Origin of the sequence: Dapis purpurea BLCC-M126 (assembly GCF_050015975.1) — a bacterium.
GTDB lineage: Bacteria > Cyanobacteriota > Cyanobacteriia > Cyanobacteriales > Microcoleaceae > Trichodesmium.
Window position 1 is genome coordinate 1 of the sequence record NZ_JBNHER010000137.1, and the last position, 57,671, is coordinate 57,671.

42 protein-coding genes, 2 pseudogenes and 1 riboswitch (1 of these 45 running past the window's edge) are annotated in these 57,671 nt (G+C 34.2%); of the genes and pseudogenes, 27 read left to right on the plus strand and 17 right to left on the minus strand.

Going from position 1 to position 57,671, the window contains the following annotated elements; all coding sequences use genetic code 11:
- Positions 1–1,115: 1,115 nt before the first annotated feature.
- The 10 genes from ACP6PL_RS11995 to ACP6PL_RS12040 all read left to right on the plus strand — a co-directional run bounded on the left by ACP6PL_RS11995 (position 1,116) and on the right by ACP6PL_RS12040 (position 16,222).
- Positions 1,116–3,623 (plus strand): alpha/beta hydrolase, encoded by a 2,508-nt coding sequence (locus ACP6PL_RS11995; protein ID WP_426545492.1) that lies wholly within the window; start codon positions 1,116–1,118, stop codon positions 3,621–3,623.
- A gap of 771 nt (positions 3,624–4,394) precedes the next feature.
- A complete protein-coding gene (locus tag ACP6PL_RS12000; RefSeq protein WP_426545493.1) occupies positions 4,395–6,083 on the plus strand; it encodes an alpha/beta hydrolase in 1,689 nt (562 codons plus the stop codon).
- Positions 6,084–6,244: 161 nt separating this feature from the next.
- The gene (locus ACP6PL_RS12005) at positions 6,245–6,460 is read left to right on the plus strand and encodes a hypothetical protein (RefSeq protein WP_426545494.1); all 216 of its coding nucleotides are present in this window, start codon (positions 6,245–6,247) and stop codon (positions 6,458–6,460) included.
- 20 nt (positions 6,461–6,480) lie between these two features.
- Positions 6,481–6,555, plus strand: coding sequence for a transposase family protein (locus tag ACP6PL_RS12010; protein WP_426545534.1), 75 nt, complete (start codon positions 6,481–6,483; stop codon positions 6,553–6,555).
- Positions 6,556–6,765: 210 nt separating this feature from the next.
- Positions 6,766–7,140, plus strand: a complete 375-nt coding sequence (locus tag ACP6PL_RS12015; protein WP_426545495.1) for a transposase family protein — start codon at positions 6,766–6,768, stop codon at positions 7,138–7,140.
- Positions 7,141–8,144: 1,004 nt separating this feature from the next.
- Entirely contained in the window at positions 8,145–11,738 is a 3,594-nt protein-coding gene (locus ACP6PL_RS12020) for an EAL domain-containing protein (protein WP_426545496.1), read from the plus strand.
- A gap of 872 nt (positions 11,739–12,610) precedes the next feature.
- Complete coding sequence (locus ACP6PL_RS12025) at positions 12,611–13,312, plus strand: hypothetical protein (protein WP_426545497.1); 702 nt, start codon at positions 12,611–12,613, stop codon at positions 13,310–13,312.
- 43 nt (positions 13,313–13,355) lie between these two features.
- On the plus strand, positions 13,356–13,661 hold the full coding sequence (locus ACP6PL_RS12030; protein ID WP_426545498.1) for a hypothetical protein: 306 nt from the start codon (positions 13,356–13,358) through the stop codon (positions 13,659–13,661).
- 272 nt (positions 13,662–13,933) lie between these two features.
- The gene (locus ACP6PL_RS12035) at positions 13,934–14,293 is read left to right on the plus strand and encodes a sensor histidine kinase (protein ID WP_426545499.1); all 360 of its coding nucleotides are present in this window, start codon (positions 13,934–13,936) and stop codon (positions 14,291–14,293) included.
- Between the two features lie 285 nt (positions 14,294–14,578).
- Positions 14,579–16,222 (plus strand): PP2C family protein-serine/threonine phosphatase, encoded by a 1,644-nt coding sequence (locus ACP6PL_RS12040; protein ID WP_426545500.1) that lies wholly within the window; start codon positions 14,579–14,581, stop codon positions 16,220–16,222.
- A gap of 407 nt (positions 16,223–16,629) precedes the next feature.
- Here the strand turns inward: ACP6PL_RS12040 and ACP6PL_RS12045 are convergent, their stop codons facing one another.
- From ACP6PL_RS12045 to ACP6PL_RS12055, 3 genes are all read right to left on the minus strand, one after another.
- Positions 16,630–16,848, minus strand: a complete 219-nt coding sequence (locus ACP6PL_RS12045; RefSeq protein ID WP_426545501.1) for a ssl0294 family protein — start codon at positions 16,846–16,848, stop codon at positions 16,630–16,632.
- A 530-nt stretch (positions 16,849–17,378) separates the two neighbouring features.
- The gene (nblB, locus tag ACP6PL_RS12050) at positions 17,379–18,041 is read right to left on the minus strand and encodes a phycobilisome degradation protein NblB (protein ID WP_426545535.1); all 663 of its coding nucleotides are present in this window, start codon (positions 18,039–18,041) and stop codon (positions 17,379–17,381) included.
- 242 nt (positions 18,042–18,283) lie between these two features.
- Positions 18,284–18,745, minus strand: a complete 462-nt coding sequence (locus ACP6PL_RS12055) for a CBS domain-containing protein (RefSeq protein WP_426545502.1) — start codon at positions 18,743–18,745, stop codon at positions 18,284–18,286.
- Positions 18,746–20,358: 1,613 nt separating this feature from the next.
- Between ACP6PL_RS12055 and ACP6PL_RS12060 the strand changes: the two are divergent.
- The 4 genes and pseudogenes from ACP6PL_RS12060 to ACP6PL_RS12075 all read left to right on the plus strand — a co-directional run bounded on the left by ACP6PL_RS12060 (position 20,359) and on the right by ACP6PL_RS12075 (position 22,657).
- Positions 20,359–21,388 (plus strand): annotated as a pseudogene (locus ACP6PL_RS12060) (IS701 family transposase).
- 252 nt (positions 21,389–21,640) lie between these two features.
- Positions 21,641–21,742: pseudogene (locus ACP6PL_RS12065) on the plus strand (hypothetical protein); the annotation flags it as partial.
- Positions 21,743–21,962: 220 nt separating this feature from the next.
- Positions 21,963–22,211: a zinc ribbon domain-containing protein gene (locus ACP6PL_RS12070; RefSeq protein ID WP_426545536.1), complete on the plus strand. Its 249-nt coding sequence runs from the start codon at positions 21,963–21,965 to the stop codon at positions 22,209–22,211.
- Positions 22,212–22,327: 116 nt separating this feature from the next.
- The gene (locus tag ACP6PL_RS12075; protein WP_426545503.1) at positions 22,328–22,657 is read left to right on the plus strand and encodes a (2Fe-2S) ferredoxin domain-containing protein; all 330 of its coding nucleotides are present in this window, start codon (positions 22,328–22,330) and stop codon (positions 22,655–22,657) included.
- Positions 22,658–22,689: 32 nt separating this feature from the next.
- Here ACP6PL_RS12075 and ACP6PL_RS12080 read toward each other — a convergent pair whose 3' ends face one another.
- Positions 22,690–23,595 carry an alpha/beta fold hydrolase gene (locus tag ACP6PL_RS12080; protein ID WP_426545504.1) on the minus strand — a complete coding sequence of 302 codons (906 nt, stop codon included), beginning with the start codon at positions 23,593–23,595 and terminating at the stop codon, positions 22,690–22,692.
- Positions 23,596–24,234: 639 nt separating this feature from the next.
- Between ACP6PL_RS12080 and ACP6PL_RS12085 the strand changes: the two genes are divergently transcribed.
- Positions 24,235–24,717: an ATP-binding protein gene (locus ACP6PL_RS12085; protein WP_426545505.1), complete on the plus strand. Its 483-nt coding sequence runs from the start codon at positions 24,235–24,237 to the stop codon at positions 24,715–24,717.
- A gap of 23 nt (positions 24,718–24,740) precedes the next feature.
- Here ACP6PL_RS12085 and ACP6PL_RS12090 read toward each other — a convergent pair whose 3' ends face one another.
- Positions 24,741–25,025 (minus strand): DUF6439 family protein, encoded by a 285-nt coding sequence (locus ACP6PL_RS12090; RefSeq protein WP_426545506.1) that lies wholly within the window; start codon positions 25,023–25,025, stop codon positions 24,741–24,743.
- A gap of 82 nt (positions 25,026–25,107) precedes the next feature.
- Between ACP6PL_RS12090 and ACP6PL_RS12095 the strand changes: the two genes are divergently transcribed.
- The gene (locus tag ACP6PL_RS12095; RefSeq protein ID WP_426545507.1) at positions 25,108–25,521 is read left to right on the plus strand and encodes a sll0565 family protein; all 414 of its coding nucleotides are present in this window, start codon (positions 25,108–25,110) and stop codon (positions 25,519–25,521) included.
- Positions 25,522–25,874: 353 nt separating this feature from the next.
- Here ACP6PL_RS12095 and ACP6PL_RS12100 read toward each other — a convergent pair whose 3' ends face one another.
- A complete protein-coding gene (locus tag ACP6PL_RS12100) occupies positions 25,875–26,384 on the minus strand; it encodes a hypothetical protein (RefSeq protein WP_426545508.1) in 510 nt (169 codons plus the stop codon).
- Between the two features lie 273 nt (positions 26,385–26,657).
- Here ACP6PL_RS12100 and asnS point away from each other — a divergent pair, with 273 nt between their 5' ends.
- Positions 26,658–28,049 carry an asparagine--tRNA ligase gene (gene asnS, locus ACP6PL_RS12105; RefSeq protein ID WP_426545509.1) on the plus strand — a complete coding sequence of 464 codons (1,392 nt, stop codon included), beginning with the start codon at positions 26,658–26,660 and terminating at the stop codon, positions 28,047–28,049.
- A 144-nt stretch (positions 28,050–28,193) separates the two neighbouring features.
- On the opposite strand, the gene ACP6PL_RS12110 is transcribed toward asnS, so the two are convergent.
- From ACP6PL_RS12110 to ACP6PL_RS12125, 4 genes are all read right to left on the minus strand, one after another.
- On the minus strand, positions 28,194–29,096 hold the full coding sequence (locus ACP6PL_RS12110; RefSeq protein ID WP_426545510.1) for a tetratricopeptide repeat protein: 903 nt from the start codon (positions 29,094–29,096) through the stop codon (positions 28,194–28,196).
- A gap of 811 nt (positions 29,097–29,907) precedes the next feature.
- Entirely contained in the window at positions 29,908–31,188 is a 1,281-nt protein-coding gene (locus ACP6PL_RS12115; RefSeq protein ID WP_426545511.1) for a GUN4 domain-containing protein, read from the minus strand.
- A 412-nt stretch (positions 31,189–31,600) separates the two neighbouring features.
- A complete protein-coding gene (locus tag ACP6PL_RS12120) occupies positions 31,601–32,506 on the minus strand; it encodes an ATP-grasp domain-containing protein (protein WP_426545512.1) in 906 nt (301 codons plus the stop codon).
- A gap of 45 nt (positions 32,507–32,551) precedes the next feature.
- Complete coding sequence (locus tag ACP6PL_RS12125) at positions 32,552–33,739, minus strand: hypothetical protein (protein WP_426545513.1); 1,188 nt, start codon at positions 33,737–33,739, stop codon at positions 32,552–32,554.
- A 103-nt stretch (positions 33,740–33,842) separates the two neighbouring features.
- On the opposite strand from ACP6PL_RS12125, the gene ACP6PL_RS12130 reads away from it, so the two are divergent.
- From ACP6PL_RS12130 to ACP6PL_RS12145, 4 genes are all read left to right on the plus strand, one after another.
- Entirely contained in the window at positions 33,843–34,613 is a 771-nt protein-coding gene (locus tag ACP6PL_RS12130) for a DUF1995 family protein (protein ID WP_426545514.1), read from the plus strand.
- 281 nt (positions 34,614–34,894) lie between these two features.
- Positions 34,895–35,692, plus strand: a complete 798-nt coding sequence (locus tag ACP6PL_RS12135) for a metallophosphoesterase family protein (protein WP_426545515.1) — start codon at positions 34,895–34,897, stop codon at positions 35,690–35,692.
- A 360-nt stretch (positions 35,693–36,052) separates the two neighbouring features.
- Positions 36,053–36,745 carry a TrmH family RNA methyltransferase gene (locus ACP6PL_RS12140; RefSeq protein ID WP_426545516.1) on the plus strand — a complete coding sequence of 231 codons (693 nt, stop codon included), beginning with the start codon at positions 36,053–36,055 and terminating at the stop codon, positions 36,743–36,745.
- Between the two features lie 483 nt (positions 36,746–37,228).
- A complete protein-coding gene (locus tag ACP6PL_RS12145) occupies positions 37,229–38,470 on the plus strand; it encodes an FG-GAP repeat domain-containing protein (RefSeq protein ID WP_426545517.1) in 1,242 nt (413 codons plus the stop codon).
- Positions 38,471–38,721: 251 nt separating this feature from the next.
- Here ACP6PL_RS12145 and ACP6PL_RS12150 read toward each other — a convergent pair whose 3' ends face one another.
- Positions 38,722–39,576, minus strand: coding sequence for a M48 family metallopeptidase (locus ACP6PL_RS12150; protein WP_426545518.1), 855 nt, complete (start codon positions 39,574–39,576; stop codon positions 38,722–38,724).
- Between the two features lie 493 nt (positions 39,577–40,069).
- On the opposite strand from ACP6PL_RS12150, the gene ACP6PL_RS12155 reads away from it, so the two are divergent.
- Positions 40,070–40,597 carry a DUF4330 domain-containing protein gene (locus ACP6PL_RS12155; protein WP_426545519.1) on the plus strand — a complete coding sequence of 176 codons (528 nt, stop codon included), beginning with the start codon at positions 40,070–40,072 and terminating at the stop codon, positions 40,595–40,597.
- A gap of 566 nt (positions 40,598–41,163) precedes the next feature.
- Here ACP6PL_RS12155 and ACP6PL_RS12160 read toward each other — a convergent pair.
- Both ACP6PL_RS12160 and ACP6PL_RS12165 read right to left on the minus strand, forming a co-directional pair.
- The gene (locus ACP6PL_RS12160; RefSeq protein ID WP_426545520.1) at positions 41,164–41,964 is read right to left on the minus strand and encodes a class I SAM-dependent methyltransferase; all 801 of its coding nucleotides are present in this window, start codon (positions 41,962–41,964) and stop codon (positions 41,164–41,166) included.
- Between the two features lie 1,546 nt (positions 41,965–43,510).
- Positions 43,511–43,873, minus strand: a complete 363-nt coding sequence (locus tag ACP6PL_RS12165; protein WP_426545521.1) for a hypothetical protein — start codon at positions 43,871–43,873, stop codon at positions 43,511–43,513.
- Positions 43,874–43,981: 108 nt separating this feature from the next.
- A riboswitch (cyclic di-AMP (ydaO/yuaA leader) is annotated at positions 43,982–44,153 on the minus strand.
- A gap of 370 nt (positions 44,154–44,523) precedes the next feature.
- On the opposite strand from ACP6PL_RS12165, the gene ACP6PL_RS12170 reads away from it, so the two are divergent.
- The gene (locus ACP6PL_RS12170; protein ID WP_426545522.1) at positions 44,524–44,748 is read left to right on the plus strand and encodes a hypothetical protein; all 225 of its coding nucleotides are present in this window, start codon (positions 44,524–44,526) and stop codon (positions 44,746–44,748) included.
- Positions 44,749–44,809: 61 nt separating this feature from the next.
- Here ACP6PL_RS12170 and ACP6PL_RS12175 read toward each other — a convergent pair whose 3' ends face one another.
- Positions 44,810–45,316 carry a pentapeptide repeat-containing protein gene (locus ACP6PL_RS12175; RefSeq protein ID WP_426545523.1) on the minus strand — a complete coding sequence of 169 codons (507 nt, stop codon included), beginning with the start codon at positions 45,314–45,316 and terminating at the stop codon, positions 44,810–44,812.
- A gap of 756 nt (positions 45,317–46,072) precedes the next feature.
- Between ACP6PL_RS12175 and serS the strand changes: the two genes are divergently transcribed.
- Positions 46,073–47,350 carry a serine--tRNA ligase gene (gene serS / locus ACP6PL_RS12180; protein ID WP_426545524.1) on the plus strand — a complete coding sequence of 426 codons (1,278 nt, stop codon included), beginning with the start codon at positions 46,073–46,075 and terminating at the stop codon, positions 47,348–47,350.
- 767 nt (positions 47,351–48,117) lie between these two features.
- On the opposite strand, the gene ACP6PL_RS12185 is transcribed toward serS, so the two are convergent.
- The gene (locus ACP6PL_RS12185; RefSeq protein WP_426545525.1) at positions 48,118–49,338 is read right to left on the minus strand and encodes an aminotransferase class I/II-fold pyridoxal phosphate-dependent enzyme; all 1,221 of its coding nucleotides are present in this window, start codon (positions 49,336–49,338) and stop codon (positions 48,118–48,120) included.
- 200 nt (positions 49,339–49,538) lie between these two features.
- A complete protein-coding gene (locus tag ACP6PL_RS12190; RefSeq protein WP_426545526.1) occupies positions 49,539–50,390 on the minus strand; it encodes an alpha/beta fold hydrolase in 852 nt (283 codons plus the stop codon).
- A gap of 139 nt (positions 50,391–50,529) precedes the next feature.
- Between ACP6PL_RS12190 and ACP6PL_RS12195 the strand changes: the two genes are divergently transcribed.
- Positions 50,530–51,342, plus strand: a complete 813-nt coding sequence (locus ACP6PL_RS12195; RefSeq protein ID WP_426545527.1) for a hypothetical protein — start codon at positions 50,530–50,532, stop codon at positions 51,340–51,342.
- Between the two features lie 609 nt (positions 51,343–51,951).
- The gene (locus tag ACP6PL_RS12200) at positions 51,952–54,909 is read left to right on the plus strand and encodes an SUMF1/EgtB/PvdO family nonheme iron enzyme (RefSeq protein ID WP_426545528.1); all 2,958 of its coding nucleotides are present in this window, start codon (positions 51,952–51,954) and stop codon (positions 54,907–54,909) included.
- 120 nt (positions 54,910–55,029) lie between these two features.
- Here ACP6PL_RS12200 and ACP6PL_RS12205 read toward each other — a convergent pair whose 3' ends face one another.
- The gene (locus ACP6PL_RS12205; protein WP_426545529.1) at positions 55,030–55,194 is read right to left on the minus strand and encodes a hypothetical protein; all 165 of its coding nucleotides are present in this window, start codon (positions 55,192–55,194) and stop codon (positions 55,030–55,032) included.
- Positions 55,195–56,981: 1,787 nt separating this feature from the next.
- Here ACP6PL_RS12205 and ACP6PL_RS12210 point away from each other — a divergent pair.
- On the plus strand, positions 56,982–57,671 hold the 5' end (the start) of the coding sequence (locus tag ACP6PL_RS12210) for a RecQ family ATP-dependent DNA helicase (RefSeq protein ID WP_426545530.1). The gene runs 774 nt beyond the window's last position; only the first 690 of its 1,464 coding nucleotides appear in the window; its start codon is at positions 56,982–56,984; its stop codon lies off the right edge, out of view.

Genomic DNA, 57,671 nt, shown 5'->3' on the forward strand with positions numbered 1-57,671 from the left:
GATAATGGATAATGGATAATGGATAATTGATAATTGATAATGGATAATTGATAATTGATAATTGATAATGGATAATTGATAATTGATAATTGATAATTACCTCAGGTTAAAACCATTCAAATTAACTACTATAAAACTTGTTATATCATGTCCGGTTGAATAGTTATAATTAAAGCTTGTAGTAGGGTTTTAGCCCTATCTATCCATTATCGGGATAAAGCCCTACTACAAACAAAATTTTTTTTATGACTAATTATCCAGACATGATATTACTACCAATTTAGGATTGCTATAGTTGATAATTGATAATTAATCAATTCGGTTTAAAGCCTTCTATTTCAAGATAAAAAGCGGTCATTTGTGGAACATTCTGTTAGGATGGGATGGTTCACTTAGTAGCGTCTCTGCAAGAGCTGGAAACCTTGCCATATCCAATCGACGAAGAGAAAACTGCTAAGTAGAACAAGGGAAAAAAAAATGTTGGATATTTAGCTATAAAAAGCCTCAAGTGATTGATATGGAATACTTCCGATGAAGTTTACAATTTGATACATAAAGCACAAAATTTACCACTGTCTACTTAGGAGATTTACTATCATTCAATCTGATGGTTTTAACCAGAGGTAATTATCCATTATTCATTAATTAAATAAACATTATTCTGAAACCATTGTAGGGAATTTCCATATAAATTCCCTACATTTTTTTTGCCTAATTGACCGAAAAATTTCGGTCTCAAGTCTTCTCTTTTAAGGGGATAAAAAAGGAATATTCTGTATTTCAAGCCTCCTGGTGTAGCAGGAGGTACTGATAACTGATAACTGAAATGACCAAAATATAAAAATTTAATAATACTAATAAATTTAACAAAATTATCAATTATAATTATCCATGACTTTTTGCTCTTAGGCAGTCAAGCAAAATTAATTGTATATTTAATGGTTAGGTTAAGTAGGTAGGAATGATTGTTTATATCTACTACTCCAGTATACAAGTATTTTTTTTCTAATTTCCTATTGTCTATTTCCTGTGCCCTGGCAAATGTTAAATTCATTTTACACAGGTATTTCAGGTATTTATAAATACATTTTTGAGATTAATGAGAGAAATAAAAAATGAGTAAAAAATCTAGCAGATCAACAAAGTTATTAACAAAAGTTCTAGTAATAGCAGGAATAATTAGCATTGGTGTTTTACAAAATATGTTGAAACCAAAACCTGCTATGAATGCTGAAAGTATCGTATTTAAAGTTCCTAATCTCACAGATTTATATATGTCTGTAGATTCTCTAGAAGTATTTGCTAAAGAAGGGAGAATTACTAATGATTTTGGCTTCTATGCTGCTTTTATGACAAAAGAAGATTTATCAAATTTGCGGAATATATTGCAAAAACGTTTTGATATACCGCCTGAATTAATTTCTCGCATTACTAATATGGCTATGGGGCAAGATTTCCTTAAATATTTAGGTCGGTTAGTACAAATAAATCCTGATATTAATGGTTATGATGCTATGAGAACTGCTTTAATTGAAGCTGCATCAGATCCAGAAGAAGGTTTTACTATTATTAATATCATCAAAAAATTTCCCGCAAAAACAATCAGAATAAGTACGGATTTTTTATCTGAGTTTTCTAATGAATTAACAACTTTCCAAGAATATCGAGATACTTCTATTACAGCAATTACTGAACAGGCAGAAAAACAAGTTTCTACAGACCCGCAAAGGGATTATTCTCAACTGTCAGATTTGAGTAACTTAGGTCCTTATAAAGTGACTAAAAAATCTATTAGTTTTGAAATAAATAGTCTGCGTCAAACTTACACAGGTTTAACAGGTTCCTATACTCTAGAAGCTGATATTTATTTACCTGAAGGAATCTCTAAACCAGTACCTTTAGTAGTTTATAGTCATGGTTTTGGAGCGGAGAAAAAAAGCATTCTTTTAGCAGAACATTTAGCATCTTATGGTATTGCATTAGCAGGAGTCGAACATTTAGGTAGTGACTTAGCATATCGTCAATCTTTTCTGAAAGGAGAAGTAGATATAGATATCAGTCCTATTGAATATCTTAGCCGCCCATCAGACCTTACATTTTTATTAGATGAACTGGAAAATTTAGTCAAAACTGACTCCTATTGGCAATCTAAAATAGACTTAGAAAAAGTCGGTGCATTAGGAAATTCTTTTGGTGCTACTACAGTCTTATCTTTAGGGGGTGCTAATATTAATTTGCCTAGACTAAATCAAGAATGTGACCCGAAAAAATTGAGCTTAAATGTATCGGTATTGTTGCAATGTCGTGCTAGTTACTTACCACCTTCAAACTATGAGTTAAGAGACCCTCGTATTAAGGCAGTTTTTGCTTATTTTCCCTTAACAAGTGTAGTTTTCGGACCTGAACAAATGAGAAATATTTCCATTCCGACTTTAATTATGGGAGGTAGTCACGATATTCTTACTCCAGGGATAGAAGAAGATGTTCATCCTTTTATTTGGATGAACAATAATTCAGATAAATATTTGGCTTTTTTAGTTCCAGGAACTCATTTTTCTACTAGCACTTTAATACCTGGTTTGCCAGAAGTATTACAAGGTCCAACGCCGGAAGTAGGACAGTATTATTTAAAAAATTTAAGTGTGGCTTTCTTTAAAAAATACCTAGATAATCAATCAGAATATGAACCATATTTAACTGCCTCTTATGGAAAAGTGATGAATAAAGATTCCCTGAATTTAAATTTAATTCAATCTTTAACAGCACAACAATTAATAACTGCTTATGGTAGTTCTCCCCCTAAACAAATCATACCTCCACCTATTACTGCTAAGGTTCCTCAACGGCAAGAAACTATATTGGAAGAAATAGAAAGAACTGGAGTAATGAAAGTAGCAATGAGACGAGATGCTACTCCTTTTGGCTATGTTGATAAAACGGGAGAATGGGCTGGTTATTGTGAAGATATTATTGATGCTTTTGCTGAAAATATTGCTCAGGAATTAAATATTTCAACTGGTGTTAAAGTTATAGAAATTGTCTCTACTCTAGAAAACAGATTTCAATTAGTTCAAAATGGAATTGTACATTTAGAATGTGGTCCGAATACGATTAGGGATGATGTTAAAGGTGTTGCTTTTTCTAATCCTTTCTTTGTTACAGGAACTCATTTTTTAGTGAAAAAAGAAACACAAATAAATCCTGATGATAATTTGGCTGGAGTGAAAACAGGTGTGTTGAGGAATACTACTACTGAAAAGTTCATTCAAACAGAATATCCTCAATCGGAAGCAGTTTATTTTAAAGGTGGTATAGGTATTAATAAAGCTATCGAATCTCTGGTTAAAGGAGAAATTCAGACTTTGGCTAATGATGGGATTTTATCTCTTGGGGAATTGGTAAGACAAAATCTAGATATTAATAATTATAAGTTAGTGCCAGAAGAACCTTTAACTTGTGATTTTTATGGGATGATTATTCCTAATAATGACTCTGGATGGCAAACTAAAATTAATTCTTTTCTTGACGGTGATCAATCTATACCTATTGATAAAAAATGGTTTAAAGATTTATTTCCTTATCAGTTAGAGGGTCTAGATTTTTGTGTGAATCAACAAAAGTAATATAGGGAATAGGGAGTAGGGAGTAGGGAATAGGGAAAAACATTTTTATTATGGCTAATTAATGAGATTTTATATGCAGGGTATTCCAAATATATCAGGACTTACGCAAAACATCTATTAAATTGCGTTTTATGTAGAGGCAATTTCCTACGGAATCCTGCCTCTTACAGAGGAGCAAACGCATTCAGCCGTTAGCGTTTGCGGAGCATGACCTTAGGAAAGCTTTGCGCCAGCAAAACATGAATTGCCTCTACAGGTAGCGTCTATGCGTAAGTCCTGTATATGAAGTACAAATATAGCAATTCCCAAAGTTATTATGAAGTACAGTTATTTTCCTTCTTTTCTATTCTCAGAGAATCAGAATTAGGATTTGCTGAAAAAGTCTTTTTTAAGGAGTAGGGGAGTAGGGGAGTAGGGGAGTAATTTTTTTGCCCAACTATGGGCTAGAAATGCTAACTTTTTGAGCATCAAGAGCTGAAAACCAAAGTATTTCAGACCTAAAAATCCTCAAACCTTTATCTGTCAATGCTTTTATATTTAATCAGCAAACCCTAATTATTAATTGTTTAATTTTCCCCCATTCAATACAACAGTTTCCGAAGTTATGAGGTACATATAGCCATTCCCAAAGTTATTAGTTATAGTTGTTTTCTTTCTTTTCTATTCCCTATTCCCTATTCTCTATTCTCTATTCCCCCAAACATAAAATTTTGTACTTCATAACAACGGGAAGCGCTGTAAAATTTAGCAAACATTTATCAAATTAGTATAATGAATAGAAAAATAAATCTAGCTATTTTAAAAAAACGTCGTGGCAAAACAAAAAAAAGGATACTTTTATGTTTAGGTTCCCTACTATTAGGAACTATTCCCTTTTTGTTAACAACTTTCTCAGCTAAAGCAGCAGAACAAGTTTATTTGAATTACGGTATTTTGAGAATAGGAGTCTCTTTGGCTGCTTTAGAAAATTATGCTGAAACAGGTAAAATTGATGAAGAATTAAAACTTTATCTCCTTTTTGTTAATGCAGAAAATCAAGAAAAATTGCGAAATATCCTCAATTTTCAACTCAAGATTAATCCCATACAACTTGGTCAAGGTTTATATTCTCAAATGGGAGAAAATTTACTGAATTATTTGGGAGAAATGATTCAGGTAGATGGTACAAATGGTGCTGTTGCTATTCGAGAAGCTTTAATCACAACGGCTGAATCTCAAGATTTTACCCCGATAGATTTATTACAGAATTTTTCTGGTCAAATTCAGTTTGACATAATTAAAATCTTGGCGACTAAGAGAGAATTTGTTAGCTTGATTCAAGATACAGAAAAACTGCTACTAGAAGTTCAGCAAATGACATTAACTGCTGCTAATACTGAACCAAAAGTAAATTTTTCCAGATTGCCAGATTTACGCCAACCAGGAAATTTTTATTTCTATCAAGAGACTATTAAACTATACGATAAAAGTCGTCAACGCCAATTTATTGTTAATCTTTATTTACCTGATAATCTACCAAAAAATCAAACTATGCCAGTAGTAATTCTTTCTCCTGGTTTAGCTGCCAAACTTAGTCAATGGCAACATTTAGCAAAACATTTAGCTTCTTATGGTTTTGCTGTGGCAAAAGTACAACATCCAGGGAGTGATTTTAATCATTTTCAAGCTTTTCTGGATGGGGAAGAAAAAGACATATTTCAACTCCAAGAATTTATTAACAGACCTCTAGATATTAGTTATTTATTAGATGAGTTAGAACTGCGAAATAAATCTCAATTTCAAGGAAAGCTTAATTTAAAAAATGTGGGAATGGCTGGTAAATCTTTTGGTGCTTATACAGCATTAGCTTTGGCTGGAGCAAAAATTAATTTTGAACAACTAAAACAAGATTGTTTGCCACAGATTAAATCTTTAAATCCTGCCTTATTTTTACAATGTCGTGCCTTGGAATTGCCTCAAAAAAATTATAATTTGCGGGATGAAAGAATTAAGTCAGTATTAGTCATGGACCCGGTGAATCGGAGTATATTTGGTCAGTCAGGTTTCAGTGATATTAATATACCGATTTTATGGGTTGCAGGTAGCGAAGATCAATTAACTCCGGTGGTAATAGAACAGGTTTATCCTTTTACTTGGTTGCCAGTAAAAGAGAAGTATTTTATGTTAACAAAAGGGGCAAAACATCTGGATTTTAATGTGACTGCTATTCAGGATGTAGAATCTGTAGATGATGACTCTTTAAATCAGTTAGTTAGTGCAAGTTCCCCTGTGATTAAGTCTTATATTAATGCTTTGGGTTTAGCATTTTTTCAGATGTATGTGAGGAATGATTCTGATTATTTGAATTATTTGCGTTCTTCTTATGCTTTAGCTATTAGTGAGGAACCCTATACTTTAGGTTTTTTGTCTACTTTGACTGCAGCAGAATTAACTCAAGTTTTTGCTAGATATGATGAATAATATTAGGGGTGACAAATGTTGGCTACAAATAGTTGAGTTACTATGTACGGAGTCAGGAGTCAGAATAAATAGTTTAAATATCGTTTATTAGAGTACACATCTCCGAAAAATAAATCAAGTTGTGGTATAATAATAATTTTTATTATTTTTAACTATCAATTATGAGGGGTATAAGTATATTAGAACATATCCAAAGTCATCCTCAAGAAGCACAACGTTTATTGGGAATAAAGTATGAGCAACTAGAAAAATTATTAACACAAGCAATAAAATTACATGAAAAACGGCAGGAATTAATAGCAACAAAAAAAGTCCGAATTATTCCAGTGGTGGTGATAGACCACCTAAGTTATCAGCATCAGAACAAATCATTTTAACCTTAACATATTTGAGACATTTGACAACATTTCAACTACTAGGAATTCAATTCGGAGTCAGTGAAACAACTGCTAATGATATATTTAATTGCTAGTGTCCAATAATTGCATAATTATTACCACCGAGCTTGCTAGAACAGGTAAAAAAACTCAAGCGGCCTAGAAATTGTCTCCGAAATTTTAACAGAGTACGAATTAATAATAGATAGTTATGAACAGGCCATAGAAAGACAAAAAAAATATGAAAAAAAAAAGAATATTATTCGGTAAAGAAAAAAAGTCATACGAGAAAAAGTTAGGTAATTGTGTTACCTAATGGTGAAGATATTGTTGATGTCGAAGCTGGAAAACCAGGAAAAAAAAGTGAAATAAATTTTTTTCGTGAAACACAACAAAAATTCTCTCCAAAACAAAAATTTACTGGGGATAAAGCTTACGTTGGAGAATCGGCAATAAAAAAACCTAAAAAAAAGTCCCAAAATAAAGAATTAAGCAGTCAGGAAAAGTCCGAAAATAAAGAGCTTGCTGCGGAAATAATTTTTGTAGAATATATAATTAGATTACTAAAAATATTTCGAGTAGCTCAAGCAAGGTTTAGGCTAAATCCTGATAAATATGTGCAAATAATTATGACTATTTGTGGCCTTGTTAGATTACGAATAGGGACATTTATTTTATAGTATTAAATCAACCTTAATTGAGATAGGAATTATTGAATTTATATGGCTATTTTTGAGTCATTTTTTAATAGTAACTATCTATAATACTGATTTAACCGTAAAAATTAACTATCTTAAGTATTTGCGTTGGCGGAGCCTAGCGGCAGCTATATCTCTCACCAAAAGATAGTTATAGTAAGCGTTCGACTATTTTCGGAGATATCTAGTGAATATCTCCTTTTCTTCAAAGAGAGATAATTGCGTAAAGTATTTTGACTCTCCTTATTATTCGTCACATTCTTTTTTCAAATTGGTATAAATAATACCAGGAGTGATAAATGTTAGCTACAAGTATAGCAATCCTATTTAAGTTGTAATATTTTGGTGATAGGGGTGTTTTATGTTGGGGATAAAACGGTCGTTTGCTGGTGCATAACTATCCTTAATGCCCGTACAAAATCACGAGTTACCAACCAGAATTTACTTATATTTTTAGCTCAAATTAACTATGATAAAAATTATCACGAGCAATGATCGGATTGCTATAGTAGTGGCAAGTAAGAAAGCTTTAATTCTCTAGGATAAAAGGAATAAATATTGAATAAAAAAAGTGGATACATGATATAAAAAGCAGATGCAAGAAAGTACCTTTTTATCCCTGGTTTTGATATGAAGTATAAAATTCTAGGTTTTAGGGAACACTCAACAAGCAACAGGCAACAAGAAAGGAGAAATAACCAACAATTAACTGGCAATAGGCAACAAAAAAGAAAAAAGATAGGTGTACCTAACCCTGACTGAAAAATCCTATACTCTATATTATTCAGGCATTTGAGAATTAGGTGAACAGGAAGGATAAAATAAAATACATCTCTGTTTCTCGTTGTTGGAGGTGACTTGATATAGCAGTTCAATTTTGAAATTTGTCAAATACACAAGTTTTGAATTTTAGGAAATAGGAAATATTAATTTGATAATTGCTAGATTAAGTTATATTAAGTGAATCAATAATAGACTATTTATTTATGCGTCCAAATCTTGGCTATTTAATAATATTCAGTTTCAGTATTGGCATACTTACATTTAATCAATTAACCTCTTTAGCTACAGCTTTTCTCCTAAAAAAATATCCCCGTATAAATACAATTGTCTTTGCTCAAGCAAGTCTGGGTGTGTTGAATGATTTTGCTTTTGTTCCATCTATTTCTCAAACATCAATAAAACAGCTTGCGAGACAACAATTAAATCAAACAACTATTACTGTAGCAATGCCCAGAAATTTTCCTCCACAATATACTGTTGATGAAAATGGTAAACCTGTGGGTTTTGCTATTGATGTTATGGAAAAAATAGCTGCAACGGTAGGTTTGAAACTTATTTATAAAATAGAAGATAATTGGCAAGATGTTGGAAAACATTTGGAAAGTGGTGCTGTAGATTTAGTACCTAATATGGGGATTACAAATAAAAGAAAAGAAAAATTTGCTTTTACTGCAACTGTAGAAACTTTTAATGTTTCCATTTTTGTCCGTCAACATCATAATCACATTCAAAATATAGGAGATTTAAACGAACATCAAGTAGGTGTAGTCAAAGGAAATGTCGCAATTGATTTATTAGAAAAACAACCAGGAATAATTATCAAAATATTTGATACTCCAACTCAAGCTCTTTTACAATTATTGGCAGGAGAAATAGATGCTTTTATTTATCCAGAACCTGTAGTTTGGAAATTAGCAAAAGAAACTAGATTAGATGAAAAAATTAAAGTTGTAGGTAAACCTCTAGTTGAGATTAAAAGAGCGATCGCCGTCCGTAAAGATAATACCCAATTATTAGCAACAGTCAATCAAGCAGTTGAGAGTTTTGTTGATAGTAAAGAATATCAAGAAATTTACATTAAATGGTATGGCAAACCAACACCCTTCTGGACAAATACCCTGATTTTTTGGACGATGAGTGGGTTATTGTTACTTACAGCAAGTTTGATGGTATTATGGCGTTACTATTCCTTACTTCCGTTTTCTCGTCTTCAGAGAGTACAAGCAGAAATTCGTCAGTTAAATGTTCAACTGGAACAACAAGTTCAACAACCCACAGAACAACTAACTACTATTAATTACAAATTACAACAGAAAATCAAAGAGAAAATCAAGCAGAGTCAAAAAATTAGGTCTGCATTACTCAGTAAAAAACAATATCAAAGGTTAATCGAAAATTTATCAGCCATAATTTATCAATTTTCAGATAAGCGGGGCGGAATTTATTATTCATCTCATGTCACATCAGTTCTAGGATATTCTCCTGAATACCTATACGAACATCCCTGGTTATGGCAAAATTCAATTCATCCAGAGGATCTACCCAAAATTAAAGAAGTGATTCAAAAGTTTTCTTTAGGAGAAAATTTTGAGGTTGAATACCGTATTCAAGATGCTCAAAAAAATTGGCACTGGTTTTTTGATAGCTCCATTAGTAGACAACTAGAAAATGATGAAATTATTATTGAAGGGTTAGCTATAGATATTACAGAGCGCAAACAAATAGAAGAAGAATTGATAGAAGCAAAACAGCTTTATCAGACAATTTTAAATCAGACTTTAGAGGGTTTTTGGATTGTAGGTGCTCAAGATAAATCGGAACGTATTCTGGAAGTTAATAATGCTTACTGCCAAATGATTGGTTACACACGGGAAGAATTATTACAAATGTCTATTGCTGATGTAGAAGTAGAAGAAACACCAGAAATAGTTATTCAACATATACAGCAGGTAATTGCTAAAGGTAATGATTATTTTGAAACACGGCATCGTTGCAAAGATGGCAGCATAATAAATATTGAAGTGAATGTTAACTACATACCTAGTAATAATTACTTTGTCAGTTTTCTCCGGGATATAACTCAACGAAAAAAGTTTGAAGAAGCATTAAAAGCAAGTGAGGAACGTTTCCGCAAAGCAATTATCAATGCACCTTTTCCAATTATGATTCATGCTGAAGGTGGAGAGGTGATTCAAATTAATCAAGTTTGGAGAGAAATAACTGGTTATACTGAAAACCAAATTACTAATATCTATGACTGGTTTGAAAAAGTTGATGGCAGGTATGGAAAATATCAAGAAGTTTTACTTTCAGACATCAATAAATTGTACGATATTGACCAAAAATCAGACCAAGGAGAATTTACTATTCAAACTTCTAGTGGAGAAAAAAGGATTTGGGATTTTAGTTCTGCACCTTTAGGTAAACTGCTAGATGGTAGGAAATTGGTAATCTCAATAGCAATAGATATTACTGAGCGTAAACAAGCAGAAAAAAAATTACATTATGATGCTTTTCACGATTCTTTAACTGGTTTATACAATCGTAATTTGTTTAGAGAAAAGGTAGAGAAATCAATTAAATATAGTCAACGTAATTCAGATTATTTGTTTGCAGTTTTATTTATTGACTTAGATCGTTTTAAAATTATTAATGATGGTTTAGGTCATGCTGTAGGCGATCAATTATTAATAGGAATTGCCCGAAGATTAGAAAAAGCTGTCCGTACATCTGATACTTTAGCCAGACTAGGAGGGGATGAATTTACTGTCCTAGTTGAAAACTTAAATTCGATAACAGAAGCCACAGTTATTGCTCAACGTATTAATCAAGAATTACAATTACCTTTTTATTTAGGAGAGAAAGAAATTGTTATTAGTTGTAGTATAGGTATTGCTTTTAATTCTTCGAGATACCATCAATGGTCAGATATTCTCCGAGATGCTGATTTAGCTATGTATCATGCTAAAGAAAATGGCAAAGCAAATTATGCATTTTTTGACCCTCTTATGCAAACTCAAATTAGTAGATTTTTAGAGTTAGAAACTAGCCTAAGATTAGGATTAGAACGTGAAGAATTTATTGTTTATTACCAACCCATTATTAACCTCATTACAAATAAACTTGCTGGTTTTGAAGCCTTAGTGCGTTGGCAACATCCTAGCAAAGGTTTAGTTTCCCCAGCAGAATTTATTCCTGTTGCTGAAGAAACAGGTTTAGTTGTTCCTTTAGGTGAATGGATTTTATGGGAATCTTGTCGCCAAATGAAAACCTGGCAAGAAAAGTTTTCCCAGGCAGATAATTTAAAAATTAGTGTTAACCTATCTGGGAAACAATTACAGCAGAAAAATTTAGTAAAAGTTATCGATCAAACAATAGAAGAAATAGGTATACAACCACAAAATATGAAATTAGAAATTACAGAAAGTATGTTAATGGAAAATCAAACCCAGATTACAGAAAAACTTACACAAATTAGAGAGAGGAATATTAAAATTAGTCTTGATGATTTTGGTACAGGTTATTCTTCATTGAGTTATCTGCATCGTTTTCCAATTAATACTTTGAAAGTTGATAAGTCTTTCGTCAGAAGAATTGGCGATCGCAATGGAAATTTAGAAATTGTGCAGGCAATTATGACACTAGCACATACTTTAAACATGGATGTCATTGCTGAAGGTATCGAAACAGATTTTCATCTCACACAACTCAAATCTCTAAATTGTGAATTTGGACAAGGTTATTTATTCTCTAAACCTTTACCTTCTGAAGAAGCAGAAAAGTGGATTATTGGTTAATATAACTACTCTTCTACTACTTGCAGTTAATGATGAGAACCAGATAAGTTAATTATGAGAATTTCCTAAATAGAATATAAGCTGTTTCTAAATTGAGAATAATTAATAACTTATTTCAATGCTAATATACTTGAATGAATGTTTTACTATTGTTAGGGTATCTAGTAAAACCCAAAAATAAACACCTAATATAGAAATTTTATTCTGATTTCCCATTTCTGGCATCCTAGAATTAAATTATGAAATTATGATTTTAAGGTTGGCGGTTTTTTTATATATTATGGAATAAATTTCCCTAAAAATAAAGTAATAAATTTAACTCAATAGGAGAGGAAAAAGTACTGATTAAGCTCTTAAGTATAGATATATTTCAGCAGTTGATACTCTTTGATTTCCATTTTTTAGTCATTGCAGCAAAGCTAATGTATCTGAGGTTTTTGGATTAATATAAATGTGATCAGACAATATCGATTACTGCAAAACTAAAATACTTTAACCAACTTACAAGAACCTAAACCTAAACAATACAAAAATCAATTCATTTATTACAGATAAAATTTCCTAAAACAAAAGTTCGGGTAACATATAAAAAACTCACTCTTTTATTAATACTAATTATTTATTCTTAGAAAAAATACGATATTTTATAGTAGGAGGTGATACGAAATTCAAAAGAGATAGTTATAGTGTAGAAGTAGGGAGTAAAGGAGTTATAAAAACTCTTTTATCCTCAAGATCGAAACTAAAGTTTCCTCTAACTACTCAAAAAAAATTAATGTGGCAGTATTTTTTGAAACTGGTATAAAAAAAAGATGGTATCAAACCCAGAGTATAATATACCAGGTATTTAAAATCATCAAACAAAAGTTGAGATGAATAAAAATCAGCAAAATAGCAAACTATCTGGAATTCAAAAATTATCTAATTCAATTAGCGAGCGACTAAAATCAAAATTATCTCGTCGGGTAGTGCTATGTGTTTTTACTAGCATTATTGTCATAGAAGGAATTATTTTGATTCCCTCTGTTAAAAGACGAGAAAAAGAACTTCTCTCTCAAATTAAGCAAATGTCCTATGAGAAAGTAGCTTGGATTTTGATGACCTATCCTAACGCTTCAGGGAAAGAACTTGTCAATCATTTATCAGAACTTATACAACCTAATATGCAAATTTTAGGAGGGGATATTTATACTGCTGATGGAGAAAAAATAGGTACATTTGGTGAATCTCCTGAGTTACAACTTTCCAATCTTAGTAATTCTCCGAAATGTTCTTTCAAAAATATTCGGTATGATGACATAATCTGGTCTGGACAAGATATGAAAACAAATTACACTATTGTGATTCGCCATGATGCTTCCAATGTCAGACCACAATTGCTTGCTTATATTTACCGAATTATTGGTTTAGTTATTATCATATCTCTATTTTTAACAATTACAGTTTGGCTATTTTTAGAACTAATTGTAATTAATCCAATTTTACTATTAAGGTCTGACTTGAATAAAGCAGGGGAAGCAATATACAACGATCGAGAACCGCCTACATTTGAGTCAGTTTCTCTTCATAGATAAAGATGAATTGGGAGAAGTAATTAATGCTTTTGAGCTAATGCTTATGAAAATTAATGAAAAATTTGAAGAAAGGGAGGCAACAATCAAACTTCAAGTAAACCAGTTAGAAAAAACTGTAGAACAACTGTCAGCCGCCCAATTGCAATTAGTTAAAACTGAGAAAATGTCAGCTTTAGGGCAGTTGGTTGCAGGAATTTCTCACGAACTTAATAATCCTGTTAACTTTATTCATAGCAATATTAGGTATGCGATAGAATATGTTGATGCCTTGGTAAAAGCAATTAATGTACACCAGCAGGAATATCCTCAAGCTAAACCTTTAATTAAAGATACCCTCTCAAAATTATAAATATAATTCTTAGTTTAAGATTTGCATAAGTTATTAAATTAAATGAAATTTGAAGCCGAGAGAATTACTAATATTGTCGAGAGATTACGGACTTTTTCAGGTTAGATGAATCAGGAAAAAAAATAGATATCTACGAAAATATTGACTCTACTCTATCAGTTTTGCAACATTGTTACCATGATTCACAGGAGATAGAAAATCAAAGTACTAGAAAAATTAATATCGTGAAAGAGTAAGGAAATTTACCCCTAGTTGTTTGTAATCCTGGGGAGTTGAATCAGGTATTTTTTAATATTATTAGTAATGCTATATATGCCTTAGAGAATTCAATGGCAAGGGGAGGAAAAAATCAAAATTCTCAAATTTTAATTAAAACTGAAGTGACAGATAATCAATCGGTAAAAATTAAAATTTTTGATAATGGTTGTGGTATGACAGAGGAAGTACGACAAAGGATTTTTGAACCTTTATTTACTACTAAATTCATTGGTTCTGGCACTGGTTTAGGATTGTCTATTAGTTATTCAATTGTGGTCGATAATCATAAGGGACAATTGATTTGTATTTCAGCACCGGAGGGAGGAAAAGATTTTTTAATAGAAATTCCAATTGACTATAATACCAAAATTTAATGGTAAATATTAATCAACTAAAAAACTATTTTGTTACTTATAATTTAAACTATAATTTTTATAGTTTAAATTTTATTAATGTACTCTCCCTATTAAAATAATATATAATAGTTGAGAGAGTGTTGCATAAGACAAAATGATTAGTGTGTAAGGATAGTGCCCCCCTATTTAGAAAATGGGGCAACCACAAAGGAATTGCCCATATAATTTCATTATCCTGAATTGCAACCCCGTTTAGATAGGATATCAAAACATAGTTTAATATAAAAATAAAGGTTAAAGTCTATGTTATCAACTAATTCAAGTCATCAAGCAGAAATTGAGATAAATAAACATCAGCAGAATAGCAAAAAATCTGCTATTCAAAAGTTATGTGATTCGATTAGCGAGCGCCTAAAATCAAAATTATCTCGTCGTGTAGTGCTATGTGTTTTTACTAGCATTATTGTCATAGAAGGAATTATTTTAATTCCTTCTGTCAGAAGACGAGAACAAGAACTTCTTTCTCAAATTAAGCAAATGTCTTCTGGAAAAGTAGCTTGGATTTTGATGACTTATCCTAACGCTTCAGGAAAAGAACTTGTCAATCATTTATCAGAACTTATACAGCCTGATATGCCAATTTTAGGAGGGGATGTTTATACTGCTGATGGAGAAAAAATAGGTACATTTGGTCAATCTCCAAAATTACAACTTTCCGATCTCAGTAATTCTCCGAAATCTTCTATCAACGATCTTCGCTATGATGACATAATCTGGTCTGGACAAGATATGCAAACAGACTACACTATTGTTATTCGCCATGACGCTTCTAATGTTGGACCAGAATTGCTTGCTTATATTTACCGAATTATTGGTTTAGTTATTATTATATCTCTATTTTTAACAATTACAGTTTGGCTATGTTTAGAACCAATTGTAATTAATCCAATTTTACTATTGAGGTGTGACTTAAATAAAGCAGGGGAAGCAATATATAAGGATCAAGAACCTCCGGAATTTGAGTCAGTTTCTCTCCAGAGAAAAGATGAATTGGGATACGTAATTAGTGCCTTTGAGCTAATGTTTATAAAAATTTCTGAGGCAATTAGTGAACGAAAAAAAGCTGAAGCTGCATTACAAGAAAGTCTACAAAAAGTTGAAGCTTATTCTCAAGCGCTAAATAGTGAATTAGAGAAAGGTCATCAGATGCAGAAGAACTTTTTACCTGCTGAAATTTTGCAACAAAATGGTTGGGAAATAGCAGCTTTTTTTCAACCTGCGAAACAAGTTGCTGGTGATTTTTATGATGTTTTTGAGCTTTCTAATAATACAGTTGGGTTGGTAATTGCTGATGTTTGTGACAAAGGAGTAGGAGCTGCATTATTTATGAGTTTATTCCGCAGCCTGATTAGAATTTTTTCTGGTCAAAATTCAGTTGAAGAAATGAAGAGTTTTTTAGTGAATAAAGATAATAATCATCCTTTAAAAGCTGTCGAATGTACTAATAATTATATTGCTAAAAATCATGGTGATGTAGGAATGTTTGCTACCCTTTTCTTTGGAGTTTTAGATATAAATGACGGTAAACTTACTTATATTAATGGTGGGCATGAACCCCTATTTATTCTTGATGCGATGGGAGGAATAAAGCAGGAGTTAAATTCTACAGGTCCAGCAGTAGGAATGTTACCAGATATGAATTTTACAATTGAAGAAACTGTCTTAGAACCTGGAGAAATATTGTTGGGTTACACGGACGGTGTTCCCGAAGCTCGTAATAGTCAAAGTGAATTTTTTACCAATGAAAAATTGCGGTTACTTGTAGAGAAAAAATTTACTTCAGCAGAGTCTGTACTCGAAGAAATATCTACCAGTGTTTTAGAGCATACTGGTAGTGCTACCCAGTTTGATGATATTACTTTGTTAGCTGTACAGCGACTAGCTTAATATATAGCAATTACTACCTTGTGTATCACCTCTCACGGGGTGACAAGCAAGCTATAAGGTAGGTAATTATATATTTTTAGACAATCAATTGAATAATACTTCAAGTAAAAAAGAAAACTTATTTAGAATGGGGGGTCAAGTACCAACGCGGTACTGCTGAGGAGACGCGACGCTAATGAGTTGGGATTCCTCTCCTCTACTTAAATTTGACTATATTTTTAGTAAGTATAAAGTATGGAAAACCAAATCGGTTATAAAACTGATTCCCTCAGAGTCTCCATCAAAGTTAGATAAGAATACTGTAGAGACATTACATAGAATGTCTCTACATTCTATTTCGCACCTATATCTAATGCAGCAAATACACAGAAATTGGCAGAAGCTTATAAGTAAGGTAAATCTTTATGTTATTCTATAGTAATTGATTGAGGACCTTCACTTTTCCCATTATTTGCTTCTTTGGTAGAATCATTAGTATAACTATAACCATTCTGCTGCTCAAGCCAAGTTTTAACAGGGTCATCATTAAGATTTAATCGAAGTACACCAGAGAAAAAGCCTCCGAAGAACGCAACTGGCTGTTCAATCAATTCTTTCACAACTGGGGTCAATTCATCTAAGAACATAGAGTTTTTCCTCTCGCTAATACTATAATTTCTAAGCAAATTAAATATTTACTCGTATTCTAACGTAGTCAATATGTAAGTATCATCTAGTAAAAGTTCAATTAATATCATGTTCAGTTAAACAGTTACATAACCCATTTGGTATCTTTGCGGTGATTAAGTTTTTTCCACAGTAAGGATAGATCCGGAAATGTAGAGAGGGTATACGAGAAAAAGTTGAAAAAATACTTGAATACTTTCTATCCCCATCCAAGGCAAACGCATATTGTGAATAAACTGGAGAATATTCTCAATAAACTACGCTTTATTGTCCTAGGGGACACTGTAGTCATACACCAGATCGATACATTCATGTAGCCCAGATATGTTTAACTTCGGCAAGGGGGCAAGAAATGTCCTCTTGATATCCCTAGTCCCATAGCTCTACTGATTACCGAAGCATGAAGCAACTATGGGCAAGGGATAGTAAGAGAGCCGACTCGAGGCTAGAGTAGCCGGGGATAGTTCATAGCTATACCTGTTTTACTACATTAGCTGTTCAGTGCTAACTTGGCCTCTTGAGCTACCTGCTCAAATGAGTCGTTGGCCAACTGTTCTATAACTTGTTTTGCTTCTAGACCTCCTAACCGATGTAAAGCTTGTACAAGTCTATAGCGAATTTGCCAGTCACTATGGACTGCAAAAGGTTTGAGTAAAGGAATAGCGGCTAAATTTCCTAGTTCCCCTAAGGCACTAATGGCCATAGTCTGTATTAGTTCATTGTCTGATTTCAGAGCATCTTCTAGTAAAAATAATGCTTTTGGTTCTCCCATTTCTCCTATTGCTGCAACTATACTAACTTTCACTAACCATTCTGGAGTGTTCTGATATAACTTTTGCAGGTCGTCAAAAGCTTGGGTGATTTTTAATGCTCCTAGAGCATCTGCTGCTGCTGCTTGGACATCTGGTTCAGGATCGTTGAGCAGACAGTCACGCAATATTTCCTCGGATATTGTTAAGTTTTGTTCTCCCAAGCTTGACATTTGACTTACCGCAGCGTAACGAACACGAGTATCTTCGTCTTTGATTGGAGTTTGAATTAATTCAAAAGCCTTCTCTGGTCCTATTTGACGTAATTGATTAACTCCACGCAGGCGATCGCCTAATTCTTCAGATCTTAGTAGTTGCTGAATTGAATCTGGGGTAACACTCATTTCCATAAATTGTATTGTTTGAATTTTTTGAAGCTCTCTACCCTTAAATATTGCGATTATCAATATTTCTTTTTTTACCTACAAGCATACCTTATTAGTAATTTTAATCAATACTCTATTGTGAACAAATGCTCAGTATAAGGCTTAATCTTATCGCAATGTAAATTATCATTTCTATAATTAATTATTACATTTGTTTATTTTTGCTCCCCTACAATAAATTGTGTTGAATAATATCAAAATTACTCAGTTGCCATAGCTCTAATAATATCTCCACGAGTTAGTATACCAATCACTTTGCCATTTTCATCCAGCACTGGCAACCGATGAATATTACGCTCATGCATAAGTTTAGCTGCTGCTGAAAGTAGTTGGTCAGGTGTAGTAGTTAGAGGATTTTTAGTCATTACTTCTCCAACAGTTTCCCCCAAAGCTTTATGAATTTCTTTTTCATAACGAGCTGGATTTTCTAGAAAAATAACACTATCTAGCAGCATAATATAAGGTGGAGGAGTAGCTCCACTTTCTTGCCACATTAAATCTGTTTCTGATACGATCCCAACTAATTTTCCGTTTTCATTGACTACAGGAAGACCACTAATACGTTGTTCTGCCAAAATTTTAATTGCTTCTTTCAAGGGCATTTCTTCTGTAACAGAGATTGGATTGTAGCTCATGACATCTGATACAATTTTGTTTTTCATAGTTACCTCTGCAATTTTTTTCTGGTTAGACTAATGATGATAGTTATAAAATAAAAATACTAAGTACAAATTTACTTTTTTACTTCAATAGTAATTATAAAAGTAAAGTACAACGTAATATAGCATCGCATCTTGATTAAATCAAAGCTTACTGATAATTGAGGTCTAAATAGCTCTCCTTCTAGGACAGCTTCAGGTTTTATTTATTATAAATTTATCGTAGCATTAAACAATAAAATTTTTTCTATGCCCATCTATGAAATGAAAATACAAAGCACACACAGTCAGTACAAACTGCTAGATTTAGCTACTCGTATCGGCAGATTTGTACTTAATAGCATTATTAGAGCATGGTTATAGATAGAGAAATTTTTAGTCGTAATGATACTTACAAATATTGCATACCTAACTCATAATCCTAACTTTCCTTGGGCCTAAAAACTAAATTCTATAGCCAGACAAGCCCACGCAGAGGGTATGGGCAGCCATAGAAAGGTTTTATCCAAACTACAGAGCTAAGGTGGTAGGTAAAAAGAGCTATCCAAAATTCAAAAAATACCAAGTAATACCAAATTGATAAATTTTTGCTACAAATATTTAGGTTACTACTTAGGAGTCAGGAGACAGGAGTCAGGAGTCGTATGGGAATAGCTTATGTACCATTTTTTAGGTAATAAATCATCTTTTTTGTCAAATATACATATCCTGTAAAGTCTTTTTTTTGCCCTTACTATTCGTAACATTCTTTTTTTAAACTGGTATAAGAGACTCAGTAGACTACAAAACTAGCAGATGGAAATTATCAGAAAATAGATACTATTTAACTTTCAACGATGGATTCAAAGCAGGCACTTTTAAGCTATGGGGTAGTCAAAACCTTTATTTCTATTCAGTAGGTAGTGTCGTGTCAAGCTTGAAAATGTGGATTAAAAAACCTAACCCCCCAACCCCCTTCCCTACAAGGGAAGGGGGGGAATTTCTCCCCTCTCAAAAGCAGGAGAGGGGCTGGGGGAGAGGTCTTCAAGGTTACTCGCTCCTAACCCACCATTTTAGTCTTGACACGCCAGTAGACAAAATTATTTGTGTATTTGCTGTGTATTTACTAATCAGCTATGTTCCCTTTAAATCTTAGCTATTGCCTTCTTGCCTACCACCGCCAAAATATTAAATTAATTCTGTCCAGGTACTTAAATCAACCAAATCAGAGTAGTAAGAATACACGACAGTTATTATCAGGACTTACGCAAAGACACTATATAGAACCCCTAAGCGTATCTTTTGTTGAAAAGTAAAGCCTTCAGGAAAGCCGTTTGAAGTAGCTTAATAACTGTAGGGGTTCAGGAGACCAAAAAATTACGAAAAATGGCTGCCAGAATCATCAAACCCAAATGACTGTTGGACTTGCAACTTGTTAAATAGATACCAAATGGCTTCTATATAGTGTCATCCATAAAGGTTTATCTATTTAGCGATCCCTTGAAAAAAATATAAAAATTAAAAAGCTTAAGTCAAGTTACTTGATATTATTTGGTATACTAAATCAGTATGTCGAATAATTATTTATCAATATATTTAAGATAAATTTTAATTATTTAAAATATTGCTAGTATTTAATAAGTAGCCAGAAAAATTATACCCTAACAAATCTTGCCGATCATCTAGAAGAAGTTAGCCACGATCAAATTAACCGTTATTTAAAAAGCATTGATTTAGGGGCAGAAATTTTGTGGCAAAAGGTCCGGGAAGAAATTATAACTACTGAAGATGGTTATTTAATTTTTGATGATACAGTTATCAATAAAAAATATTCCCCAAAAATAGCACTTGTTCGACGTCAGTATAGCGGTAATGAACATAGGGTAGTTCGTGGAATAGGAATAGTTAACTGCTTATATTTTAATCCTCATTCTAGTTCAATTCTGGATTATAGATTATCGTATTTATGATCCAGAGAGTGATGAAAAAAGTCAAATAGATCATGTAGAATAAATGATGGTTAATGTAGTAAAAAAGAAGAAAATACCAGTAAAAACAGTATTAATGGATAGCTGGTATGCAACCCAAAGACTCATGGCCTTAGTGGATAATTTAGGTGAAATTTACTATTATCCGTTAAAAAGTAATCGTTTAGTAGACGATACCGGAGGTATAAAAAAATATCAAAAACTGAAAGAATTAACATGGAATGAGTGGGAATTAGTATCAGGAAAAATTATTAAAATTCAAGGTTTTCCTAGAGATAAAAAAGCGAGTGCGTAATTCTGAGGTCTCCTCAGAATGTAAGACGCACTCAAGACAGTCAAATTATTCTGGGTTACTGTTTCCACAAACAGAACAGAATATATTGCGACTAACGACCTGAATCAATCCTGTAATGATGAGGTAGAGTTTGAAATCCAAACTAGATGGAAAATCGAAGAATTTCACAGAGAAATTAAACAATTAACTGGACTGGAGCGTTGTCAATGTCGTTTGAATCAAATCCAAAGAAATCATATTGCTTGTGCGATGTTAGCTTGGAATTATTTGAAGAAATTGGCAACTATTATTGGTCAAACTATCTATAAGCTTAAGCATCAATTATTGTCTAAGTATCTATTCTCTGAACTAAAATATCCTTCAATCAAAATCACACTTATTTAACTTCTTAAAAGTTGAGTTTTGGTTAGAAAATTTAGGGGGGCGCATTAAAATTTAACTGGCGTTAGCGGAGCTTTGCGTAAGCAATCGCTCTCTTTGTCATGCGCTATATATAGTGTCTTTGCGTAAGTCCTGATTATGTTCAATTTCTTATAGACCATACTAGGGAAGAAAGTAAGCCACACAGGAATTTAAGTAAGTTTAGATGTTGGTTTAAATCATTTCTATACAGATTCTCACTGTGAAAAAGTAGATAATCCGAAATTTTTGAGAAAAGGCGAAAGAAAAATCAAAAAATTAGAGCGTCGTTTATCTCGTACCCAAAATAGGAGAAGAAGCAGAAATATATTAGGCTAGGTACAGAGCATCTTAAGGTATTACGCAAGAAGTAACGAATGGTGCTCAAAGTTAGCACAGCGAGTCATAAAGTCTAGCGACTTGGTAGCGATTGAAAACCTGAAAGTGCGTAACACGATCAAAAACTGCTAACTAGCTGAGTCGATATACAGATACAGATGCAGCATGGTACAAATTTAGAGAATAGTTGGAATATTTTGGCAGTATTTATGGTGTAGTTGTGGTAACTGTAGAACCTCCATATACTTCTCAAAATTGTTCTAACTGCAATATTCTTGTTGTCAAAAATCTCATTACCAGGACTCATAATTGCTTCCATTGCGGTTATATTGCCGACAGGCACCAAAACGCAGCAAAAAGCATACTTCAATCCCCATTGAAAAAACTATCAACTACTTTGGGGCACAAGGAAAGTAACGCCTTTGGAGAGATTTGCCTCTGCTCAGATGGGAAAAACCAAACTAAGTAAGTCAACTCAAAGACAGAGGAAAGTCTCGTAGTGGTGTGGGAATCTCCCTAGCTTTAGCACGGAGAGGATGTCAAAATACAGAATAAAGCTATATTAAAAAGTTGAAGTTATGACTAATGTCAATATCTGAAGGCCAAAAACAGGAAATTAACTCTAGCGATCGCTATGTATTTGTTTGCCAGAATCAGTCTTGTCTGCGCCACAACTCTCAAGAAGTCCTAGAGACCTTCAAAGCTGAGACCGAAAATTTGGTTGATGTCAATATTGAGGCCAGTGGTTGTCTTGGCCAATGTAGCACCGGCCCTACAGTACGAGTTATCCCGGATGAAATTTGGTATTATCGAGTCAAACCTAATAATGTCCCATTAATAGTTTTACAACATCTCAAGGGCAATAAACCTGTAGATGATATGCTCAACCCTAGGATGCATCCTCGTTTTTATTGATTAACAAATAATAGAAACCTATACTCAATATCCTAAAGTCTTTTAACCGCCGAGAAAACCCATTCCTGAATTAATTTATTAACTTGCTCAGGAACTTCGTCATGGGGACAATGACCTGCTTTTAAGAAGTATTCTGTTAAGTGAGGATAATATTTGCGAAATTGGGCACTCCTGCTTTGGCTTTTCATCCAAGGGTCAGCTTCTCCCCAAAGGGTAAGTAGGGGACAGTTTAACTTACTTAACAAAAAATCAACTTTCTGGCCAGATGGTGTCTTAAACATAGAAGCAAAGACTTTAGCTGCACCAGGGTCGCAAGAAGGTCGATATATATCTTCTATTAGTTGCTCTGTAATAGCGCTCTGATCTAAATAAACTTTCTGTAGTGTTTTTCTAATATTGCTACGTCGTCGCGTCCATTGAAATAATAAAAAACTAGGTAATTCTTGTAACAGTAACCATTTTGTGCTTTGAAAAATAACTTTTCTCCACAAGGGAGGTTTAGGAGTGGATTGAGATTCAGTAAATGGTCCGGCACTGTTAATGAGTATTAAACCTGCTGCAGAAGTTGGATATTGAGCTGCTATACATAATCCTGTATAACCTCCAAGAGAATTTCCTGCTAAGACTACCGATCTACCAATGACTTCGGTAATAAAGTCATTGATCTGTTCTTGCCATAGCTGGCCACTATATTGCCAGTTTGGTTTGCCTGAACGTCCAAATCCCAGTAAGTCAATAGCCCAAACTTGAAAAAACTGGCTGAGACCTGCAATATTTTTGCGCCAATGGTCTGTGGATGCTCCAAAGCCATGTATTAATAGTAAGGGTGGGTCTTGTTGTTCAGGCTTACCTGCAGATAAGTAGTAGATTGGCTGATCCCGCCATTGCCAATAACTACCAGGAACTGTAGCTGTGGTAAGCACTGATTTAGTTAACATATATTAAAGACTATAAACATTTATTAAATTACATTAAATACTATATCAAAAATTAAATGGGATCGAATTATCTTAATTTACAGAATGTTTATCATCAATGATCCCAATAAAAATATAAGGAATCAGGATACAAGAGTCAGAGTCAAAATCAATCTTTGCTTGTGGGTTCAAACCAAAGTAATTATAGACATGACAAGTGACTGTAGCGATATTTGACCGCCCATAACCTCTAGTTAGAAGTTATCTTAATACCCTGTAGAACCAATTTGGGATCTTGGGATCAATTTAAGAAAGATATGAGGAGATTGAGAGATAGGGAGTATTTTTCAACTCTAGATAGATAAATAAACAGGCTAATTTAGAGATTAGACCTTTACTATGTAATCTTTTGATGCTATTTTTATAGTGTTTTTTGCTCCAGTCCCAAGAATAGATATTAGATCCTCCAAGTAGAACATCTCCAAGAATTTGCACTAATTCTGCTTAGGTACTTTATTTTTATTAAGAGTTTTGATACTATAGGAAACATGAGGGCAGCGATGCTCAAATAAAAGCTTTTTGAACTGTAGAGGAGATTAACAACTCTTGACAGAAGTAGTTGTTGAATATACCCCATACAAAGGCTAGGGAGTTTTTTAAGTGATTGCTATATCATCACGTCCACGTCAAATAGGTCAAAATTGGGTGACAATTAGCTTCGCTTCTACCCTCTATTTGTGTCCGATCCTCGATCTGCTACTGGCGGATGTTCCTAAACACTGGCATCCAGAACTGCGATTAGGATTACAAGAGGCGTTAGTAAATGCGACAAAGCATGGGAATAATTTAGACCCCACTAAAACAGTTTTAGTCCGTTTTTCAATTGTCAAAGACCACTACTGGTGGGTGATATCAGACCAAGGTCCTGGTTTTAAACCACCTTGTAGACCCAACCAAAATAACCAAAAAATTGCAGATGATGATCCGGAAAACTACACAGATTGTGATGATGAAAAAGAATGTGGTCGAGGAATATACATTATCTACCAAGTTTTCGATTATATTGAATGGAATTCCAAGGGCACAGAGTTAATGCTGTGCAAAAAGGTAAGGAATAACTCTAGATTGCCCTTGGTGCGATGAATAATTAATTTAACTTAAACTAATTAATTCTTCTGAGAACCATGAGTTGGACATGGTGGTGCTGATATTGATCGATCTAACCACCTAATTGCTTGGTTTAGACGTGCGATCGCCTCGGTGGGCTGACCCTTAATCAGAAAAACTAAGGCAGCTACAGTTAGTTCTAATGCACGAACTTGGCGATTAGACTTGAGTCGATGCCAGTCTCTTTCTGGTATAGCAAGTCTTTGGGCTAAAGCTTGAGCCAGCTCTAATGTACTATATTCTTGTAAACCTCTATGATTAGAAGTCTCTAATTTGTTAGCCATAGTTGCAGGAGTTGATTTAGAATCGAGCATATCTACCTAGATAATGTGTTCCACTAAACTTACTATACTTAAGTATGCCAGCATGAATCCTTCTCCAGAAGATTCTCCAAAAAAATTAAATGATGAGTTTTCAAATGATGTCCCAGTTAATCAGGAATTAAAAGTTTCAGAGATGGAGCTGGCACAAGCATTGGCAGAGGTAGAGCTTAAGCTTGCTGCTATAAAGGAACGTTATTCTCAAGTTCAGTATTATCATAAGCGCAAAGCAGAACTCCAGTATCATTTGGAAGAAGTACGACTGGAAGTACGTCGCCAGAAAACTCATAAATTGCGAGAAGAGTTACAACAGATACAGACAGAACTCGAAATAATAGAATTGAACTTAGAAAGCAGTTTATTTGGTTGGAACAGCATAAAAACACCATTTTGGCAAGCTGTTAGATTTGGAGGTTTAGGAATTGTGATAGGTTGGCTGTTAAAATCCTGTTTTGGTTAAGGTTACCTTTTTTGTCTATAAATCTCTGTTGTGATAGATCTAAAGTATCTTTAAATTCGTAAACAAATTAAAATGTTATGGCGATCTAACTTACTACTGCTTGTTACAGCTTAAAAACATATAATATTCTAGTCAAACATATACAAAATGTTGAAGATATAAAACAATGACAAATTTGGAGAAAGATTAGGAGTCAGTTTAAAAACAAGTACAGTGTTAGAATTGCGCTGGAAAGTTAAAAGCAAAACGCACAATTTCCGATAATCCCTACTAAACAGAAGTAAATTTAGCTGTAGGAAGAGGATTAAAATCTCACCCCACCAGACTAAAAATTGTACTATAATTTTTATAGTTTAACTATATCTAAGCCGAATATTTTTATAAGATTGCCTGGCTGTAACAGGTTTAAACTGAGTATCTACAAACTGTACAGGATAATAAGTCTCAATCCACAAATGAGCTCCACAAGGTAAAGGTGTATAAGGTTTATAAACTATACGACACGGACCATGTATTTCCATTTGATAACCCATGTCGTTATGATTTGTCTGTTTCAAGATGATTACTGGTATCAACTGCTCGGGAGTCATTTTAGGATCGTTTTTAATTCTCTCGTTATTAGCTTTAATTTTGTGTTGATTAACATGAATCTTGGTTGGATTCTTTCGTTGTCTTTTACACCATAAACTTTCAGGACCTCTGGTCCCTGGTATGACAAAAGGCATTTTGCCATATAGAGGAATTTTCCAAAATCCTTTGTGTTTGTAAGCGCCTTTAATTCTACCTTGAGAAAGTAGAACTCTAACTCGTTGACAACAAATACCTAATAGGAAAGCTGCTTCTCTAGTTCCAATAATAGTCATTTATACTATAGCGCTATAGTTTTAAATATACGGTTTATTATAAATTCAGATAAAAAATTATAACTATCAGCTCAATAAATTATGTAGCAAGTGTTACATAATAGTCCAAAACTGGTATAACTTATACAAATAGATAGGTGAAATAAATTTAGTCAAAATATATGTATCTGTGAGCTAGTTAAAAAGTAATGTGTAATTAATTCTCCAGAGGTCAAGAGTATATTGAATGATTTACGAGATATACTTTGTTAAAGTTTGGATAGGATTAAATAAATGACAAAGCAACGAATTGCAGAAATATTAAGAAGCGGTCAACCTGATGCAAAAGTTACAATTAAAGGATGGGTACGCACTAAGCGAGAGTTGAAAGAATTTGCTTTTGTAGAAGTTAATGACGGTTCATGTTTGGCTAACCTACAAGTAGTATTAAATCCCGATCTACCAAATTATCAGGAAAGTTTGCAGCAGATGAATACAGGTGCTTCTGTGGAAGTGACTGGTATTTTAGTGGAGTCGCCAGCAAAGGGACAAAGAATTGAACTGAAGGCACAAAGCGCGATCGCTTATGGTGATGCCGATCCTGAAACATATCCTTTGCAGAAAAAACGTCATTCTTTTGAGTTTCTCCGCACTATTGCACATTTGCGAGGACGCACTAATACTTATGGGGCAGTTTTTCGAGTGAGAAATTCTTGCGCTAATGCCGTTCATCAATTTTTTCAAGAAAGAGGTTTTTTGTGGGTTCATACTCCTATTATTAGTGCTAGTGACTGTGAGGGTGCGGGGGAAATGTTCACTGTTACTAATTTTGATTTAAAGAAAATTCCTCTCACAGAAAAACAAGATGTTGATTTTAGTCAAGATTTTTTTGGAAAGCAGTCTTTTCTAACAGTAAGTGGGCAGTTAGAAGCGGAAATTATGGCAACTGCTTTTAGTAATGTTTATACGTTTGGTCCGACTTTTCGAGCAGAAAATTCTAATACTTCTCGACATTTAGCTGAGTTTTGGATGATTGAACCTGAGATGGCTTTTTGCGATTTGGAAGGGGATATGGATTTGGCGGAGGAATTTTTAAAACATATTTTTAAGTCTGTTTTGGAAAGTTGCCCAGAGGATATGGAATTTTTTAATAAACGGATTGATAAGACTGTTTTGGAAACGGCGGATACGATTATTAATAATAGTTTTGAAAGGATTAGTTATACTGAGGCTGTTTCTTTGTTGGAAAAGGCGGATAAAAAGTTTGAGTATCCGGTAGAATGGGGTTTAGATTTACAGTCGGAACATGAACGTTATTTGTGTGAGGAGTTGTTTAAAAAACCTGTTATTGTGACTGATTATCCGGCAAAAATCAAGGCTTTTTATATGAGGTTAAATGATGATGGTAAGACAGTTAGAGCAATGGATGTTTTGGTGCCGAAGGTAGGAGAAATTATTGGTGGTTCCCAGAGAGAAGAACGTTTAGATGTTTTGGAGAGGCGGATAGATGAACAGGAGATGAATAAGGAGGAATTATGGTGGTATTTGGATTTGCGTAGGTATGGTACTGTGCCTCATGCTGGGTTTGGTTTGGGATTTGAAAGAGTGGTGCAGTTTATGACAGGAATGGGGAATATTAGAGATGTAATTCCTTTTCCGAGAGCGCCTTTAACTGTGGATTTTTAAAGTTATATCCTGTGCGGATAATTAGAGATAAAAAAGTTTTTGTTTGTAGTTGGGCTTTAGCCCGAACTGTAGATAGGGCTAGAGCTTTACTACAAGCTTTCATTATAACTATTTAACCGGACATGATATAAGGTTTATTTACACCTATCTACTTATGGATAAATTTGTCTGTCTATTTTTTAGTTTTTCGATTACTTCATTAGCTTTAATATCATAGCCTTGATTGGGTTTTTGTTCGTGAAGTGTAACTAATAAGTCTATGTAAAATTGATAGTAATTTTGAACTGTCGCGAAATCGGATTGAGACAGGTTAGTAATAATAATCTCTGTATAAAGTTCTTCGATAATTTTGATAGCTGATTCGATTTTTGTTAATGCTTCGTTTAAGTTACCTTGGTTGTATCTGAGAACTGCTAAATTATAGAGCGTATTGGCAATACTCCCTCGATCTGGAATTTGTTGGAATAAGTCTAGGGATTGGTTGAAATAATCTAGTGCAGTTTGTTTTTTTTCTAAAGCATTGTAGACAAGACCTATATTATTTAGAATCATAGCTTCCCCTAAAACACTTTGCATTTTTTTGAACAAGTCTAGGGATTGGTTGAAGTAATCTAGTGCAGTTTGTTTTTCTTCTAAAGTATCGTAGACAAGACCTATATTATTCAGAGTTATCGCTGCCCATATTTGGTAGTTTGTTTTTTGATAAAGTAGTAGTGCTTGCTCAAAAATTTCTATTGCTTGTATTTTTGATGTTTTTGTTTCTTGTTTGAAGAGTTTATTCCCTTGTCGATATAATTTGTTTGCTTCGAGGCTGAGTTTTATCTCTATAAAAATTCTGATTCCACTGAAAATCACAGAGAATGCTAACAGATAAAGAATGATATTAGCTGGAGTCAGATTATTCGGATCATGCAAAATAATTGATAAGATTACTAAGACAAATAAAGAACCAATAACATTAACAAGCGTAGAAGCATTAATAAGTAAGACAAATAAAGAACGAACTGGAAAATGTTTTGCTCCTAATCTGAAATTAATGAACGACATAATTTTTGGTATTTTTCTAACCGCAAATTTTGATAAGTAATTAACTATGCGGAAGAATCTTGAATCCTTGTCAAGAATTATACTGATTGGGAATATTACTACCATTACCATGATTGAAAAATAAAGAATCGGCAATATTTTATAATGATCGATAAAAACAAACAAGCTAATTATTAAAAACCAAGAAAAAATCATAGTATATACTATCAGAATTATAACCAGAAATGTAAATACTATTCTGGTTATAAAATTATTAGATTCGAGAATTGAATATTTTTGTGAAACTAATTTTATTGGCTCTACAATATACTGTAAGAAGTATAGACAATAAACAAAGCAAAATAGTCTTTGATCGTCAAAATCAATATCAAAAAATGTCCATATTAATACACAAATACACAGATTAATTACTATATGAATACCTATACTAGAAAAAGATAACTGTCGCTGTCGAGGTCTAGTTGAAAAATCCATAGATTTACACCTTTTTTGATAACTAAAATTTTGAGAAAATTCTATTTCAAGAGACTTGAAATATATAGGATTTTAAGTAAGGAGATTACTCGATCTTTAGGTAGTCAGTAATTACTATTAAGAATAGTATAAAATCCGGTTGAACAGTTGTCATTGCGACGATTGTTGCAATCTCGCGAAACCCCTGAGATTGCTTCCTTCCACGGAGTGTAAGTCGCAATGACTTAGGTATAGTAATTATCCGAATTTTATATAAGAACTTTGTCATGGAAATTTTTACCGTTATTTCCTACAATATTTCAAAATTTTGGTAAATAATTGCTGAAATGTTTATGTGTTAAAGTCTACAAGCATCTACGCGAGAAAAGAACAACCCCATTCGTTCAAAAAGTGTCCCCCCCTCACGATAGCCCACAACAGCTCCCCAAGGTAAATGTCCTACATCAGAAGTATTTGGATTAACATCCCAAACCCCTTTCCATTTAGGTGCTTTGTGCCAACCCACTTTCTCTCCAAAAGCACTCTTATATTTTTTGTCATATTCTGTTGTTGCGCCAGCCAGTTGATAGACTTTCCAAACGTACCAAGTACGACCTAAACTATAATAAATTTTCGTTTGGATAGAAAAGCCAAACTTACCGTTACTATGTTTTAACCAAAGTTGGTCAATCGTACTCAAATCCTTGCAGGATAAATTGTTTAATTCTTCTCTCCTCATTGGCACTAGCCGTTGTGATAACAATTGACCTGCTATTTGTAAAATTAAGGTTCCCGTCTCCTTGTCTGCTTCTTCCCATTTTCCTGCTGCTAACAAATCACGCAGTCTTGTGTAATCAACTCCCACTTCCGAAACTAGAGGTACATAATCAGGAATTGCTTCACCCCGATACTCCTCAAACAAATTAATAGGTATACCCCAGTGAACAATATCAACTGCATCATCTGTTTCTACCCTTTCGACAACTTGCTGAGTAGTTGACTTTTGTGCGTCAGACAAACTTTCTTTTTCCGATTCTAAACTTTGGATTATTTCTAGAGCGCTCATCCCATGAACTGCGACAACTTCACCCCTAACATCTACAACTGGCGCTCCACTCATTCCATCGACATTCAAAACTTGATAATAAACTCCATAACCCTTTGCCCACCGATATAAACCCGAAACAGTGCCAGAAACAAATTTGGGTATCAACTCCTCACTCTGCATTGGGAAACCAGAAATATAGACGCGACTACCCGTTTTCAGATTTTCGGAATTACCTATTTTTAAAGCAGGATAATTGCATTTTTTTCCCTCTGGTTGAAACGTGACTAAAGCTAAATCAATATTTCTAGGAAATATTTTTATACTACTAATATCCCAGACTTTTTCATCATTAGTTTGTAATATTTTCTCACCGTCTTTTTTGACAAAGTTAGCTGTAGTTACTACAGTACAAACATCTGTTTTTCCAGATACAAAAAAACCTGTTATATGCCCAGATTGATTTCTAGAGGATAGTTTGACAATACTCAGTTCTAGTTGAGAGGCAATTTTTTCTGGTGATAATTCTCTAGAACAATTTGTCAGAGTTAGTGCTAGGAATATTAGACCAAGGATTCTTGGTAAAAATTTCATCTTTTTCATAATTTGGGAAGTCTGATTATTACTATTATACTTACAACTACAAAATAGCTTATTCCTTAACCTAGGAGAACTTTGAATAAGCCAGATTTATAGAAATAAAATGTTAAGATTCGACCATAATAGTAATTGATTTTTAATCTATAGCGTTTTTATTTGAGATGGGAAACAGAGTATTAAAAAGCTATGGAGGTTTGGGGAAATAGGCAATGGTAAAGAATATGAAACAGCATTAAATATTGAAAAACCTAAGGGAATAGGTACTCAATCAGTATGCTTTTTTATTAGAAAAAATCAGAATCTAGATTTACATCTCATTTGAAAATACTATAGAGTAAGTATTTTTGTAAAAAAATGCTACGTTGAGTGCTTACCGCTTCTTTAAGTAGTATAAGATTTTCCAAATTTAACTTGTTAATAACTGTATCAAGTCATCAGTTATCGGACAACCTGTTTCCCTTTCAAAATGAAGAAACATCGGACTAAAATTCGCCTCTAAAAAAATATATTCTCCATTAGGTTTAAATCGCCAATCAATACCAGTCCATTTCAAACCGAATATTTTGGTAATAGCTAAACATTGTCTTTTTATATCTTCTGGTGTTTCTAAATAAATTAATTTTGCCTGTTTATCTTCCCGAAAATCTAAGGAACTACTCCGAATTTCAGCAGAATAAACTTTTTCTCCAATCACATAACTGCGAATATTTGTACCGGGAATATATTCTTGGATAGTTACTGGAGAAATACTTAAAGCTAAATTCATTCGATTGATTTCTAGATGTTCTTTAGTTAAAAGCTGAGTATGAGAACCACCATAAACAGGTTTAAAAATTACATCCAGATAAGATTGAGAGAAATTGATAATTTCCTCAGCATCATTAGTAACTAATGTAGCTGGAATAGTCACACCTATTTTGTTTGCTGAACTTAATTGTAATGGTTTCTCTTTATGAAATTCATAAGCTTCCCAACCATTAACCCATTTTTCCGGAGTACACCGCATAAAAGAGCGTAACAAGCCAGTTGCATCATTAACTGCTATTGTCTGCTGATATGAATCGGTTAATTGAGGAACATTTACTCCAGAAAAAGTCCGCCAAAAAATTTTATTTATATCTGCTAAATCCCATTGTCTGCCATCTGGAAATGTTAAACATCCTGTATGAGTAATAGGTTGCCAAGAGATTTTTAATTTGCTCGGAAATAAACGAGTATCTAAATATTCAACTGTTATTCCTTTTTCTGTGAGAGATTGTTTGAGGTGAGCAGCATGAATATCTTCATCATTACCCAAAATTAAAATTTTCATAAGTTAACCAAACCCAATTATGTCTAATTAATTTCACTCAATTAACTAGATAAGATTAATCCTTAAATTATCTAGAGATGCTACGTCTTCTACAATCGCAATTAAATCACCGGATAGAGTAGATATATTAACCGAATTATTAATAATTTCAGCACTATAATCACCTAAAGTTCCTGGTAACTGAATTTGGTCAAAAGCAACATCAAAGTTTTGAATTAAAGCAAAGTCTAAATCACCAAAGGTAGAATAAAAAGGTAATCCTTGAGAAGAACCTAATATAAATTGGTCTACTATTGCTACTTGAGAACTACCAACTAATATATCAATTTCTCCTGCACCGAAACTATTAGGAATTATTGCATCGTTTACTACATCATATCCCAGAGTACTCACTCCAACAATTCTGGTATTGTTGCCAAAAGAAGTAACAAGATCATTACCATTAGTACCTGAAAAAAATCCTATACGTTGAATTTCAAATTGTCCAAACTGAACGTAATGTTCTAAAGCAGAATTGAATACTCCTGTATTAATAGCAACATTAACGCTAGGATAAGATTGGCGATAAATCTCCTCATTGAAATTTCCACCTTCTTCTCCTAATGCAAGAGTTGTCACTACTCCTGCTTCTGTTCCTACTTGAGTGATAATGCTATTACCAAAAGGATCTGCAAAACCACCTTCTTCTCCTAGTGCTAGAGTAGTTGCCATTCCTGGTTCCGATCCTGGTTGAGTGATAATGCCATCATCAGTAACAATAGGAAAACCCCCTTCTTCTCCTAATGCTAAAGTAGTAGCAAAATCGCCACCTTCTTCTCCTACTGCAAGAGTAGTAGGTGTAGGTACAGGAGCAAAACCACCTTCTTCTCCTACAGCTTGAGTAGTTACTACTTGTGGTGGTAAAGGTATTGGTGTAATTCCTGCTTCTGCTCCGAAGGTTGCAGTTGTTGGTACAGGTGAATTACCACCTTCTTCCCCTATTGCTTCAGTTGTGGGTATAGGTTCACTCAAACCACCCTCTTCCCCTAATGCAAGAGTAGTTGCTATGGGGTTGCCACCATTCTCTGAATTATCAAAAGCTTCAGTTGTACTACCGCCCTCTTCTCCTGTTGCATTAGTAGTTACAGCTGTAGTGAAGTTATTAGGAGAAGAATTTCGTTCAACTTGACTTGCTTGTAGAGATGCCATCAATTCCGGAGTAGATTTTCCAAAAGGATGATCGTATTGTTTCATATTTTTTCCCAGTTCAACTTTATACTTATTATGGTTATGGAAAATAACGAAGATATTACAATCTTCTCTCAATCACAGCATAATCTAGTAAATATTAACATAGATGACTAAACTACCCAATGATATAGATGAGGCGATCGCCCAAGCAATGGAAGCTACTAAAGCAGCTCTCCAAGATGGTTATACTAGACTCCAAATTGAGATAGTTGTTCCAGAGATTGAACTTCAAGCTCAATCTCTGGCAAAACAATTTATTCCTATTTTACTTGAAACAGGTACTCAGCTTAAAGTCTTTTTTCCTGACACCGGAGCAGCAGCTTTAGCTAGACGAGATTGGCAAGATGTAACATTTAAAATAGAAGATATTGGCACAAGTAGGTCTCCAGTTGACAAAAAAGTTGAACCTGAAGACCAATGTTTTTTATTAATTGCACCTTCCGCTGTAGAAGTGGCCCAAGCTGAAAAATTATCTAATCTGGCTGGCGATCGCCCAGTTGTGATGTTAATCCCCAGATTAGAAGATGTCTCTATAGTGGGAATTGGTTATGCAGCACGTCAACTCCGGGAAAGATTTATCAAAACTCTTGAATCTTGCTACTATATCAGGTCTTTTGGTGAAGGGGCGTTATATCGTTGTTATCCTTCTCCTTGGCAAGTTTGGTTTGAAGAAAATGGCCAGTATAAATTAATTGCTGAACAACCGGAGAAACCAGTGGGAGATCAACTAGATATGATTTTAGCTGAAGCTACTGGTACAGCTAAAACAGATAACTCTGCTTCATCTTCTTCATCCTCTGAGACGATAGCTGCTCCGCCAAAACGGAAAGGATTATTAACCGAAATTCAAAAATTCCTGCGTGCTTTAACTAACTAAGTGTTAATACCGAATGTATTGAAGGTATTTTTAGTCTGAAAATTACCGACCTAAATTTATTCAGGGTAAAATTTCTATAGAATTAGTTAAATTTTCGACGATCCTGAAAATTAAGGTCGGTTAACCTCAAAAATTATATGGTAAAATATAGAAACTAAGTTTGATAGGGTGCTTGAATTAAAAAAATTTAATTAAATTTTGATTAAATTGTAGCAAAGTTTAAGATTTGTTCCTTTAGCACAAAGTTAAAGTGTGGTAGTAAAAACTTATCAACAGCAACAATGAACACCAGACGTATTATCATTGGCGACATACATGGGCATTATGATGGCTTAATGGCCTTGTTAGAGGCGATCGCCCCAGGCAGAGATGATATGGTATACTTTCTAGGAGACTTAATTGATAGAGGTCCGAAAAGTTCTCAAGTAGTCACATTTGTCAAAAATAGCCCCTATCAGTGTATCCTGGGAAATCATGAACACATGATGATTCAAGCCCTTTCAAATACAGAAGTCAAGCATGAGGCATGGCAAAGTTGGTATTACAGTGGTGGTGTCGAAACTGTTGAAAGTTATCGAGATACAGGAATTATGCCTTATGATGATTTAGAGTGGATGCGATCGCTACCTCTATATATAGACTTAGGAGATATTTGGTTAGTTCATGCAGGGATAAATCCGAAACTACCTATTCAAAAGCAAGCGTACCATGAATGTTGTTGGATTCGCCATGAATTTCATTCTGTAGACAAACCCTATTTTTCTGATAAGTTAATTATTATAGGTCATACTATAACTTTTACTTTCGATGATGTTGAGCCTGGAGAATTAGTTTGTGGAGCTGGTTGGCTAGATATTGATACTAGTGCATATCATCCTCGCAGTGGATGGCTAACTGGATTAGATGTTGACAATAATATTATTTATCAGGTTAATGTTAAGGATCATCAAACTCGGAAAATGCACTTAGATGAACTGGTAAAACCTTATAAACCTAGACGAACATTAAGAGAAAAAATGCAAGAGCGTTTCTCTGTGAGGAAAAATAACCGAGAAAATCTTAAAGTAAAAAATTATTAGTTATTGTAGCAGTTGCTTTCTATAGCAGTCCTATTTCAGTTGTAAAAAAAATTTCTTGGAATCAGGGAATAATTCATTAATGGATAATGGATAATTGATAATTGATAATTGATAATTGATAATTGATAATTGATAATTGATAATTACCTCTGGTTAAAACCGTTACGGAATTGAAGATTGGGAAATATCATTTCTTTTTTTTCCCTTAAAAGGGGAGGCTTTAAACCACAATTATTTAATTAACAATTAATAATCAATAATTTGGTAATAGGAAAAAGAGGCAATTGTTTGATATAAAATATCAAATTTTCGGATTTTTTACAAATCATTTATGATTGCTAAATTAGAGATTAATACTGAATGCAACGAGAAGAAAAACAACAATTAATTACTTACTTAAGTCAATTTGTTACCATAGCACGTTGGGAAAAAATCATATCAGTTTTGCAGCAAAGAACCCGCTACATGACTGTTATTTTAGAAGATATTTATCAACCCCATAATGCTAGTGCTGTTCTGAGAAGTTGTGACAGTTTTGGCGTACAAGATGTGCATATTGTAGAGAATAAAAATATTTTTACAATTACCCAGGGTGTAACTATTGGTTCAGATCGTTGGTTAACATTATATCGTTATAATCAACGAGATATAAATAATACAGAGGAATGTTTAAAGAAACTAAAAAGTGAAGGTTATATAATAGCAGCAACAACTCTCCATAAAGAACAGATAACTATTGAACAATTATCTGTAAATACAAAAGTAGCATTAATGTTTGGTTCAGAAATTAATGGGTTATCAGAATATGCTCACAACAATGCAGATGTATCAGTAAAAATTCCGATGGTGGGATTTAGTGAAAGTTTTAATATTTCTGTTAGTGCTGCTCTATGTTTATATGATGTAATGAACCGCCTCAAAAAGGAGCATAATAATTGGGAATTAACTGAGACAGAAAAATTAGATTTGGAATTAAATTGGTTGCGTAAATCTATTAAAGGTGGAGAACTTATTGAGAAGAAATTTTTGAGACTCAAGGGAATAGGGAATTGAGAATTGAGAATTGAGAATTGAGAATGTGGGAAGTGTGAGAAGTGTGGGGAGTCGAGTAGTAGACTGACATACCTTAAATGGTACAATAAGTGGTTGTTGGGTTGATTGACGTAGCTTGCTTCCCCCAGGATAACCCAACAACAATCTTTCTCCCCTACTCCCGTACGGACGCCCTTATGCAACGTCCCTACAATACTTTTGAGGCGCTTGTCACCCCGTGAGATCCTAAAGACTAAACCAATCTATAACTGTTTACACTGTTTAACCGGATTTGATATTACACATGACGAACACAATTTTAGCGTTTGAGATTGCTTCGCTGTCGCTGGCAATGATAGAAATACGATGTTTTGCATAAGTCCGGATCTTGTTGATTTATGACTTGTTAATTTATGACGAATTATTAAATTGGGCAATTCTAAAGAGCTTTTGATTTACTATCCTGCTGGTAGAAAAAAATAGTAAAGGAGGCTAATTTCTATCATGGCATTTTCAAGATGGCTACAGAAAACAAATATAGCCGAAACGACAATAGACCATAAATTTAATCCTTCGCCACAACTAAAACAAATTTTGGGGAAATGGTTTAGGGTTTTACTAGCGGTGGTAATGGCAGTTGCTATTTTTGTCATACCAATGCCAACAGTCCATGCTACTCCAATGATTGAGTTCCAAGACTCAGGGCAGGTTTTGAGTAATTCCGATAGCTTCGATGCAAGTTTAGGAGATTTGGATGGAGATGGTGACTTTGATGCTTTTGTTGCTAATTTTAATCATCAGCCTAACAAAGTTTGGTTAAATGACGGTATGGGCAATTTCAAAGACTCAGAGCAAACTTTGGGGAAGTCCTATAGTCTAGGTGTGAGTTTAGGAGATGTGGATGGAGATGGGGATCTTGATGCTTTTGTTGCTAATAGAAATAATCAGCCTAACAAAGTTTGGTTAAATGATGGTACGGGCAAATTCACTGACTCGGAGCAAGCTTTCGGAGATTTCCACAGCTATGATGTGAGTTTAGGAGATGTGGATGGAGATGGGGATCTTGATGCTTTTGTTGCTAATTTTAATCAGCCCAAGAAAGTTCAGCCGAATAAAGCTTGGTTAAAAGTTCAGCCCAACAAAGTTTGGTTAAATGATGGTAAGGGCAAATTCACTGACTCAGAGCAAGCTTTGGGGAATTCCAAAAGCCATAATGTGAATTTAGCAGATGTGGATGGAGATAGTGATCTTGATGCTTTTATTGCTAATTTTAATCAGCCCAACAAAGTTTGGTTAAACGATGGTAGGGGCAAATTCACTGACTCAGAGCAAGCTTTGGGGAATTCCAATAGCACAGATGTAAGTTTAGCAGATGTGGATGGAGATGGGGATCTTGATGCTTTTGTTGCTAATTGGGCTTTGCAGTCAAACAAAGTTTGGTTAAATGATGGTAGGGGTAATTTCACTGACTCAGAGCAAGCTTTGGGAGATTCCAATAGCTATGGTGTGAGTTTAGCAGATGTGGATGGAGATGGTGATCTTGATGCTTTTGTTGCTAATTATGATGCTTCAAACAAAGTTTGGTTAAACAATGGTAGAGGGAATTTCACTGAGTCAGAGCAAACTGTGGGGAATTCCAATAGCAGGTATGTGAGTTTAGCAGATGTGGATGGAGATGGGGATCTTGATGCCTTTGTTGTTAATCGAAATCAAGCTAACAAAGTTTGGTTGAATAGCCTAGATTAGTATGTCAAGGTTTGTCACAATAAAGCATCAGACAACTTAGTAGTCAATTGCACTAAATTAGCTGTGTCAGTATAGTAGTAGATTGTTTAATCTTAAATGTTGCAATAGATGTAGGTTGGGTTGTTCGCGTTAGCGTTGCGCAGCCTGGGACGTTTGCGGAGCATTTCCAACGGAAAAACTCAAGAACAATCTTCCCTCCTGCTCCCCTCCGAGGAGGGTTTGGTGTGATTCCCTACTCCCCTAGTTTCCTACTACGGAATTAATCTACTAACAATTACCTGATAACGTCTCTCATCTAACCCATCACCATTATAGGCAAATTCAGGATCAACCATTTGTTTCATCTCAGAAATTCGCGCCGATGTTGCTGGGTGAGTGCTAAGAAAAGATGGAGGAGAACTCTTTCTCAGCAATTTTTGCATAAATGTAATTGCACCATATTGAGCATATCCTGCTCTTCCCAAAGTTTCAATACCAACTCGATCTGCTTCAAATTCTGCCTGGCGACTTTTGGGGCGACGTAATGCTAATTCTACCCCCATTTGAACTGCAACATTCTGATCTACACCTGCTGCAGTAGCCAAACCTTGAGCTAATAATGTTCGACGTAATTGTTTCACCGCATGGCGTTCGGTAATATGAGCAATTTCGTGGGAAACAACACTAGCTAATTCTGCTTCATTATCAGCAGCTTTCATTAAACCAGTATGTATATAAACAAACCCTCCCATAGTTGCAAAAGCATTGATACTATCATCCTCTACTACCTGAAAAGTATAAGGAATATCTGGACGGGGACTTGCTGCAACTAATCTTTGCCCAATTCTATTAATATATTCGTTTGCTGCGCGATCGCGATAAAGTTTAATATCTCCACTTCTAAATAACTGTTGATTAATTTGTTTACCTAGTTCAACTTCTTGACGATCAGACAGATTAGAAATTGACATCATCTGAATACCCTGGAAAATTAATTGTCTCCAAGGTAAAGCTTGACTGGGAGATGCTGTACCTACAGATAAACCAGCAGCCACCATTACAGATATTAACGGATATGATATTCGACGATAGGAAGATTTAGAAATCAAGGATAATTTTTTCAACATTGGCTTTTTTATTTAGAGGTACTAGATTTTGGATTTATCAAGATGTCATAAATTAGCGAATAATATTTTGCCAATCTTGTGATTAACTACAAAAGTTATCTATAGCTTTTCCGGAAAGCAAAAAGTGTATTTTTTATGGAAGATAAGGGAGTTTAGTTAATAAAAAACTTCCTTATCTTCACCCTTGAAATTAGTTTTTGTCGTAAGTCATGGTAATTTCTCTAAGATTATCTTTTTTTGGAGAAATATCATTAATTTGATTTACTCAACTTTTTAGCCATGTAAAAATCCTCATAATACTCGTATAAATTTCTCCACATTGTCTAAAATGGATGTTTTATGTGGTAAATATAAAAAAGTTAGTAATCTTGACGTTGTGCCCAGATAACTAACTATATACTGGGATATTCTGGAGGGGTATCAAAAGCTCACCTTATCATTGGGACATTTAATGTTGAGTAGTTTACTTTTGTAAAAATTAAGTTATGAAGTTATGAAAATTCTGGATTCTCAAGGAAGATTATTTGGTAAAGTTAGTATCTTAGATGTTGGCGCTGTGTTAATAATTTTTATGGTGTTATTGGGCATCTTTGTATTTCCTGGTACTAACAAAAATTCTGTTGCTCAAGTAGGCAATATTGTGACTAAACCAGTTGAAGTAGATGCTATTGTTCTAGGTTTAAAAGGTCGCTACCCTGAAAAATTATTAAAGGAAGGGGAAAAAACTCAATTAATTATTCGGAATCAACCTTATGGAGAAGTTGACCTAAAATCTGTAGAATTTTTGACTCGAAAAGTGGCAGTTCCTCAGCCGGATGGAACGGTAAAAGCTTTACCCGATCCTAGAGATAAAGAAATATTTAGTCGGAATGTTTTATTAACATTGGAAGGTAAAGGTAGAGTTACTGATGATGGTCCTGTTTTAGGAAATATTAAGGTAAAAATTGGTATGACAATTGAATTGGAAGGTAGGGATTATAATTTTAATGCTAGTGTGATTGATGTGCGAGTACAAGATTAATTAATGGATAATGGATAATGGATAATGGATAATGGATAATGGATAATTGATAATTGATAATTGATAATTACCTCAAGGAAAAGCATCGGATTGAATATAAGAAAATATTATTTCTTTTTTTATCTTAAAATAGAAGGTTCTATACCTTTATTTTTCGGTAATTTATATTCATGTCCGGTTGAATAACTAGGGTTTGCTGAATAAATATAAAAGCATTTATATATAAAGGTTATAGCCTTTTTAAATCCCGAAAAAGTACAACTTTTCCAGCTAAAATTACTCAAAAGTTATGATTTTAGGCAGACCAAGGGTAGAAAAATCAAGGAACAATTATTCCTCCTACTTTCTCTGTCTTCCTACTCTCCTTACACTTCCCACACTCTCTACCTTTCCCACACTCTGCTTTTTTCAGCAAACTCTAATTCTGGTTTTGGGGGGAAGGAGCTTACAGGGGTAAGTTTTTAAGAAAGGGATGAGTAATCACTTTTATTCAGTATAAAATCTGAACAAAAAAAATGCTTTTTTATACCTCAAACTTCCCCCTCTCCCCCCTCTTCCCACACTCCCTATTTAGTAGCTACTACTGCTAAATTCCAAGCAAATCTTTTCATTAAAGGTAACTTTTTCAACACCACATCCAACTTTTCTAATCTACGATACATTGGTTCTAAACGGTGATGTTCAATAATAATCTTTTTCCAATAACGTTCTTTATTTGGGTCAACTTTTTCAATTAAATAAAACCTGAGAAAAATCCACAGAGTCGCTAACCAAAAAGTATCATAGGCTGTTTCTGAATAGAGAGATTTAATAAAATCAACAATATTAATATTCAGAGGTGTTTCATCCTCAGTTCTCACTTTTGTCGCAATGCGTCGATAAACATTAATAACTGGATTATGTTTCAAAGGGTCCCAAAAACAAGCTTTGCCACCAGGTTTAAGAACACGGTGCATTTCCCTAATAGCTAATTTCGGATTTGGTAAGTGGTGAAGTAAGTTAGAAGCGTAAACAAAATCAAAGGTATTATCAGGAAATTCTAATGCCATAGCATCCATAACTTTCCCTTCAACTTTTACACCATTTTTGTTCGCCAAATTAACAGCAACATCTACCATTCCTGGAGAATAATCTGTTGCTACACACCCGGCTCCTTTTTTGGCAAAATAAACACTATTTTCTCCTGCACCACAACCTAAGTCTAACAAATATTTATCTGTTAAATCTCCCATTTGTTTGAGGATAAATCTGTTTTCTGGTGCGGTACAACTTTCAAAATAATCAACTACTCGAATACCTTCAATATCAATGGTTGATGCCCATATATCGTGAAATTTTCGTTCTTTAGCTAGTATTTTGTCTTGCATTTTTTAGATAGTTATACATTTTTATCTATTTTACTACTTACCACTACTTTCTGATAAAATTAAAATAGATATCTTTTTGTTGTTTGCAATAAAAAGCATTTTTCAACAACATCTTGAACTATCACATTTCCCTTCAAACTATCACGGGATTCAAAAATTAATTCAGCAGCAGATTTTTCTTAGGTATCAATAATATTACTACTATCAGGTAGTAAAAAGATAGTTGGTTATTGAGTAGAGGTCAAGTTGACATTAAAAATCTATGCACTATCAAAATCGGCAAAACTTCAAACCGGAAGTTTCAGGTTTACTTATGAGTTATTATCTAGCTTGAAGTTTAACAGATCCTTACTGAAGTTAGCAATAGTAGCAGGGTCGTCTGCTCCATGGAAATGAAAAGGGCTAGCTAAAGCAGTAGCATTAGCAATATTAATTTTGGCAAATACGCCCAGAATAAGGAATAGCAGCGATAGAAGGAATGATTAGGTTTTTCATGATTTTTGCGCCCCTGTAACCTGAAGTTTACAGTTTAATCATCTCCCTAATTTCGCTTTCTATTGGTGATTTATGAGTAAATTTACAGTGATATTTTTGTCTTCAGAGAGTGAGGGAAGAAGTATGAATACTGTGAGTTATTCAATCACACCGTAGTGAAACGGATGTATATATTTGCATGACTTGCATCACTATCTTTTTAGAGACTGTGATATAGCAATACTTGACATCTCCAGGGGTTGAAACACCCTGGATTCCGTGGTTTACCCACCGCAAATGGGATAAATCCACATTTGCTTAAAGCCTGTCAACAGACTTCTAAACTCCTCGGCATAGACCAAAATCTAGCTGTGAGCTTACTTTTTTTTAGCTTTCACGAGTGGTTTTACTCAAGATGTTGGAGCAATAAATCGCTGCTTTAGCTGCCTGCTTGCTTTCAGCCGTCGTAGGAAATTAATTCCCCGTCTCCTGTCCACCGGAATTTCACCGCACTAGCGCTCTTGTCATGGCGACAAACCTTGTTCTTACTTGCTATCTCTAGTATAGCTACTATAGCAGATTTTTACTACGGGTTAAAACCCGCGTGTCGTTATTCAACCAGCCGTTAAAACAGGCTGGCTAACTTCCTCCCGTTATTTTTTTAGGTTTTTTTTAGTTAGGACAATAGATACGAGTTGAAAGGCAAAAGGCAAAATTTCCAGAAGGCAATATAGGGATCTTGTTTCAGTTATCAGTACCTCCGGCTCAACCCGTAGGTTGAAATCCGGAATTTTCTTTTTTATTCCCTTGAAAGGCGAGGCTTGAGACCTTATTTCTCGGTCAAAAACCTTAATGGGTAGCGCCATATCTGAAACTTCTCAAATTACCAAATCCGGTTACTCAAGATACTTGATGCTAAATAAGATTAAACCATCTCCCTATCTTGCCTAAACCTTAATCTCGTTATCTCCAGAAAATGATACTCTATAAACCAGATTTAGCATCATAAGCACTACCTTGTGATAATATAACTTTCACAAGGCAACACCTATTAAAATTTAGATAGTGAATATTAGACGGATGCGTAGGTTTGTTCAACCATAGGAACAACTTCAGGAATAGATAGACTATTTATATGATGAGTTTCATCAGAACAACTCCAGAGAGCTTGCGCTACTCCTAAGTATCCTTTGGAAACCTTAGATACATTTATAACTGTGCTGATCACTGTTGGTAAACAAGGACTAGGCATAAATGTTGTGACAAAGGTATTAAGCATAGACCACAACATAATTATCCAAAAAAATCCTAATGCCGGCAATAAAATTACATCAGGCATGACGAAGCGACCGATGCGCTTCCATATAGCTTGTTGAGGTATTGCAATAACTACGGCAAGCGTCGCAAAAAGGGAATTATTCAGTTTTTCTGTCATTTTTCTAGATCGTCAGAGTCAGGTTTATCGGGCGCAACAAATCAGACCTATACCAACCAAGGATTCTGAATCGACAATCTGTCTAAATTGTTATAGAAGGTTGACTCTTCATTCTCCTCTCAATGCCTACGAAGTTAGCTGACGGGCTAGGGCTGAGAGATGCCCTTCTCTAAATCTTTCTCAAAGATTTCTATTCAGAGATAAGCCCCTTAATTTTGGTTCCTCCGCTCCGGCAGCACTCTTGCTGTGCTTTTCATGCCAGATTAGGCTGACTGTATTTTGCTTTTAATATAATCTTAACTTCTCTAGAGCAACTTTGTCAACTTTTTTTTACAAAAATTTTTGTCAATTTTATCAAAATTTTGAGTTTGGAATTTCAGATAATGTTGGGACATTATTAAACTATTTGCTCTAAAAAAGTTAGGTACACCTACTTTATTCATAAAATGAATTCGGTTTTCCGGAAAATTGAAAATCTATACTCAACTAATTTGTCATCTGAGTCAGTGACTCTGTTCTTAATCACAGAACAATAGTGATTATAATCACTAAACTTTGTAAGTGTGATCACTTACTGCATTAATGTTGTATCACCATGTAATAATAAAAAATCGCAAATACTAGAAATGTAGAGTTCAAAGATGATTATCATGTATAAAGAACCTCCTGTTTATCTACTTCCATCTGCATTAGGAGACCTTTTTGCCCATGCGAATGCCACAGGTTACATTACTTTGGCCGACCGTTATGGCTTAATGGCAGCTATATTTGATGAGTCTTTGCCAGAAGATGAAAAGCGCTCAATTGATCGACTACTTCGAGCTATTTGTAAAGGACGTATTAAAGTAATTGATGAAATTTCTGTTATGGCGTAAAACTAGACCTAAATAATATTTTAGACTTAACTATAATATAAATTTTTTTTAATAAACTTGGTTAACAGTCTCCTTTTTTACCATCAGGTAGGGTAGCTCCACATAAATCAGTTTCCTCTAATTTTGCTTGATTCAGATTGGCATTAGATAAATTGGCTCCATTTAACTTAGCTTTCTCCAAATATGCTTGGTATAAATCAGCCCAGGACATATCAGCATCTTTGAGATTAGCCTCTCGCATAGTTGCACTGTGCATAATTGCACCTGACAAATTAGCTCCTGCTAAATTAGCCTCAATTAAATTCGCACTACTTAATATGGCTCCTCTTAAGTTAGCGTCTTTTAAGTTAGCTTTTTGTAAATTTGCTCCTAGTAAATTTGCTTCACTTAAATCAGCTTCACTTAAGTCAGCTTCACTTAAATCACAACCTGGACATTCATAAGTAGATAATAAACGTTGAATAGTTTTGATCCGTTCCATAGAATTAGACTTAGACTGAGCAAATACTGGAACAGTTAACCAAAATACTGTTAATAATGTAGTCGTCAATGGATATGTAAATCTCATATTTTACTGCTTAGGAAATTAAGAAATTTATGATTAGACTTTTGATTTGATTAGTATCATATCATAAAAATTATATTTTATATGGAGAAAATATATTTTTTGTGAAGTTAAATAATTTGATTCAATCTATTTAAATTCACTGATAAAGATGACTTGTGTTCTAATAGTAATAATACATCAGTATATTTATCTAATTATATTTAGTTTATTTAGAAAATATCCGTATAATTAGGTAATAACTATACAATAAAACATAAAGTCAAAAATATAATTTTTTTTACTAGTAAAGACTATGCTTATTTTTATTGATTTTCATAGAAATCTTATTCTACAAAAATACCTCAGTATATTTATAGATTAGGAATTATGTAAAGTAAAAACGGTTTCTATGATAAATCATTGGTTTTAATAATAGACTTAGATGTCTATAACCGTGTTTTTGGGTTCGCCTATGTAAGTCCTGTAGATGTTATAGATTAATGGAAAAACAATTTACCAAATAATAGTTGAATATGTTCTTGGATATATTCGATTTCTCGGACTCATAAGAGAAAAATATTTTTCTGTTTTATGTTCCCTATTTCCCTAAACTCTTGAACTTGAATACTTGACCAGTATAAGAATTCCTATACAAAAAGGTTTTTTGACTTTTGACTTTTGACTTTTGACTTTTAAGTTAGTGATGATTAATGTTTCAAAGTGGAGCTAAAGTAATATTCTGTTAAATGGGACAAATTAAGAATATAGGGAAAAATTATGTTAGATATTAGACAAATTCGAGAAAATCCACAAACACTACAAGAATTACTCAACCGTCGTGGAGAGTACGACTTACAGCCAATTCTAGAGTTGGATGAAAAACAGCGACAACTAGAAACAGAGCGATCGCAACTCCAAGCTCGTAGCAACCAAGTTGGTAAACAGGTGGGGGAAAAAATTAAATCAGGTAGTAACCCTAAAGGTGCAGAGGTTCAAGCTTTAAAAGAGGAGGGAAACCAACTAAAGGCTAAACTTAGCGAACTAGAACCTGAAGAAAAAGAGCTAAAGGCTAAAATAGAAGCTTTACTTTTACCTTTGCCTAATTTGCCTAGTGAGTCTACACCTTTAGGCAAAAGTGAGGTAGAAAACATAGAAGTCAAACGTTGGGGTGATGAATACATCCCTCAAAATCCTAAAATTATGCCTCACTATGAAATAGGAGAAAAGTTAGGCATTCTTGACTTTGAGCGAGGAGTAAAAATTTCTCAAAGTCGTTTTGTTGCTTTGATGGGAGCAGGTGCAGCATTAGAACGTGCCATTATTCAATTTATGCTGAACCGTCATATTCAAGCTGGTTATGTGGAAGTTATGGCACCACTATTAGTCAATAGTCAGTCTTTGACAGCTACAGGGCAGTTACCAAAATTTGCCGAGGAAAGTTTTAAGTGTGCGGCAGACGATCTCTGGTTAATACCTACTTCGGAAGTTTCAACTATGAATCTTTATCGGGATGAAATTCTGACGGCGGAGCAACTACCTATTTATCATTGTGCTTTTACTCCTTGTTTTCGTCGAGAAGCTGGTGCTTATGGGAAAGATACTAGGGGGTTGATTCGACTACATCAATTTAATAAAGTGGAGATGGTAAAAATTGTACATCCTGACACCTCTGAAGATGAACATCAAAAATTGGTGGCAGATGCAGAAGCTATTTTGCAAGCACTGAAGTTACCTTATAGAATTTTAGAGTTGTGTACTGGAGATTTAGGTTTTTCGGCAGCCAAGTGTTATGACTTGGAGGTATGGTTGCCGTCGTCAGGAACTTATCGAGAAATTTCTAGTTGTTCTAATGTGAGAGATTTTCAAGCGCGTCGGGCGAATATTCGGTTTAAGGAAGGAAAGAAAAAGGGTACTCAGTATGTTCATGCTTTGAATGGTTCGGGTTTAGCAGTGGGGCGAACTATGGCTGCTATTTTGGAAAATTATCAGCAGGTTGATGGCAGTGTGAAAATTCCAGAGGTTTTACAACCTTATATGGGGCGTGAGTTTTTGTAGTTTTGATTGAGTAGGATGCCCTGTTGAAGTTAGAACTCAGAAGTCAGAAGTTATTTTGTAATTTCATCTAACTCAGGTATACTACTAGCGGGCAAGATGCCCGCACTACATTTTTAGTATCTTTTTCCTTGATTTTCTTTTCTACAACCTGAGCGTTTCGCTGCGCGACATGAAACGCAAAGCGGAACTGACTTCTATCCCTTAGAAACAATAATCTTTTAGTTGAATAAAAAATCATGTATATGGACGAGTAACTCCCACTAATTGTTATAATATCACAATTTTTGTGAGGATGCAATCAAAAATCCTTTGACGTGCAATTTTTTTGGAGCTTCACAAAATGAAAGTGTGGGGAATTTTCCACTGAGGAGTGATGGATGGAAAGATTTGATAATAGGAAAAACCAACATATAGTTTTTTGGAGCTTCACAGGATGAAATTTTAGATAAAACTTCTATAACGTTGTGGTTCTAAATCTATCCATTTTTATAAAAGCGATCGCATATCTCTCATTTCCATAATTTAATTTTAGGAAATAGGGAATAGGGAGAAATCAGAAGTCAAAATTCCCCAATGTTTCGGTGTGTCAAGCTTAACTAACACACCTTACCAAAAAATTAAGGTTTAAAGCCTTCTATTTCAATAGAAACAAGAAAAAATTTTCCTTTTATTCAATCTTCTTCCTAAAAGGAAGAGGTAATTATCAATTATCAATTATCCATTATTGAACGGTACTTACTAACTTTTGACTTTTGAATGAGTGACTTTTAACTTCCATGAAACGATATTGCTTCTTCTCTAGCTAATTTAAATTTTGGCAATGCTTGAGTAATCATATCTTTATTTGCTGTCAAAGATATCCGCAAATAACCAGGAATTTCTTGAGGAGTTCCTGGTAAGACAAATACTCCATAATTAGCTAATAATTCAGCAAAAGCACAGTCATCTTCAAGAGGAGATTTTACCAATAAAAAGAAAGTTCCCTCTGGTATATTTACTTCATATCCAATATTCCTTAATTCTTGAATCATCCAATCGCGTTTATATTGTAAATTTTCAATATTTAGGTTTAAATTTTCTAAATCTTCTAAGGCATATTGCATTAGGGCACTGGGAAAACACCAACCAAAATATAAGGTTTGTAATTGATAAATTAAATTTCTGATTTTTTCACGTTCTGGCATAGTTTCAGGAAGGGCAATATAGCCTATTCTTTGACCAGGAGCCATCCAAGTCTTACTATAACCATATACTAAAAAAGAAAAGGGATAAAATTGTGTCGGACTTGGGCAATTTTGATTATCAAAGATAACACGACTAAATGTTTCATCGGAAATTAAATAAATCGGTTTACCATAATGTTCAGAAGCTTCAGTTAATAATTTGGCTAAATTTTCTAAGATTTTTTCAGAAAAGATTTTACCTGTTGGATTATGAGGAGAATTAATCAAAATAGCACGAGTTCTTGATGTTATAGAAGTTGCGATTTTTTCTAAATCTAAATTAAAAGTTTTATCCATTAGTGGAACTCCCACAGATGTAGCGCCTACCGCATCAATAATTCCACGATAATCTAACCAGGGAGGAAGATTAATAATCACTTCATCCTTTTCTTGAACTAACAATTTTAAACAGATTGCTAAACCAACAACTGTACCATTGGTCATAAAAATATCATCAGGTGAAATAGATATTCTTCTATGTTTTTTTAGTGCCTGAGAGACAATTTCTCTGGTTTGAGGTAAATTTGTTTTATAGCCATACCAACCTATTTTCTGAGCTACTGCATTATTTTGTAAAGCTTCAACAAATCCAGGTAAAGGCATTTCGTGAGAATCTCCTAAAGTAAAATCAATACTACCTACATCGTTTCTTCGATTTATATAGGTTGATGTTCTAAAGAATTTTTCTATTGGTGTTTCATGTTCTATTGTTTTGAGTAATTTAGGTGCAATAAAATGGGATTTTGAAAATTTTTGTTTGTTCATTTTTAAGTAGATAAAAGTTAATTACAATAGAATTAAATTGTTGCAAGGGGATAGGATTTTTATCAAAATAATATGGGTCTAAAACCCCGTCTTTTAAGGCGCAATATTTTTGAAGGGTAGCTCTAATCTTCGTTACAAAAATAACTTCTGACTTCTGACTTCTGACTTCTGACTTCGTGAAGCCTATTTTGAAATATATATCAAAAACTTTCCAAAAATTCTGACACGCTCTGATTAAATTTTTCTGGCTCTACCAAAAATGCCCAATGATTACCGGGAATTTTCTCCATTTTTAAATTCCTTAAATACTTATGATAAGGCTTAATTTGCACATCACTTTTATTCACACCTTTTTCTGGTTGAATAAACAAAGTCGGTACATCAATATATTCTGTTAAACCCGGAACTCGCATTACTTCCTCAAAAATTTCATTCCTAGCAGGAACAACAAATTTACTTCCCCACTTTCCATCAGCTTTTTCCTCGATACTCTCCTGAAAAACTATCTGTTGAAATTCGCTCCAACCTGCATATTTTCCCAACTCTTTTGCCTGAGTTTCTGCCTCAGTAAAACTCTCAAACGGACCCATACCTTTGAGAGTTTCCAAAGTTCGATAAAGAATAGGAAAAGTAATTTTAAGAAATCCAGGCATTTTCCCAATAAAAACTGGGTCTGCCAAAATCATACTTTTAAATATTTCTGGATTTTGTTTTGCCCAAATACAAGCTAATTTTCCCGTCCAAGAATGACCTAAAATATGAGCTGAAGACCAGTTTAAATGTTTCATTAGTTCTTCTAAATCTGCAATTGTTGTTTGAAAACTATAATTATTTTCTGGTTTTTCGCTTTCTCCATGACCGCGCATATCTGGCGCGATAATATGATATTTATCAGCTAAATATTCTCCTAAACTTAGCCATACTAAAGCTGAATCTGCTAAACCATGTAATAGTAAAAGTGGTTGTTTTTTATTTTGATTTTCTTCTGTCTGCCATTCTAGATAAGAAAGTTGAATGTCGGATAAATTTAAAGTTTTGCGAGTATAAGTCATAGTTAAATATAAGGATTGAATATTTGGAGATATAATATTATAGCAAATTTTATTAGCATAGGTATCTTGGCTGTTATTTGTATCTGACTGAGATAAAATTTTCTATATAATAAAAATATTATTTAGCGGTAAAATCCAAATGAACAATTCATTTGATAATCTGGCAAATCAAGATAATAGTATGAGCGATAATTCTGGCTTACTTAATAACGATGACTTATTCTCAAATATCGATGACATAAATCAAGACTTAAATCAGAATTTGCCTGATGGTTTCCATCAGCAACAGCAGTTCGATTATCAAAATTTAAGTATGGGTTTAGGGGAAAATTCAGACTTGGTTCAAAATGATTTTTCATCTGATAGTTTTGCTAATCAAGATAATGGTATTAGTGATAATTCTGGTTTGCTTAACAACAATGATTTTTCCTCAATACCAAATGAGATAAATCAAGATTTTGGTAGTACGGATTTTTCTGGGGTAAATTCTCAATCTCCATTACCAGAAATTTCTAACTTTCAGCAAGAGCAAAATAATTTAAGTTTGAGTTCTCAGACTTTTGAAAATCAAAATATTGGTTTATCTAATCATCAGTTAGAATTTCACTCAAACCTATCTCTATCTCATCAAGTTTTAAATTTCTCTGACGATGGATATCCTTATACGACTATAGATAATTCTGGCTCTATTTATCTATATACAGCTAACAATCATTATGGTCATTATGAAGGTTATTTAAAAGGTCGTGAAGTTTATAATGATGGTAATTATTATCTAGGATATGCAGGTACAGATGGTAAGGTTTATGATCGTGATAATCATGCTGTTGGTTGGGTAGATAATAATGGGAATGTTTATAATCATGGAGGTTTTAAAGTTTACCATACTAACAGAGGAGTTGTTGGTGCTGCTGCCTATTTATTGTGTTCTTATTATGGAGGAGCAAATTAATTTTTGAGTAGGGGTTGTTAATGAAGTCAGAAGTTAGAAGTCAGAAGTCAGAAGTTGTTTTTTTAATCGTTAAGTATCTCAATTGCAATAACAGATAATGTAGGTTAGGTTGAGGAACGAAAGCAAACATTAGAAAAGTCATCTGTGGGAAACTAAGATTGCTTCGGGGGTACTTTAAATAATAATCAGAAATTATTAGGAAATATTTCCCTGGCAATGACATATAGACTTCTACTTTTATGGCGATGAATTTTTGGGAAGCAAACATTAGAAAAGTCATCTGTGACAAACTAAGATTGCTTCGGGTGTACTTTAAAGAATAATCAGAAATTATTAGGAAATATTTCACTCGCAATGACAAATAATGTAGGTTGGGTTGAAGAACCGAAACCCAACATTCATTAAACTTTTTGAACCTACTAAAAATTTTAAATTACAGGAGAAACTAAGATTGCTTCGGGGATACTTTAAATAATAATCAGAAATTATTCAGAAATATACCCCCCTCGCAATGACTAATAATTTAGGTTTTATTTCCTTTGTTAATCTCAGATTAATCCGCCTTTTTTCAATTACTAAAAATTTCAAATTATAGGAGGAAAAAAAATTATGGTTTTCCCTTTACCTTTACTTCCATTTGCTATTAGTACCGGAGCTGCTGCATGGAATGGAATGGTTAATGCTTTTAATGGTGCCTCCGGTAGAACAATGCAAAAAAATTTAGAAGGGCAACGACTGGTTCATCAAAAAGAATTACAAGAAAAACAAAAAGTGGCTCAACTTGAGATTGAATATATGCGTACTATGTCTCAGATTAAGTTGCAGCAAAATAATCAACAATTTCAACTAGACTTACAACAAAATAACCAAGAATTTCAGGCAGGAATAGAATATCAACGTCTTGCTGCTCAGGCACAATTACAACAAAATAACCAAGAATTTCAACAAAAACTAGAAATTGCCCGTCAAAAATTTCAAGCCAAAATAGTCGAATACCAATGCCAAGAAAATCGCAAACTCCAAGAATTTATTAAAGCAGTAGATATGCAAATAGCTAAAAGCAACCAAGAATTTCAAGCATGGCTATTTCAAGAAAACAAACAAGTACAAATAGAACTTGCTCAATATAATCGAGAAACTCAATTTATTCTGGCAGAGTGTCAACGAGAAGCTGCCCTACAAATAAAAGAATTAGATAACTGGCCTATCAAAAATTATCCTTGGCATATCCTCGAATATCATCAAGGCAGAAATCCAATTCCCGTACAAATAATTCTCGCATCTCCAGAAATAGATTTTGACCGTTTTGAACACTTAAACAAAACTTCTACCTCTACATTTCCTAAAGTAGAAAAACGTCTTTCTCAGTGCTTAAAAAATTTCCTGCAAAAATACTATTCCCTAGAAAATCAAGAACGACCAACAGAACTAATAGACCACACTTGGGATAGTAACCGTTTTGCCGGAGGTAGCGCAGTTAAAGCTATATTTAGTCGCTTAAAATCTGAACCAATACTATTAATAGAATCGGAAGTAGATGGAGATTTGATTAATATTCAAGTTGCCTATTGGAGTGGCGGACAAGAAATATCTCCTTTCTACAAAACTATAATTTCTCACCTACATTATCCGAAAATTCTCTACGAGTTTGCTATTCAACGCGCCTTACATTGGGAAACTAATGTTAAACAGAAACTCTTGGCGCAAGGCAAAAGCGAACCAGAAATAGATCGAGAATATGGAGCAGATAATCTGTTAAATTTGCAGATTTATAGAAAATTTGAACAAGACAAATTAGCTGGAATAGATTTTGAACGGCACTACAAAACTAATAGCGAAGATTTTGGCAAATTATCAGCTTTGTTAGGAGCTTATCATAATATTATTGCTGCCTTATTTACCGACATCCATTATTTAATTACTACTAATTTATCGCCGAAGTTGCCAGAGTTATTGCCGGAGTTGGAAACGGAATTTTCTGTAGATAAACGTTTGGCAGATGACCTTTTTCAAATGGTAGTTGAAAGTTATATTGGCAGTCTCAGAGCAATGGAAAAAGACCGTTCGGAATTAGTACCAGAATTTGCTGCGGATATTGCCTTTCGTTTAACTGGTTTATCTAATCCTACTTTTGCAGAAAAAATGTTGGATTTTGCTTTGGAGTCTTGGCTAAATTCTCGTTATCTTTCTGTGGAGAATGGTAGAGAAAAGTTTGACGTGGTTGCTGAAAATTTACTGCCTCTGGATCGGGAATTTGTGGTTAAGGTTAATCGCTGTTTGGTTGGTTTGGGTAAGGAGAAAAAGTTGAGTGTAATAAATTCTTGTTATCAGCGGGGAATTGAGAAATTTAATCTGGAAAAATATGAGGAGGCAGTTATTGATTTTGGCTACGTTATAGATTTTGATTCTGAATTTGTCGATGGTTATTATCGGCGAGGTTTGACTTATATTCAGTTGGCAAATTATCAAGAGGCGGTTGAAGATTTAACTCAGGTTGTTAGATTAGATGCTAGTCACGCTCCGGCATATAATTATCGTGGTAATGCCTACTATAAATTAGGAGAATATCAGCAGGCGGTTGATGATTATGAGCGGGCGATAAATTTGGGTTTGAATGAGGCGGTGAAAAATCGAGATATTGCTCTGGGTGTTTGGCAGGAAATTAAACGTCAGGCGGAAGAAAAAATTAGGCGGGAAAAAAAGGAAAGGCAAGAAAGAGAGGCGGAGGAAAAAAGGCGGCGGGAGTCTCAAGGGGAACTCTTTAGTTTTGAGGTAGTAACTGTCAACAACTCTGGCAAAATTATTAATCGTGCTGAGGGAAGTGCTAGGCAAAAAATTGCCGACTTGGGTAATGGGATTAAATTGGAAATGGTTTATGTTCCTGGGGGGAGTTTTCTGATGGGTTCGCCGGAAAATGAGGCGGAAAGAAATTCTGATGAAAGTCCGCAACATCAGGTTACTATCCAACCTTTTTATATGAGCAAATATCCTATTACTCAAAACCAGTACCAAGCGATTATAGGAAAAAATCCTTCTAATTTTAAAGGAGGAAGTCGCCCAGTAGAAAAGGTGAACTGGCACAACGCCGTAGAGTTTTGTCGAAAGCTATCTGAGAAAACTGGGAAAATTTACAGACTACCTAGTGAGAGTCAGTGGGAATATGCCTGTCGCGCCGGAACGACTACTCCTTTCTATTTTGGAGAAACTATAACGCCTGACTTAGTTAACTACGACGGCAACTATCCTTACGGCAATGCTCCTAAAGGAAAATATCGACAAGAAACAACAGATGTGGGAAGTTTTCCTCCTAATGCTTTTGGTTTATATGATATGCACGGGAATGTCTGGGAATGGTGTCTGGATGTTTGGCACGAAAATTATAATGGAGCGCCTACTGACGGAAGTGCTTGGGAAACTGGGGGAGATAATAGTAAGCGACTGCTCCGTTCCGGTTGCTGGGACTACATTTCTTGGGATTGTCGGAGTGCCAGGCGCCTCTATTACGTTGCGGACAACCACATCTACGGTAGGGGTTTTCGTGTCGTCTTGTCTGTCTCTCGTTCCTAGGATTCTTCCCCTTTATTCTTTTCCTCTTTAACCCTTTTTCCTTTTTCCTTTTTTCTTTTTCCAGTTCCGCTAAAGCGGATCGAAAATTTTTTTTACAGAGAATATTCAAACCAATCAAACCTATGGCAGAATAACTATGGGACTGACAAACCAAAGCTCCGTTCCGGTAGCTGGAACAACAATTCTAGGAATTGTCGGAGTGCCAGGCGCAACTATAACAATGCGGACAACCACAACAACAATAGGGGTTTTCGTGTCGTCTTGTCTGTCTCTCGTTCCTAGCACTCTTCATTGCCAGAATTGGTAAATGGGAATTTATCAAGCGCGTGGAAGAGTCCAGTCAGTTCCGGCGAAGTTAACCAAGCTTCCGAAAATAAAGCAGAGTCAGACAGCTTAGTAGGTTTGCCGAAAAATTGTCTGGTTCTTTTCAATTTCTCAAAAAGCAGTAGGTTGGGTTTCGTTCCTCAACCCAACAAGAGATTGCTTCGGGGGTCTTTTTAGTAGAGTGTGAGAAATAATGGCGAAATTCTCCCCCTCGCAATGACTTCTATACTGTCATTGCAAGGGGATGGGAAAAAAACTTAGCTTTGGCTGTTCTGTATTAATACCCCGAAGCAATCTCTAGAATTTTGAGATTGCTTCGGGGGTCTTTTGGTAGAGGGTGAGAAATAATGGTGAAATTCTCCCCCTCGCAATGACCGTACAAAAGTCATTGCGAGGGGAGGGGAAAAAACTTAGCTTTGGCTTTTCTATATTAATACCCCGAAGCAATCTCCATCCAAACTGATACCTGAGTTTAAAGCAGGTTAGGTGGAGGAACGAAACCTAACATTACCTACCTATATATATAGATATAAAATTCTTACTCCCAAGTACCACAAAATGGTAAATCTATCAAACTGCCATAACACGAAGGGGAAAAAATTAGTCTTTCATGGCAGAAAAAATCAACAAAATTACCTCTCAAAAGAACGATATAATCAGCATTTCCAGCTTCAAAATTTAATTAAGCAATAAATATCCTTTGGATAATACTCTATTTGAGAATATCACAAAATTGAGGCAAAAAGCTAAAAATATTGAAACCTCGTTAACTAATAAGAAAAATTTTCCTCAAATTTTGTCAGAGATTAATGACAAAATTTAGAATTTTTAAACTAAACAGCCAAAACCTATAACTAAAACTTAGAGATATAGCGTTTTCGGCTAAGAGCCGACATGAAACTTATAGCGAGCGCGACATGTTTGCGGAGCATTCCCTATACGAAAAGGGCAACTATATCGCTACTTAGACAACCATCCCTAAAACATTCTCTGAAGCACTCCCAAAAAAAACAGCGCGTCGAAAAAGGTATCGCTTCCCAGACAACCATCAAAGTCAAACATTCTCTGAAGCACCCAAAAAAAACAGCGCCTCTAAAGTAGGATTAGGGTTGCAATCCTCAATTAAGTCTGATACAATAATTTTATCTGGAATCTTTCGTCTATACACTAGACTTTTTATTCAACTCCAAAAAACTGACAAGCAATAAATATAGGTGTGCTAGATAATTAAAATAACTAAAAGGCGATCGCCTCTTTGCCAAAAAGCATTTTATGAAGCACCCAAAAAACAGCAGCGTCGAAAGTAAGATTATGGTTGCAATCTGAAATTAACCCTGATACAATAATGTTAACTGCGGTTACTTGACCATACACTAGACTTTTTATTCAACAAAAGCAACAGATAAGACAGGCATTCTAGATAATTAAAAGACCTGAAAAAACAGATAAGTGAAAGAAAGAAATGATGAAATTGAGTCAAATTAGACAACAAGGATATCAAGCCTTAATCGACTCATTAGGTGTTGTGAAAATGTTACGTTTTCTCCAAAAATATGAAGTAAGTTAGGTCGATTATACCAAGGAAAAATATCAATTAAACAAACCAACTTTAGAAGACTTTCAAGAATTTATTAGACAAAAAAACAGACAGAATTAAAATAATTGATATAGCAGTCAAAGCAAAGGTTAGGACATTTATAAATCCTCAAACCGTTTGATATTCTCCTATTCCCTATTCCCTAATTGAAATGAAAAACTCAGAACAAACATCCTGGAATAAAGTCAAAGAAACATTCAAAAAAATCTGGGGATACGATGATTTTCGACAGCCACAAGGAGAAATAATAAACTGCCTATTAACTGGAAAAGACGCCCTAATAATAATGCCAACCGGAGGCGGAAAATCAATATGCTTTCAACTTCCCGCCCTCCTACAAACAGGCTTAACATTAGTCATTTCTCCCCTAGTCGCTCTAATGGAAAACCAAGTACAAGAACTAAGCGATCGCTCCCTACCCGCAGCCTTACTCCACAGTCAACTTACGCCACAAAAAAAACGACAAACATTCCAAAAATTAGAACAAAATAAACTTAGATTACTCTACCTTTCTCCAGAAACATTATTTAACCAAAAAATCTGGAATTTCCTATCTCAACCTCAAACAAAAATCAACGGTTTAATATTAGATGAAGCTCACTGCTTAGTACAATGGGGAGAAACATTTCGCCCTGCTTATAGACGTTTAGGAGTAGTCAGATCGGCACTAATAAAATCAAAAGCACCAGGTACAAATATTGCTATTGCAGCTTTCACCGCCACAGCCGATCCTCAAGCACAAAAAATAATCAAAACCACCTTACAACTACAAAACCCAAAACCATTTTTACTCAGCCCCTATCGAAATAATTTACATCTAAAAATTCAACATATTTGTACT

Excerpts from the sequence above, each read along its gene's own strand:
- ACP6PL_RS11995 (WP_426545492.1), top strand. The coding sequence starts at position 1,116 with ATGAGTAAAAAATCTAGCAGATCAACAAAGTTATTAACAAAAGTTCTA.
- ACP6PL_RS12000 (WP_426545493.1), top strand. The coding sequence starts at position 4,395 with ATGAATAGAAAAATAAATCTAGCTATTTTAAAAAAACGTCGTGGCAAA.
- ACP6PL_RS12005 (WP_426545494.1), top strand. The coding sequence starts at position 6,245 with ATGAGGGGTATAAGTATATTAGAACATATCCAAAGTCATCCTCAAGAA.
- ACP6PL_RS12020 (WP_426545496.1), top strand. The coding sequence starts at position 8,145 with ATGCGTCCAAATCTTGGCTATTTAATAATATTCAGTTTCAGTATTGGC.
- ACP6PL_RS12025 (WP_426545497.1), top strand. The coding sequence starts at position 12,611 with ATGAATAAAAATCAGCAAAATAGCAAACTATCTGGAATTCAAAAATTA.
- ACP6PL_RS12030 (WP_426545498.1), top strand. The coding sequence starts at position 13,356 with ATGAAAATTAATGAAAAATTTGAAGAAAGGGAGGCAACAATCAAACTT.
- ACP6PL_RS12040 (WP_426545500.1), top strand. The coding sequence starts at position 14,579 with ATGTTATCAACTAATTCAAGTCATCAAGCAGAAATTGAGATAAATAAA.
- ACP6PL_RS12045 (WP_426545501.1), bottom strand. The coding sequence starts at position 16,848 with ATGTTCTTAGATGAATTGACCCCAGTTGTGAAAGAATTGATTGAACAG.
- nblB (WP_426545535.1), bottom strand. The coding sequence starts at position 18,041 with ATGAGTGTTACCCCAGATTCAATTCAGCAACTACTAAGATCTGAAGAA.
- ACP6PL_RS12055 (WP_426545502.1), bottom strand. The coding sequence starts at position 18,745 with ATGAAAAACAAAATTGTATCAGATGTCATGAGCTACAATCCAATCTCT.
- ACP6PL_RS12075 (WP_426545503.1), top strand. The coding sequence starts at position 22,328 with ATGTCAATATCTGAAGGCCAAAAACAGGAAATTAACTCTAGCGATCGC.
- ACP6PL_RS12080 (WP_426545504.1), bottom strand. The coding sequence starts at position 23,595 with ATGTTAACTAAATCAGTGCTTACCACAGCTACAGTTCCTGGTAGTTAT.
- ACP6PL_RS12090 (WP_426545506.1), bottom strand. The coding sequence starts at position 25,025 with ATGGCTAACAAATTAGAGACTTCTAATCATAGAGGTTTACAAGAATAT.
- ACP6PL_RS12095 (WP_426545507.1), top strand. The coding sequence starts at position 25,108 with ATGAATCCTTCTCCAGAAGATTCTCCAAAAAAATTAAATGATGAGTTT.
- ACP6PL_RS12100 (WP_426545508.1), bottom strand. The coding sequence starts at position 26,384 with ATGACTATTATTGGAACTAGAGAAGCAGCTTTCCTATTAGGTATTTGT.
- asnS (WP_426545509.1), top strand. The coding sequence starts at position 26,658 with ATGACAAAGCAACGAATTGCAGAAATATTAAGAAGCGGTCAACCTGAT.
- ACP6PL_RS12110 (WP_426545510.1), bottom strand. The coding sequence starts at position 29,096 with ATGTCGTTCATTAATTTCAGATTAGGAGCAAAACATTTTCCAGTTCGT.
- ACP6PL_RS12115 (WP_426545511.1), bottom strand. The coding sequence starts at position 31,188 with ATGAAATTTTTACCAAGAATCCTTGGTCTAATATTCCTAGCACTAACT.
- ACP6PL_RS12120 (WP_426545512.1), bottom strand. The coding sequence starts at position 32,506 with ATGAAAATTTTAATTTTGGGTAATGATGAAGATATTCATGCTGCTCAC.
- ACP6PL_RS12125 (WP_426545513.1), bottom strand. The coding sequence starts at position 33,739 with ATGAAACAATACGATCATCCTTTTGGAAAATCTACTCCGGAATTGATG.
- ACP6PL_RS12130 (WP_426545514.1), top strand. The coding sequence starts at position 33,843 with ATGACTAAACTACCCAATGATATAGATGAGGCGATCGCCCAAGCAATG.
- ACP6PL_RS12135 (WP_426545515.1), top strand. The coding sequence starts at position 34,895 with ATGAACACCAGACGTATTATCATTGGCGACATACATGGGCATTATGAT.
- ACP6PL_RS12140 (WP_426545516.1), top strand. The coding sequence starts at position 36,053 with ATGCAACGAGAAGAAAAACAACAATTAATTACTTACTTAAGTCAATTT.
- ACP6PL_RS12145 (WP_426545517.1), top strand. The coding sequence starts at position 37,229 with ATGGCATTTTCAAGATGGCTACAGAAAACAAATATAGCCGAAACGACA.
- ACP6PL_RS12150 (WP_426545518.1), bottom strand. The coding sequence starts at position 39,576 with ATGTTGAAAAAATTATCCTTGATTTCTAAATCTTCCTATCGTCGAATA.
- ACP6PL_RS12155 (WP_426545519.1), top strand. The coding sequence starts at position 40,070 with ATGAAAATTCTGGATTCTCAAGGAAGATTATTTGGTAAAGTTAGTATC.
- ACP6PL_RS12160 (WP_426545520.1), bottom strand. The coding sequence starts at position 41,964 with ATGCAAGACAAAATACTAGCTAAAGAACGAAAATTTCACGATATATGG.
- ACP6PL_RS12165 (WP_426545521.1), bottom strand. The coding sequence starts at position 43,873 with ATGACAGAAAAACTGAATAATTCCCTTTTTGCGACGCTTGCCGTAGTT.
- ACP6PL_RS12170 (WP_426545522.1), top strand. The coding sequence starts at position 44,524 with ATGTATAAAGAACCTCCTGTTTATCTACTTCCATCTGCATTAGGAGAC.
- ACP6PL_RS12175 (WP_426545523.1), bottom strand. The coding sequence starts at position 45,316 with ATGAGATTTACATATCCATTGACGACTACATTATTAACAGTATTTTGG.
- serS (WP_426545524.1), top strand. The coding sequence starts at position 46,073 with ATGTTAGATATTAGACAAATTCGAGAAAATCCACAAACACTACAAGAA.
- ACP6PL_RS12185 (WP_426545525.1), bottom strand. The coding sequence starts at position 49,338 with ATGAACAAACAAAAATTTTCAAAATCCCATTTTATTGCACCTAAATTA.
- ACP6PL_RS12190 (WP_426545526.1), bottom strand. The coding sequence starts at position 50,390 with ATGACTTATACTCGCAAAACTTTAAATTTATCCGACATTCAACTTTCT.
- ACP6PL_RS12195 (WP_426545527.1), top strand. The coding sequence starts at position 50,530 with ATGAACAATTCATTTGATAATCTGGCAAATCAAGATAATAGTATGAGC.
- ACP6PL_RS12200 (WP_426545528.1), top strand. The coding sequence starts at position 51,952 with ATGGTTTTCCCTTTACCTTTACTTCCATTTGCTATTAGTACCGGAGCT.